Origin of the sequence: Streptomyces sp. NPDC102259 (assembly GCF_044766465.1) — a bacterium.
Classification (GTDB): Bacteria; Actinomycetota; Actinomycetes; order Streptomycetales; family Streptomycetaceae; genus Streptomyces.
In genome coordinates, this window is sequence record NZ_JBIWMA010000007.1 from 290,586 (window position 1) to 345,127 (window position 54,542).

The 54,542-nt window shown below is 72.3% G+C and carries 55 protein-coding genes, 2 tRNA genes, 1 pseudogene and 1 riboswitch (2 of these 59 cut by a window edge); of the genes and pseudogenes, 19 read left to right on the plus strand and 39 right to left on the minus strand.

Annotated elements, in window-relative coordinates; all coding sequences use genetic code 11:
* Positions 1-19 carry the end of a Gfo/Idh/MocA family oxidoreductase gene (locus ACIRPU_RS19485; protein ID WP_403868596.1) on the plus strand. Its footprint begins 986 nt before the window's first position, so 19 of the gene's 1,005 nt are visible here — the last part of the coding sequence; its start codon lies beyond the left edge, outside the window; its stop codon occupies positions 17-19.
* A gap of 154 nt (positions 20-173) precedes the next feature.
* Here the strand turns inward: ACIRPU_RS19485 and ACIRPU_RS19490 are convergent, their stop codons facing one another.
* The 6 genes and pseudogenes from ACIRPU_RS19490 to ACIRPU_RS19515 all read right to left on the minus strand — a co-directional run bounded on the left by ACIRPU_RS19490 (position 174) and on the right by ACIRPU_RS19515 (position 4,977).
* On the minus strand, positions 174-347 hold the full coding sequence (locus tag ACIRPU_RS19490; RefSeq protein ID WP_199875966.1) for a hypothetical protein: 174 nt from the start codon (positions 345-347) through the stop codon (positions 174-176).
* 51 nt (positions 348-398) lie between these two features.
* Positions 399-1,661, minus strand: coding sequence for a serine hydrolase domain-containing protein (locus tag ACIRPU_RS19495; protein ID WP_403868599.1), 1,263 nt, complete (start codon positions 1,659-1,661; stop codon positions 399-401).
* Between the two features lie 153 nt (positions 1,662-1,814).
* Positions 1,815-1,931 (minus strand): annotated as a pseudogene (locus ACIRPU_RS19500) (2-keto-myo-inositol dehydratase); the annotation flags it as partial.
* 30 nt (positions 1,932-1,961) lie between these two features.
* Positions 1,962-2,876 (minus strand): ATP-binding cassette domain-containing protein, encoded by a 915-nt coding sequence (locus ACIRPU_RS19505; protein ID WP_403868602.1) that lies wholly within the window; start codon positions 2,874-2,876, stop codon positions 1,962-1,964.
* Between the two features lie 5 nt (positions 2,877-2,881).
* A complete protein-coding gene (locus tag ACIRPU_RS19510) occupies positions 2,882-3,958 on the minus strand; it encodes an ABC transporter permease (RefSeq protein WP_403868605.1) in 1,077 nt (358 codons plus the stop codon).
* Entirely contained in the window at positions 3,958-4,977 is a 1,020-nt protein-coding gene (locus ACIRPU_RS19515; protein WP_384117665.1) for a sugar ABC transporter substrate-binding protein, read from the minus strand. Before ACIRPU_RS19515 ends, ACIRPU_RS19510 begins: the two co-directional genes overlap by 1 nt.
* Before the next feature lie 506 nt (positions 4,978-5,483).
* Here ACIRPU_RS19515 and ACIRPU_RS19520 point away from each other — a divergent pair.
* Positions 5,484-6,269: a GntR family transcriptional regulator gene (locus ACIRPU_RS19520; protein WP_403868608.1), complete on the plus strand. Its 786-nt coding sequence runs from the start codon at positions 5,484-5,486 to the stop codon at positions 6,267-6,269.
* A 14-nt stretch (positions 6,270-6,283) separates the two neighbouring features.
* Here the strand turns inward: ACIRPU_RS19520 and ACIRPU_RS19525 are convergent, their stop codons facing one another.
* The 5 genes from ACIRPU_RS19525 to ACIRPU_RS19545 form a co-directional block, all read right to left on the minus strand.
* Positions 6,284-7,042, minus strand: a complete 759-nt coding sequence (locus tag ACIRPU_RS19525) for an SDR family NAD(P)-dependent oxidoreductase (RefSeq protein WP_355702425.1) — start codon at positions 7,040-7,042, stop codon at positions 6,284-6,286.
* 2 nt (positions 7,043-7,044) lie between these two features.
* Complete coding sequence (locus ACIRPU_RS19530) at positions 7,045-8,259, minus strand: acyl-CoA dehydrogenase family protein (RefSeq protein ID WP_403868611.1); 1,215 nt, start codon at positions 8,257-8,259, stop codon at positions 7,045-7,047.
* 131 nt (positions 8,260-8,390) lie between these two features.
* Complete coding sequence (locus ACIRPU_RS19535; RefSeq protein WP_355702365.1) at positions 8,391-8,963, minus strand: TetR/AcrR family transcriptional regulator; 573 nt, start codon at positions 8,961-8,963, stop codon at positions 8,391-8,393.
* A gap of 69 nt (positions 8,964-9,032) precedes the next feature.
* On the minus strand, positions 9,033-10,019 hold the full coding sequence (locus ACIRPU_RS19540) for an aldo/keto reductase (protein ID WP_403868614.1): 987 nt from the start codon (positions 10,017-10,019) through the stop codon (positions 9,033-9,035).
* Positions 10,020-10,200: 181 nt separating this feature from the next.
* Positions 10,201-10,277: transfer RNA gene (locus ACIRPU_RS19545), tRNA-Pro, on the minus strand.
* A gap of 100 nt (positions 10,278-10,377) precedes the next feature.
* On the opposite strand from ACIRPU_RS19545, the gene ACIRPU_RS19550 reads away from it, so the two are divergent.
* Genes ACIRPU_RS19550 through ACIRPU_RS19560 form a run of 3 tightly spaced genes read left to right on the plus strand, consistent with a single transcriptional unit; the run spans position 10,378 to position 13,877 of the window.
* A complete protein-coding gene (locus tag ACIRPU_RS19550; protein WP_403868617.1) occupies positions 10,378-10,908 on the plus strand; it encodes a DUF309 domain-containing protein in 531 nt (176 codons plus the stop codon).
* Between the two features lie 42 nt (positions 10,909-10,950).
* Complete coding sequence (cobF, locus tag ACIRPU_RS19555; protein WP_403868620.1) at positions 10,951-11,724, plus strand: precorrin-6A synthase (deacetylating); 774 nt, start codon at positions 10,951-10,953, stop codon at positions 11,722-11,724.
* Positions 11,725-11,783: 59 nt separating this feature from the next.
* On the plus strand, positions 11,784-13,877 hold the full coding sequence (locus tag ACIRPU_RS19560; RefSeq protein ID WP_403868623.1) for an MDR family MFS transporter: 2,094 nt from the start codon (positions 11,784-11,786) through the stop codon (positions 13,875-13,877).
* Positions 13,878-14,123: 246 nt separating this feature from the next.
* Here the strand turns inward: ACIRPU_RS19560 and ACIRPU_RS19565 are convergent, their stop codons facing one another.
* Both ACIRPU_RS19565 and ACIRPU_RS19570 read right to left on the minus strand, forming a co-directional pair.
* Positions 14,124-14,897, minus strand: coding sequence for a sulfite exporter TauE/SafE family protein (locus tag ACIRPU_RS19565; RefSeq protein ID WP_403868625.1), 774 nt, complete (start codon positions 14,895-14,897; stop codon positions 14,124-14,126).
* 179 nt (positions 14,898-15,076) lie between these two features.
* Positions 15,077-16,264, minus strand: coding sequence for a thiolase family protein (locus tag ACIRPU_RS19570; RefSeq protein ID WP_403868628.1), 1,188 nt, complete (start codon positions 16,262-16,264; stop codon positions 15,077-15,079).
* A gap of 112 nt (positions 16,265-16,376) precedes the next feature.
* Between ACIRPU_RS19570 and ACIRPU_RS19575 the strand changes: the two genes are divergently transcribed.
* From ACIRPU_RS19575 to ACIRPU_RS19590, 4 genes are read left to right on the plus strand one after another with little or no spacing between them, the layout of a single operon-like run.
* Positions 16,377-17,177, plus strand: coding sequence for a lysophospholipase (locus ACIRPU_RS19575; RefSeq protein WP_403868631.1), 801 nt, complete (start codon positions 16,377-16,379; stop codon positions 17,175-17,177).
* Positions 17,178-17,231: 54 nt separating this feature from the next.
* Positions 17,232-17,489, plus strand: coding sequence for a WhiB family transcriptional regulator (locus tag ACIRPU_RS19580; RefSeq protein WP_355702373.1), 258 nt, complete (start codon positions 17,232-17,234; stop codon positions 17,487-17,489).
* Positions 17,486-17,968, plus strand: a complete 483-nt coding sequence (locus ACIRPU_RS19585) for a Dps family protein (protein WP_403868634.1) — start codon at positions 17,486-17,488, stop codon at positions 17,966-17,968. The genes ACIRPU_RS19580 and ACIRPU_RS19585 overlap by 4 nt, the downstream gene beginning before the upstream one ends.
* A 44-nt stretch (positions 17,969-18,012) precedes the next feature.
* Entirely contained in the window at positions 18,013-18,345 is a 333-nt protein-coding gene (locus tag ACIRPU_RS19590) for a DUF3140 domain-containing protein (RefSeq protein WP_403868637.1), read from the plus strand.
* 32 nt (positions 18,346-18,377) lie between these two features.
* Here the strand turns inward: ACIRPU_RS19590 and ACIRPU_RS19595 are convergent, their stop codons facing one another.
* Both ACIRPU_RS19595 and ACIRPU_RS19600 read right to left on the minus strand, forming a co-directional pair.
* Positions 18,378-19,622 carry an amidohydrolase gene (locus ACIRPU_RS19595; protein WP_403868640.1) on the minus strand — a complete coding sequence of 415 codons (1,245 nt, stop codon included), beginning with the start codon at positions 19,620-19,622 and terminating at the stop codon, positions 18,378-18,380.
* Positions 19,623-19,739: 117 nt separating this feature from the next.
* Positions 19,740-20,594 carry a Cof-type HAD-IIB family hydrolase gene (locus ACIRPU_RS19600; protein ID WP_403868643.1) on the minus strand — a complete coding sequence of 285 codons (855 nt, stop codon included), beginning with the start codon at positions 20,592-20,594 and terminating at the stop codon, positions 19,740-19,742.
* A 123-nt stretch (positions 20,595-20,717) separates the two neighbouring features.
* On the opposite strand from ACIRPU_RS19600, the gene ACIRPU_RS19605 reads away from it, so the two are divergent.
* The 6 genes from ACIRPU_RS19605 (at position 20,718) to murJ (ending at position 26,810) form a co-directional block, all read left to right on the plus strand.
* Entirely contained in the window at positions 20,718-21,509 is a 792-nt protein-coding gene (locus tag ACIRPU_RS19605; RefSeq protein WP_403868646.1) for an SAM-dependent methyltransferase, read from the plus strand.
* 43 nt (positions 21,510-21,552) lie between these two features.
* Entirely contained in the window at positions 21,553-22,956 is a 1,404-nt protein-coding gene (locus ACIRPU_RS19610) for a glutamine synthetase (protein ID WP_403868649.1), read from the plus strand.
* A 1-nt stretch (position 22,957) separates the two neighbouring features.
* Positions 22,958-24,112, plus strand: a complete 1,155-nt coding sequence (locus ACIRPU_RS19615) for an amidohydrolase family protein (protein WP_403868652.1) — start codon at positions 22,958-22,960, stop codon at positions 24,110-24,112.
* Between the two features lie 15 nt (positions 24,113-24,127).
* Positions 24,128-24,667 carry an NUDIX hydrolase family protein gene (locus ACIRPU_RS19620; protein ID WP_355702381.1) on the plus strand — a complete coding sequence of 180 codons (540 nt, stop codon included), beginning with the start codon at positions 24,128-24,130 and terminating at the stop codon, positions 24,665-24,667.
* A 5-nt stretch (positions 24,668-24,672) separates the two neighbouring features.
* Entirely contained in the window at positions 24,673-25,095 is a 423-nt protein-coding gene (locus ACIRPU_RS19625) for a (2Fe-2S) ferredoxin domain-containing protein (RefSeq protein ID WP_403868768.1), read from the plus strand.
* Between the two features lie 71 nt (positions 25,096-25,166).
* Entirely contained in the window at positions 25,167-26,810 is a 1,644-nt protein-coding gene (gene murJ / locus ACIRPU_RS19630; RefSeq protein WP_403868655.1) for a murein biosynthesis integral membrane protein MurJ, read from the plus strand.
* On the opposite strand, the gene ACIRPU_RS19635 is transcribed toward murJ, so the two are convergent.
* From ACIRPU_RS19635 to tdh, 8 genes are all read right to left on the minus strand, one after another.
* Positions 26,731-27,477 carry a sigma-70 family RNA polymerase sigma factor gene (locus ACIRPU_RS19635; RefSeq protein ID WP_403868658.1) on the minus strand — a complete coding sequence of 249 codons (747 nt, stop codon included), beginning with the start codon at positions 27,475-27,477 and terminating at the stop codon, positions 26,731-26,733. The genes murJ and ACIRPU_RS19635 overlap by 80 nt on opposite strands.
* A 235-nt stretch (positions 27,478-27,712) precedes the next feature.
* A tRNA-Pro gene (locus ACIRPU_RS19640) sits at positions 27,713-27,789 on the minus strand.
* 108 nt (positions 27,790-27,897) lie between these two features.
* Entirely contained in the window at positions 27,898-28,257 is a 360-nt protein-coding gene (locus ACIRPU_RS19645; protein WP_355702384.1) for an MmcQ/YjbR family DNA-binding protein, read from the minus strand.
* A gap of 30 nt (positions 28,258-28,287) precedes the next feature.
* Positions 28,288-28,809 carry a GNAT family N-acetyltransferase gene (locus tag ACIRPU_RS19650; RefSeq protein WP_403868661.1) on the minus strand — a complete coding sequence of 174 codons (522 nt, stop codon included), beginning with the start codon at positions 28,807-28,809 and terminating at the stop codon, positions 28,288-28,290.
* Entirely contained in the window at positions 28,806-29,402 is a 597-nt protein-coding gene (locus tag ACIRPU_RS19655; RefSeq protein WP_403868664.1) for a helix-turn-helix domain-containing protein, read from the minus strand. The genes ACIRPU_RS19650 and ACIRPU_RS19655 overlap by 4 nt, the downstream gene beginning before the upstream one ends.
* Positions 29,403-29,448: 46 nt before the next feature.
* Positions 29,449-30,351, minus strand: coding sequence for a LysR family transcriptional regulator (locus ACIRPU_RS19660; RefSeq protein ID WP_403868667.1), 903 nt, complete (start codon positions 30,349-30,351; stop codon positions 29,449-29,451).
* Between the two features lie 96 nt (positions 30,352-30,447).
* Positions 30,448-31,656, minus strand: a complete 1,209-nt coding sequence (locus ACIRPU_RS19665; RefSeq protein ID WP_403868670.1) for a glycine C-acetyltransferase — start codon at positions 31,654-31,656, stop codon at positions 30,448-30,450.
* A 37-nt stretch (positions 31,657-31,693) separates the two neighbouring features.
* Positions 31,694-32,722, minus strand: coding sequence for an L-threonine 3-dehydrogenase (gene tdh, locus ACIRPU_RS19670; protein ID WP_403868673.1), 1,029 nt, complete (start codon positions 32,720-32,722; stop codon positions 31,694-31,696).
* A 253-nt stretch (positions 32,723-32,975) separates the two neighbouring features.
* Here tdh and ACIRPU_RS19675 point away from each other — a divergent pair, with 253 nt between their 5' ends.
* A complete protein-coding gene (locus ACIRPU_RS19675) occupies positions 32,976-33,581 on the plus strand; it encodes a GPP34 family phosphoprotein (RefSeq protein ID WP_403868676.1) in 606 nt (201 codons plus the stop codon).
* Positions 33,582-33,591: 10 nt separating this feature from the next.
* On the opposite strand, the gene ACIRPU_RS19680 is transcribed toward ACIRPU_RS19675, so the two are convergent.
* From ACIRPU_RS19680 to ACIRPU_RS19705, 6 genes are all read right to left on the minus strand, one after another.
* Entirely contained in the window at positions 33,592-34,164 is a 573-nt protein-coding gene (locus ACIRPU_RS19680) for a GAF domain-containing protein (RefSeq protein ID WP_384117733.1), read from the minus strand.
* A gap of 61 nt (positions 34,165-34,225) precedes the next feature.
* Positions 34,226-34,885, minus strand: a complete 660-nt coding sequence (locus tag ACIRPU_RS19685) for an ATP/GTP-binding protein (RefSeq protein ID WP_355702392.1) — start codon at positions 34,883-34,885, stop codon at positions 34,226-34,228.
* Positions 34,863-35,234 carry a DUF742 domain-containing protein gene (locus ACIRPU_RS19690; protein WP_403868681.1) on the minus strand — a complete coding sequence of 124 codons (372 nt, stop codon included), beginning with the start codon at positions 35,232-35,234 and terminating at the stop codon, positions 34,863-34,865. Before ACIRPU_RS19690 ends, ACIRPU_RS19685 begins: the two co-directional genes overlap by 23 nt.
* Before the next feature lie 2 nt (positions 35,235-35,236).
* On the minus strand, positions 35,237-35,671 hold the full coding sequence (locus ACIRPU_RS19695; protein WP_020129489.1) for a roadblock/LC7 domain-containing protein: 435 nt from the start codon (positions 35,669-35,671) through the stop codon (positions 35,237-35,239).
* A 62-nt stretch (positions 35,672-35,733) separates the two neighbouring features.
* Positions 35,734-38,142 (minus strand): ATP-binding protein, encoded by a 2,409-nt coding sequence (locus tag ACIRPU_RS19700; protein ID WP_403868684.1) that lies wholly within the window; start codon positions 38,140-38,142, stop codon positions 35,734-35,736.
* A gap of 312 nt (positions 38,143-38,454) precedes the next feature.
* On the minus strand, positions 38,455-39,684 hold the full coding sequence (locus tag ACIRPU_RS19705) for an MBL fold metallo-hydrolase (RefSeq protein ID WP_403868687.1): 1,230 nt from the start codon (positions 39,682-39,684) through the stop codon (positions 38,455-38,457).
* A 225-nt stretch (positions 39,685-39,909) separates the two neighbouring features.
* Between ACIRPU_RS19705 and ACIRPU_RS19710 the strand changes: the two genes are divergently transcribed.
* Both ACIRPU_RS19710 and ACIRPU_RS19715 read left to right on the plus strand, forming a co-directional pair.
* Positions 39,910-41,097 carry a Glu/Leu/Phe/Val dehydrogenase dimerization domain-containing protein gene (locus ACIRPU_RS19710; protein WP_403868690.1) on the plus strand — a complete coding sequence of 396 codons (1,188 nt, stop codon included), beginning with the start codon at positions 39,910-39,912 and terminating at the stop codon, positions 41,095-41,097.
* A 58-nt stretch (positions 41,098-41,155) separates the two neighbouring features.
* The gene (locus tag ACIRPU_RS19715) at positions 41,156-41,776 is read left to right on the plus strand and encodes a TetR/AcrR family transcriptional regulator (RefSeq protein ID WP_403868693.1); all 621 of its coding nucleotides are present in this window, start codon (positions 41,156-41,158) and stop codon (positions 41,774-41,776) included.
* A 140-nt stretch (positions 41,777-41,916) separates the two neighbouring features.
* Here the strand turns inward: ACIRPU_RS19715 and ACIRPU_RS19720 are convergent, their stop codons facing one another.
* The 6 genes from ACIRPU_RS19720 to ACIRPU_RS19745 form a co-directional block, all read right to left on the minus strand.
* A complete protein-coding gene (locus ACIRPU_RS19720) occupies positions 41,917-42,666 on the minus strand; it encodes an SIMPL domain-containing protein (protein ID WP_403868696.1) in 750 nt (249 codons plus the stop codon).
* Positions 42,667-42,906: 240 nt separating this feature from the next.
* A complete protein-coding gene (locus tag ACIRPU_RS19725; RefSeq protein ID WP_403868699.1) occupies positions 42,907-43,692 on the minus strand; it encodes an SGNH/GDSL hydrolase family protein in 786 nt (261 codons plus the stop codon).
* 126 nt (positions 43,693-43,818) lie between these two features.
* Positions 43,819-44,535, minus strand: a complete 717-nt coding sequence (locus ACIRPU_RS19730; protein ID WP_403868701.1) for a DUF6250 domain-containing protein — start codon at positions 44,533-44,535, stop codon at positions 43,819-43,821.
* A 14-nt stretch (positions 44,536-44,549) separates the two neighbouring features.
* A complete protein-coding gene (locus ACIRPU_RS19735; RefSeq protein ID WP_403868703.1) occupies positions 44,550-46,445 on the minus strand; it encodes a hypothetical protein in 1,896 nt (631 codons plus the stop codon).
* Between the two features lie 250 nt (positions 46,446-46,695).
* Complete coding sequence (locus tag ACIRPU_RS19740) at positions 46,696-47,667, minus strand: peptidoglycan DD-metalloendopeptidase family protein (RefSeq protein ID WP_403868706.1); 972 nt, start codon at positions 47,665-47,667, stop codon at positions 46,696-46,698.
* A 4-nt stretch (positions 47,668-47,671) separates the two neighbouring features.
* Positions 47,672-47,866: riboswitch (cyclic di-AMP (ydaO/yuaA leader) on the minus strand.
* A gap of 269 nt (positions 47,867-48,135) precedes the next feature.
* A complete protein-coding gene (locus ACIRPU_RS19745; RefSeq protein ID WP_403868709.1) occupies positions 48,136-50,211 on the minus strand; it encodes an alpha-galactosidase in 2,076 nt (691 codons plus the stop codon).
* Positions 50,212-50,433: 222 nt separating this feature from the next.
* On the opposite strand from ACIRPU_RS19745, the gene ACIRPU_RS19750 reads away from it, so the two are divergent.
* Positions 50,434-51,231, plus strand: a complete 798-nt coding sequence (locus ACIRPU_RS19750; protein ID WP_403868712.1) for a tyrosine-protein phosphatase — start codon at positions 50,434-50,436, stop codon at positions 51,229-51,231.
* A gap of 20 nt (positions 51,232-51,251) precedes the next feature.
* Here ACIRPU_RS19750 and ACIRPU_RS19755 read toward each other — a convergent pair whose 3' ends face one another.
* The 4 genes from ACIRPU_RS19755 to dxs form a co-directional block, all read right to left on the minus strand.
* Positions 51,252-51,374 carry a DUF6126 family protein gene (locus tag ACIRPU_RS19755; protein ID WP_355702403.1) on the minus strand — a complete coding sequence of 41 codons (123 nt, stop codon included), beginning with the start codon at positions 51,372-51,374 and terminating at the stop codon, positions 51,252-51,254.
* The gene (locus ACIRPU_RS19760) at positions 51,371-52,003 is read right to left on the minus strand and encodes a helix-turn-helix domain-containing protein (RefSeq protein WP_403868715.1); all 633 of its coding nucleotides are present in this window, start codon (positions 52,001-52,003) and stop codon (positions 51,371-51,373) included. The genes ACIRPU_RS19755 and ACIRPU_RS19760 overlap by 4 nt, the downstream gene beginning before the upstream one ends.
* Before the next feature lie 107 nt (positions 52,004-52,110).
* Positions 52,111-53,496, minus strand: coding sequence for an aspartate aminotransferase family protein (locus ACIRPU_RS19765; protein ID WP_403868717.1), 1,386 nt, complete (start codon positions 53,494-53,496; stop codon positions 52,111-52,113).
* Positions 53,493-54,542 carry the 3' portion of a 1-deoxy-D-xylulose-5-phosphate synthase gene (gene dxs / locus ACIRPU_RS19770; protein ID WP_403868720.1) on the minus strand. The gene runs 873 nt beyond the window's last position, so 1,050 of the gene's 1,923 nt are visible here — the last part of the coding sequence; the start codon falls outside the window, past its right edge; its stop codon occupies positions 53,493-53,495. The genes ACIRPU_RS19765 and dxs overlap by 4 nt, the downstream gene beginning before the upstream one ends.

Genomic DNA, 54,542 nt, shown 5'->3' on the forward strand with positions numbered 1-54,542 from the left:
GGAGGTCCGCGCCGTGTGAGTCCGCGCCGTGTGAGTCCACGCCGTACGGGCCTGCGCCGTGTGAGCCCGCGGGCGCGGCGCGTCCGAGCCTGAGGGCGGCCGGGGAGAGGTTCTCCCCGGCCGCCCTCACCGGCTCACAGCGCCCTCACCCGGCAGCTAGCGTCCTCACCGGCTCAGAGGCCGTAGCGCACCGCGAATTCGTCCGGGTCGTAGGCGTCCCGGTCCGGGTCCCTGGGCGTGGCCGGCCGCTCCTCGACCATGTCCTGCGGGCGCACACGCTCGGGCAGCGCGCCGAACCGGGCCCGGCGCCGGACCTCCGCGGTGCCGGCCTGCTCTTCCTCCTGCATCTCACCCTCCCCGTCCCCGACTTCACACATCTGGTACCTGTCTGAACGTCCTCACCTCGCCGCTGGTTCCGCCGGCAGGTTGAAGATGTGGTCCGGGGAGATGATCGTGGTGATCGCGTCGCCGAACAGGGTGCTGGGTTCCTCGTTCTTGTAGTTGATGTCGGTGTTGAGCACGACGACGAGGGTCGCCCGTGCCGACGGCAGGTAGATGGTCAGGGACTCGTAGCCGGGCAGCGAGCCGTTGTGGCCGATCCAGCCCTGCACGTCGAAGATGCCGAGACCGTAGCCGGCGCCCGGAATGGGGGTCGGCGGGGTGATCAGCCGCTGCTTCTGGGTGGCGGGGCTGACCATCCGCTCACCGTCGGGCAGCACGCCCGTGGCCACGGTACGCGCCCAGATCCGCAGGTCATCGAGCTGGGAGATCATCGCGCCGGCCGCCCAGCCCCAGGACGGGTCCCAGTCGGCGGTGTCCTCGACCTTCCCGGTCGCGGTCTGGTTCGTGTAGCCCTGGGAGTGCGGTGTCGGGAACTCGTTGCCGGTCGGGAACAGGGTGTGGTCCAGGCCGGCCGGGTCCAGGATGTGGTCCTGGATGTAGTCGTTGAGATGCTGACCGCTCATCTGCTCGACGACCAGGCCGAGCAGGATCAGGTTGGTGTTGCAGTAGTAGAACTTCTCGCCCGGCGGGAACAGCACGGGGTGCTTGAACGAGTAGTCGAGCAACTGCTGCGGGGTGAACGGCCGTTGCGGGTCGGAGGTCAGCGCCTTGAAGAAGTCCTCGTCCGCCGAGTAGTTGAACAGTCCGCTGCGCATGCCGGCCAGCTGACGCAGGGTGATCTTGTCGCCGTTCGGGACGCCGTCGACGTACTTGCCGATGGTGTCGTCGAGGCCGATCTTGCCCTCGTCGACCAGCTGGAGGACCGCGGTGACGGTGAACGTCTTGGTCTCGCTGCCGATGCGCATGTAGAGGCCGGGGTCCATCGCCCGGCCGGTGCTCTTGTCGGCGACGCCGAAGGACTTCACGTACTGGCCCTCGTCGGGCGTCCAGATGCCGACGGACACGCCGGGGATGCTCGCCTGCTTCATCACCCGCTGCACGGCGTCGTCGACCTGCTTCTGCACGGCCGGGGTGAGTTCGACGACGCCGTCCCCGGACGAGGACGGCGAGGGTGGTTCGGTGCCGGTGGCCGCCGAGGCGGCAGAGGCGGCCGAGGACGGCAACGCCATCGCCGTCCCGCCCGCGGCCGGCACCACCAGCGCCCCCACAGCGGCGGCGACGACGATCCCCCTGCGCAGTCGGATACACGGGTGTGTCATGGGCTCGCTCCCGTATGAGGAGGTTTCCGCCGCAGGCCACAGCCGCACCAGGGGGCACGGGCCGCATGCGGCCCATCACCCCCACCATACGAGCGCGGGCGCGCCGCCGCCTGTCGGCGACGGCGCGACGCGCCTGGCGACCCGGTCCCCGGGTCAGGCCCCGCGGGAGCGCGGGAACTTCCCGGTGCGCACCGCGACGGGCAGCGGCCGGACCGGCTCGCACGGATACATGTCCTGCTCCCCGCTCGCGAACGACTCGACGCCGAGCCGACCTTGATGCTGTCGAGGGCGTTCGCCGTGTCAGGGCGTCGTGTCCCCAGGGGTCGCCACGGGCGCGGTGAGGTCCTTCGCCTCGGGGAGCTCTTCGACGTCGACACCGCGCACCTGCGCCAACTCGTGCTTGAGAGCCGCGAGTTCGGTGCCGCCGGCCATGTGGTTGGTGAGTTCCTCGAGGCTGACCTGGGCGCGGGAGGCGGTGAGTTCCATGGTGCCCAGGCGCAGGACGCTGAAGTGGTCGCCGACCATGTAGGCGTGGTGCGGGTTGTGGGTGATGAAGATGACGCCGAGGCCGCGGTCGCGGGCGGCGGCGATGTACTTCAGCACGACGCCGGACTGCTTGACGCCGAGGGCGGCGGTGGGCTCGTCCAGGATCAGCACGCGGGCGCCGAAGTAGACCGCGCGGGCGATGGCGACGCACTGGCGCTGGCCGCCGGAGAGGGTGCCGATGGGCTGTTCGAGATCGTCGAGGACGATGCCCATGTTGCGCAGTTCCTCGTCGGCGGTCTTCTTCATCCTCTCGATGTCGAGGCGGCGCAGGGGCCCGGCGCCCTTGGTCATCTCGGAGCCGAGGAAGAAGTTGCGCCACACCGGCATCAGCGGGACCGTCGCCAGGTCCTGGTAGACGGTGGCGATGCCCTTGTCGAGGGCCTCGCGCGGGGTGGAGAAGCGCACCGGGTGGCCGTCGACAAGGAACTCGCCCTCGGTGTGCTGGTGCAGCCCGGAGACGATCTTGATGAGGGTGGACTTGCCGGCGCCGTTGTCGCCCAGGACACAGGTCACCCGGCCGGGATGGACGGCGAGATCGACCCCGTGCAGGGCACGGATGTTGCCGTAGGACTTGCCCGCGTTGCGCAGTTCGACGAGTGGACTGTCACCGCCCTCGGGGGCATTGTCCGCGAGGATGGCGCCGTGTGTGCCGGTTCCGTTGGTGGTCATGGGGGTCACCTCCGGGTGGCCGTGCGCTGGACCCACAGATTGATCAGGACGGCGCCGAGGAGCATGACGCCGAGGAAGGCCTTGAACCAGTCGGGGTTCCAGCCCGCGTAGACGATGCCCTGCTGCACCATCCCGAACATGAACGCCCCGAAGACCGGGCCGATCGCCGAGCCGGCGCCGCCGGTCAGCAGACAGCCGCCGATGACGGCCGCGGAGATGTAGATCAGCTCCTGGCCGACGCCCTCGCCGGACTGCACGGTGTTGAAGGTGAACAGCTGGTGCATGCCGACGAACCAGGCGCCGAAACCGACCAGCATGAACAGCGAGATCTTGGTGAACGTCACGGGCACGCCGACCGCCCGCGCCGACTCCTTGTTGCCGCCGACCGCGAAGATCCAGTTGCCGTAGCGGGTCCGCAGCAGGATCCAGGTGGCGATGGCCGCGAAGACCAGCCAGTACACGATGGTGATCTTCACCTGCACGCCGCCGACGTCGAACGACGAGGCGAAGACCTTCTTGGCCTGGCCGAAGCCGTCCATGTCGCTGATGTCGTCGGTGGCCACGTTGGTGGTGACCAGCTTGGTGACGGCGAGGTTCACGCCCTGGAGGATCAGGAACGTGCCCAGGGTGATCAGGAAGCTCGGCAGCCCGGTCTTCACGACCATCCAGCCGTTGAGGAAGCCGATCCCGAGGGACACCAGAAGGGCGACGACGACACCGACCCACACGTTCATGGTGAGTTGGTAGCTGAGCATGGAGGCGGTGAGCGCCGAGGTGATGACGGCGACACCGGCCGACAGGTCGAACTCGCCGCCGATCATCAGCAGCGCCACCGGCAGCGCCATGATCCCGATCGTCGACGACTGGTACAGGATGTTGGCCATCGAGCTGCCGTCGCGCACCGGGGGCGCCGCGACGAGGAAGAACACGTACACGGCGACCGCGCCGAGGAACACGCCGACCTCGGGGCGGGCCAACAGTCGCAGGGCCAGCGGGCGTTGCGTCGTCCGGCCGTCGCTTTCCTTGCGGCCGGGGGCCGGCGGTGGGGTCACCGCCGGCTCGGCGTGCTGGGTCATACTCATCACCGGGTGCCCTTCGCGGCGAACGAGGCGACCGCGTCGACGTTGGTCTTGTCCACGAAGGCCGGACCGGTCAGCACCGGCTGCTCGCCGCCGCCCATGTAGTTGCCGTTGTTCTTGTAGAGCCACAGCGAGTCGATCGCCAGGTAGCCCTGGAGGTAGGGCTGCTGGTCGACCGCGAACGCGATGGTGCCCTTGTCGATGGCGGTCGTCAGGTCCTTGTTGAGGTCGAAGGTGGCGATCTTGGCCTTGCTGCCCGCGTCGGACGCCGACTGCACCGCGGTCAGCGCGTACGGGGCGCCGAGGGCGACGACGTAGTCGATGGCCTTGTCCTGGCTCAGCTTGGCGGTGATGGTCGACTTCACCGACGGCATGTCCGTGCCGTTGACGTAGAGGGTCTCCGTCGTGCCCGAGAACGTCTTCTTCACACCGGCGCAGCGCTGGGTGAGGCCGATGTTGCCCTGCTCCTGGATGACGCAGACGGCCTTCTTGGCGCCCTCGGTGTTGAGCCTGTTGCCGAGCGCCTCGCCGGCCACCGTCTCGTCCTGGCCGAAGAACTCCATCAGGCCGAGGTTCTTCCACTCGCTGACACCGGAGTTGAGGCCGACCACGGGTATCTTCGCGGTCTTCGCCTTGGCTATGACGTCCTTCAGCGCGTCCGGCTTGGCGAGGGTGACCGCGATGCCGTCGACCTTCTGGTCGATCGCGTTCTGGATCAGGTTGGCCTGGTTTCCGGCGTTCGGGTCGGCCGAATAGACCAGCTTGACGTTGTCCTTCGCGGCGGCCGCCTCGGCGCCCTTGCGGACGATGTCCCAGAAGGTGTCGCCGGGCGACTGGTGGGTCACCAGGGCGACCGTCATCTGCGGAGTGCTCGCCTTGCCCGCGGAAGCGCCGTCCGCGCTCTCCTCGGACTTCTTACCGCCGGAGCTGCTGGAGCAGCCTGCGAGGGTCAGGGCCACCGCCGCGGCCATGGCCACGACCGGGGCGATTCTGCTCGAACGGGAGAAAGAAGAGCTGTCCATCTTTCCTGCACCTCACTGTGCGACGGAGAAAACGACGGGAAAAGGGGAGGCGATCGTGGGGATCCGGGGCCCGTTTCTACTCAGATTGGGGCCATGGGGCCGGGTCCGCGACTGTTCAGGTGTCTCGGACCCGGCGTGCGCTGCTTGATGCCGGATCCAATCCCTTGACGGGCCCACTGTCAATACTTTGTTAAGACATCATTTCACGTTCAGGTCCGAATGTAAGTACAAACTCTTGACAGTGCGGGTCCCCGGGACCTACACCTGGGAGACGCCAGGCCCCGATCACCGTGAGGAGCGTCGCACATGGCCGAGTCGGCCCAGCCACTGGGCGTGATCACGATGGTCGTACCGGGATCGATCTCTACCCCTTGCGACCGGACGTACCCCTCATGCGGACGGAGACGTTCGAAAAGGACCGTGTCGCCCTCGCCGGGCGGGAGTTGACCCTGTCGGACGCCGCCGCTCTCCCACCCGACCCCCCACCGACCCGAGGAGGCGCCCCGATGGCGAAGACCGGCGACCGATCCCGTGCCGTGCCCGGCTCCGCGCTCGACCTGCTGCACCTCGCCCTGGACCGCACCAGCCCCGTGCCGCTCTACTACCAGCTCGCCCAGCAGTTGGAGGGGGCCATCGAACGGGGCGCGCTCACCCCGGGCAACCTCCTCGGCAACGAGATCGACCTGTCGACCCGCCTGGGCCTGTCCCGCCCGACGGTCCGCCAGGCCATCCAGTCCCTGGTCGACAAGGGGCTCCTGGTGCGCCGACGGGGCGTCGGCACCCAGGTCGTGCACAGCCAGGTGAAACGGCCGCTGGAACTGAGCAGCCTCTACGACGACCTGGAGGCGGCCGGTCAGGGACCCACCACCCATGTCGTGCGCAACGAGCAGGTGCCGGCGACCGCCGACGTGGCCGCCGCGCTCGGAGTCCCGGAGGGCAGCGAGGTCACCCTCCTGGAGCGGCTGCGCGCCACGCACGGACAGCCGGTGGCGTTCCTGTGCAACTACCTGCCCCCGGCCCTCCTGGACCTCGACACGGAACGCCTGGAGTCGACCGGCCTGTACCGGCTGCTGCGCTCGGCGGGCATCACCCTGCACAGCGCCCGCCAGACCATCGGCGCCCGGTCCGCCACCGCCGAGGAGGCCGGCCTCCTCGCCGAGAAGGAGGGGGCGGCCCTGCTGACCATGCAGCGCACGGCGTACGACGACACCGGTCGGCCGGTCGAGTACGGGACGCACATCTACCGCGCGTCCCGGTACGCGTTCGACTTCCAGCTGCTCGTCAGACCCTGAAGGCCGCCGGGGACCTACCTCGGGGCCATCCGCAGCGCGCCGTCCATACGGATGGTCTCGCCGTTGAGGTAGTCGTGGTCGACGATCGCCAGGGCCAGCCGGGCGTACTCCTCGGGTCGCGCCAGACGGCGCGGGAAGGGGACGCCCTCGGCGAGGGAGGCGCGGAACTCCTCCGACACCGTCGCCAGCATCGGCGTCTCCACGATGCCCGGGGCGATGGTGCACACCCGGATCCCGTACTGCGCGAGGTCGCGGGCGGCGGGCAGGGTCAGGCCGACGACCCCGCCCTTGGAGGACGCGTAGGCGGCCTGGCCGATCTGCCCGTCGTACGCGGCGATGGAGGCGGTGTTGACGATGACGCCCCGCTGGCCGTTCTCGTCGGCCTCGGTCCCGGCGATGGCCTCCGAGGCGAGCGTGAGCACGTTGAAGGTGCCGATCAGGTTGATCTGGATCACCTTGGCGTACAGGCCGAGGTCGTGGACGCCCCGCTTGCCGAGGATCCGCGCGGACGGGCCGATACCGGCGCAGTTGACGACCGTGCGCAGCGGCACACCGGAGCCCGCCGCGGTGGCGACGGCGGCGCCGACCTGCTCGGGGTCGGTGACGTCGGCCGGCACATAGGTCACGCCCGGCACCTCGGGCGCCTTGTCGATGCCGTCCTTGAGGTCGAGGGCGAAGACCTTGGCACCGCCCTCGGCGAGGGCCTTCGCGGTGGCCGCGCCGAGGCCGGACGCACCGCCGGTGACAAGGGCGGCGGTGTTCTCGAGCTGCATCATCACTCCTTGCCGAGGACGGTGAGCACACCGCCCTCGTCACGGTCCAGCGCACGAGAGATGATCATGCGCTGGATCTGGTTGGTTCCTTCGAAGATCTGCATGACCTTGGCCTCGCGCATATAGCGCTCCACCGGGAAGTCACGGGTGTATCCGTACCCCCCGAGGACCTGCACGGCGTCCGTGGTCACCCTCATGGCGTTGTCCGTGGCCACGAGTTTGGCGATCGAGGCCTCCCGTGTGAAGGGCAGGCCGAGATCCTTCAACCGGGCGGCGGACAGCGCGGTGGCCCGCGCCGACTCGATCGCGGCGCCCATGTCGGCGAGCACGAACGCCAGCCCCTGGTGCTCGATGATCGGCTTGCCGAAGGTCTCCCGCTCGCGCGCATAGCGCACCGCGTGGTCGAGAGCCCCCTGGGCGAGGCCGGTGGCTACGGCCGAGATGCCCAGCCGGCCGCAGTCGAGGGACGCGAGCGCGATCTTCAGCCCCTGCCCCTCCTGCCCGATCCGGCGCTCGACGGGCACCCGGACGTCCTCCAGCCGCATGGTCGCGGTCGCCGAGCCCGTCAGGCCCATCTTCCGCTCCGGCGGATCGGCGCTGAGCCCCGGGGTGTCGGCCGGGATCAGGAAGCAGGAGATGCCGTGCGCGCGGTCGTCGGAGGTGCGGGCCATGACCGTGTAGAAGTCGGCGTAACCGCCGTGCGTGGTCCAGGCCTTGGTGCCGTTCAGGACGTAGTGTCCCCCACTCTCGGCTCCGCTCGAGCGGGAGGTGCCCCCATCCTCGCGGACCGCGCGGGTGAGCATGGCCGCCGGGTCGGAGCCGGCGTGCGGCTCGGACAGGCAGTACGCGCCGAGCAGCTCACCGGCCAGCATGTCCGGCAGCCACCTGCGCCGCTGCTCCTCGGTGCCGAAGCGGGCCAGCGGGAAGCAGGACAGGGCGTGCACGGAGATGCCCACGGCGACGCTCGACCAGACCGCGGCGACCTCCTCCAGCACCTGGAGGTAGACCTCGTACGGCTGGTCCGCCCCGCCGTCCTCCTCCGCGAAGGGCAGCCCGAGCAGACCGCTGCGCCCGAGGGTGCGGAAGACGTCCCGGGGGAACGCCCCGTCCGATTCGGCGTCGGCGACGCGGGGGGCGAGTTCCTTGGCGGCCAGGGTGCGCGTGAGCTGGATGAGCTCGACGGCTTCCTCGGTCGGCAGGGCACGAGTGGCAGGCATGGTGACCTCCACGTAGGAGTACCGGTCAGTACTGGAAGTGATACTGGAGTGCGTACGAACGTATCATTCACAGTACGGCACGCGTGCGGCGCACGGCATCCGACCGCAGGGGGAAAGTGTCCGCTTCAGGTTCAGGAGGAGACGGCGTGCACGATGAGCGACGCGAGCTGTTCGTACGCCTCCGCGTCGGTCAGCCCGGTGCGGGTCTTGAGCTCGCCCTGCTGGATCTGGCGCATGGTCGCGGCGGCGACCTCTCCGACGAACGCGGTGTGCACCTCGCGGAAGGCGCCGTCCGAGACGCCGTCGGCGATCAACCGGCGCACCCGCTCCGCGGCCATCCGCGTGTTCGCCTCGTACACCTCGCGGGCGGGCGGGAAGTCCGCCACGTCGTCGAGGAACCGGCGCGAGAGCGGGCGCAGCTGTTCGGCCACGGCGGTCAGGTACGCGCGGACGCGGTCCGAGGGGTCGACGGTCTGCGCCACCCGCTTCTCGACCGCCTCGGTGGCGCCGCGGAAGTAGTGCTTGACCGCCTCCACGACCAATCCCTGCTTGCTGCGGGCGAGCTGGTACAGGGTCGTCTTGGAGCAGCGCAGCCGCTCGGCGAGATCGTCCAGGGTGAGGTCCGAGAACCCCTCCGCCGTCAGTAGCGCGACGAGTCGTTCCAGCAGGTCGGCCTGTCTGGCGGTGCGGCGGGTGGACGGCATGATCCCAGCGTAGCCTCCCCGGTTACTCCCGGAATGCCCCCCGGTCGGCGTCCGGTGGGCGTCCGGTCGTCAGTGCGCGGCGTCCAGCCGGGCGCGCTGCTCCGCGGTCAGTTCCAGGTCGACGGCGGCCAGGTTCTCCTCCAGTTGCGCCACCGACGAGGCCCCGGCCAGCGGGACGATCGGCAGTTCCCCGCCCAACTGCCAGGCCAGCACCGTCTGGTTGACACTCGCGCCGGTCTCACGGGCGACCTCGCGCAGCACGGCGAGCCGGGCCGGGGTGCCCGGGTGGTCGTAGTCCGGCGGCAGGGGCTTGTCCCGGCGTACGTAGGCGCCGGCGAGCAGCGGCGAGTAGGCGACCAGGGTGAGAGCGGGCTCGGCCCGCAGATAGCCGAGGAGTTCGGCGCCGGCGTGACCGAGGGTGCCGTCCGGGAAGAGCTCGCTGGGGACGTCGAAGCGCGGGCGCAGATGACTGTGCTGGTACTGGAGCACCTCGTAGCCGGGCAGTCCCGCCACGGCGGCGAGGGCGCGGGCCCGCTCCACCCGCCACATGGCCTGGTTGCTCACCCCGAGCAGGCCGACCGTGCCCTCCGCGACGAGTTCCGCGAAGCCCTCGACGGTCTCGCGCTGCGGGACGGCGTGGTCGTCGATGTGGGCGTAGAGCAGATCCAGCTTGTCGACGCCGAGCCGGTCCCTGCTGCGTTCGGCGGACTCGCGGATCACCTTCGCGGACAGCCCCTCCGCGTTGTCCGTGTAACTGGTGCCCGGCGCCAGCGGCCGGGCGCCGAGCTTGGTCGCGATGACGATCTCGTCGCCGACGCCCCGGCTGCGCCGCCACCGGCCGATCAGTTCCTCGCTCTGGCCGCCCTGGCCGCCGTCGACCCAGAAGGCGTAGTTGTCGGACGTGTCGACGAAGTTCCCGCCGGCCTCGACGTACCGGTCGAGGATCGCGAAGGACGTCTCCTCGTCCGTCACCGACCCGAACAGCATCGCGCCGAGCGCGAGCACACTGACCTCGCGCCGGGTGGCCGGGTCGGTGCCTATGGTGCGGTACTTCATGCTGGATCCTCCCGTTCGGCCGGTGCCCTCCGGCTCGAACGGGAGTCTTCCGCTTGAAGTGCGCTTCAGGGCAAGGGCTTTTACCGGCCCGCGAAGCGGGCCGTCGAGCCGACGGCGCGCCTGAACGCACCGAAGCCGCCTTCCCGTTGATGAGAAAGCGGCTTCCGACCTGCCGTGAAGCTGGTCGGGACGACAGGATTTGAACCTGCGACCCCTTGACCCCCAGTCAAGTGCGCTACCAAGCTGCGCCACGTCCCGGTGCGCTGCGTACGGTGTTCGCCGTGCGATCGCGCGAACAGCACTTTACCCCACACCGGGCGGTGCGCCGTAGCGGGCCCGGGCGCGGGACAATCGCCGTATGGACGGTGTGGACAGCGCAGGAGGTACGGACGGCGGCCGGTCCGGCGGTCCCCGGGACCGGGACGGCGAGGGGCGGGCGCGCAACGCCCGGCCGCGGGACGGACTCGGCCGGCCCCTGCCGTACGGCACGCCCGGTGTGGAACGGCAGCCCGAGGGGGTCGTCCGCACCCCGGAGGCGACCGTCGCCGAGGCCCAGACCCTGCTGGACGCCGGGAAGCCGTTCCACGCGCACGAGGTCTTCGAGGACGCCTGGAAGTCGGGTCCCGCGTCGGAGCGCGCCCTGTGGCGCGGGCTCGCGCAGCTCGCGGTGGGCCTGACGCACGCCGCCCGGGGGAACCTCACGGGCGGGGCGCGGCTGCTGCGACGCGGTGCCGGGGCGCTGCGGGAGTGGGCGGCCGACGCGGGGCAGGACCGGCCGTACGGGATGGACCTCGCCGGTCTGGCCCGCTGGGCGCGGGAGCTGGCGGACACCGTGGAGCGGACCGGCGCCGCCGTGGACGCGAGGACCCGGGCGCCCCGGCTGCGCTGACCCGGCACGGTCACTGTCAGTGGCGTACGGCAGACTCGTGGCGTGCGAAAGATTCATGTCATCGGTATCGGCGCGGGCGACCCCGACCAGCTGACCCTCCAGGCGGTCCGGGCGCTGCGGAGCACGGACGTGTTCTTCGTCCTGGACAAGGGCGAGGTGAAGAGCGACCTGACGCGGTTGCGCCACGACATGCTCGACACGCATCTGCCGGACGGTACGTACCGGGTGGTCGAGGCCCGGGACCCGGAGCGGGACCGCGGGGCCGGCGGCACGGCCTACTCCCCCGCCGTCGGGGACTGGCGCAGCGCCCGCGCCGAGATCTACGAGCGGCTGATCACCGAGGAACTCGGCGAGGACCAGAGCGGCGCGTTCCTGGTCTGGGGCGACCCGGCGCTCTACGACAGCACGCTGGCCATCCTCCAGGAGGTGCTGGCCCGGGGCGCGGTGACCTTCGAGTACGACGTCGTCCCCGGCATCAGCAGCGTCTCGGCGCTCGTCGCCCGGCACCGCACGGGCCTGAACCGGGTGGCGCGTCCGGTGCAGATCACGACGGGCCGGCGGCTCGCCGAGGGCTTCCCGGACGGGGTGGACGACGTGGTGGTGATGCTGGACGCCCACCAGACCTTCCGGCAGTACGCCGAGGAGGACGTCGACATCTACTGGGGCGCCTACATAGGGACCCCGGACGAGATCCTCGTCTCCGGTCCGATCGCCGAGGCCGGCCCCCGCATCGAGCGGCTGCGCGCCGAGGCACGCGAACGCAAGGGCTGGATCATGGACACCTATCTGCTGCGCCGCGACCCGGGGCGGGAGTAGCTCCCCCGGGCGGCTCGTCCCCGCGTGCGCGCGGCGGGTGCCGGTGTGATCGTGACCTCGTGACCGTCACCGAGGAAATCGCTCCGGCCGCCGCCCAGCCGCCCGTCCTGGACTCGCGCCGACGGAACATCGTCTTCGGGACGATCGTGCTGGGGATGCTCCTCGCGGCTTTGGACCAGACGATCGTGGGCACGGCGCTGCCGACCATCGTGTCGGACCTCGGCGGGGCGGCGCACATGTCCTGGGTGGTCACGGCGTACCTCCTCGCGGAGACCGTCGCGACCGTGCTGGTCGGCAAGTTCGGTGACCTGTTCGGCCGCAAGGTGGTCTTCCAGGTCTCGGCGATCGTGTTCATCACGGGATCGTTCCTGTGCGGCCTGGCGACCAACATGTCGCTGCTGATCGCCTGGCGGGCCATGCAGGGCGTCGGCGCGGGCGGTCTGATGGTGACGGCGATGGCGCTGATCGCCGACGTCATCCCGCTGCGGGAGCGGGGCAAGTACCAGGGCGCGATCGGCGCCGTGTTCGGCGTGGCCACCGTCATCGGACCGCTCCTGGGCGGGCTGTTCACCGACCATCTGTCCTGGCGGTGGGCGTTCTACGTCAACGTGCCCATCGCGATCGTCGTCGTCATCGCGGCCGCCAAGACCATCCCGGTGGTGAAGTCGGCGGTCCGGCCGGTCATCGACTACCTGGGCATCGCGCTGGTCGCGGTCGGCGCGAGCGCGCTGATCCTGGCGACGAGCTGGGGCGGCAACGAGTACGCGTGGGACTCGGGCGTCATCATCGGCCTGTTCGTGGGCGGCGTCGTCGCCCTCGCCCTGTTCTGCCTGGTCGAGACGCGGGCGCGGCAACCCATGCTTCCCATGCGGCTGTTCGGCAACCCGGTCTTCTCCGTCTGCTCGATCCTCAGCTTCATCGTCGGCTTCGCGATGCTCGGCGCGCTGACCTATCTGCCGACCTATCTCCAGTACGTCGACGGCGACTCGGCCACGGTCTCCGGCGTGCGCACGCTGCCGATGGTGCTCGGTCTGCTCATCGCGTCGGTCTTCAGCGGCAACGTGGTCAGCAAGACCGGGCAGTACCGTCTCTTCCCGATCGTCGGCTCGCTGGTGATGGGCGTCGGCCTGTACCTGATGTCCCTCATGGGCCCCGGCACGGGCGCGTGGCTGGAATCGCTGTACATGTTCGTGCTCGGCACCGGCATCGGCCTGTGCATGCAGGTGCTGACGATCGCCGTGCAGAACACCGTCGAGTACGCCGACCTGGGCACCGCCACCTCCGGCGTCACCTTCTTCCGCACGCTCGGCAGCTCGTTCGGCACGGCGGTCTTCGGCACCCTCTACACCAACTCCCTCACCCCGAACCTGAAGGACGGCGTCGAGGCCGCCGCCTCGGCGGCGGCGGGCAGCGTCGACACGGCGACCATCGCACGGGCGGCGACCAGCCCGGAGGGCCTGCACCGGCTGCCCTCCGCGGTCGCCGAACCGATCGTGCACGCCTACGCGGACACCATCCAGACGGTGTTCCTGTGGACGGTGCCGGTCGCGGCCGTCGGTTTCGTCGTCGCCCTCTTCCTGAAGCAGGTCGAGCTGCGCGACAGCGCGCGGATGAGCTCCACCGACATGGGCGAGGGGTTCGGCCAGCCGTCCGGCGCGGACTCCCGGCGGGTGCTGGAGACATCCGTCGCGAAGATCATCGGCGGAACCGACGCGGACACCGCGCGCCGGATCGTCGAGGACTCCGACACTCGCCTCGACGTGGCCGGGGCGTGGGCGGTGATGCAGGTCGAGCTGTTCACCCGGATGGTCGGCCACACGAGCCTCGGACTCGTCGCCGCCCGCCGGCGGCTGCCGCCGGAGGTGCTGCTGCCGGTGTTCGACCGCATGGTCGACGAGGGCTATCTGACCCGCCACGGTTCCCTGCTGTCCCACACGGAGGCGGGCACGCGCGAGGCCTGGGTGATCACCCACGCGTGGGGCGAGTGGCTGGAGGAGCGCGTGGCGCAGGACATCGGCCGCCCGGCGGGCGGCGACCTGCGGGCGGCGGTGGACACCATCGCCAAGCGGCTTCTGGTCGAGGACCTCAACGAGGGTCTGCCCCGACACCGGCCGGAACCGGAGCCGGAGCAGGCGGCCGTCGCGGCCCCCTGAGCACCGGCTGCCGGGCCGTACGGCTAGGGCCTCTCTTTCGGATCTTGCCGTCGCTCGCGGGGTCTGGCACGCACATCTGCGGCGTTGTCGTCGGTCGCCAACTCCCCCACGCTCGACTGCGCTCGCGCGGGGGGACCCCCATCGCGTCGACTCCCTCCTCCGCCTTGCAGCTGCACGCACCAGACCCCACTCGGGTCGCGAACAAGGCACCGCCGCTCCAAGCCGACCTGATCCGAAAGAAAGGCCCTAGCGCAGCAGCAGTTGGAGGCCGCCCACCACGGTCGCCGCGATCACCAGTCGCTCGAAGAGCCGCTGGTTGATGCGGGGCACGGCCCACTTGCCGAGCAGCGCGCCGGGGACGACGAACGCGACGAGCGCCGCGTCCAGGAGAAGCGATGCGCCGTCGATGAGCCCGAGGCTCGCGCTGAACGGCACCTTCGAGACGTTGACGATGAGGAAGAAGAACGCGGAGGTGCCGAGGAAGCCGAGTTTGCGGAAGCCCGCCGAGAGCAGGTACAGCGACATCACCGGACCGCCGGCGTTGGCGACCATGGTGGTGAAGCCGCCGAGGACGCCGTAGGAGCGGGCCTTGACGCGGCCGGCCCGGGTGACCACGGCGTCGGGTTCGTCGCCCGCGTCGGCCGTGCGGCGCCGCCACATCGTGACGCCCGCCATCAGCAGCAGGATCGCGCCGATCGAGGTGCGCACCATCCCGTCGTCGGCCCAGACCAAAAACAGCGTCCCGAAGACCACTCCGGCCGCGACCGCCGGGAACAGCCGCCACAGCGTGGGCCAGTGGGCGTGCCGCCGGTAGGTGAGGACGGCGAGGACGTCGCCGGCGATCAGGATCGGCAGCAGGACGCCCGTGGAGGCGCGGGCGGGCAGGATCGCCGCGAAGATCGCGAGACTGACCGTGTTGGCCCCGCTGACGGCCGTCTTGGAGAAGCCGACGAGCAGGGCCGCGAGGGCCAGCGCCGCGAACTCCCAGCCGGTGATGTGCCACAAGTTCATCGTGTTCATGCGGAGACCGATGCTACGCACACCTACCGGACGGCCAGAAGGCCGTCTCGCCTGGTGGCCTCCCGGTTCTGTCCGCCCGAAGGCCTCTCGCTCGGCAGCCTCTCGCTCGGCAGCCTCTCGCCCGGCGGTCCCGGCCGGCGGTCCCGGCCGGCGGTCCCGGCCGGCGGTCCCGGTACCTCTCAGTGCCTCTCCACCAGTACCGCGCTGCCCTGTCCGACGCCCACGCACATCGTGGCCAGCCCGCGCTCCGCTCCCGTGCGGCGCATACGGTGCAGGAGGGTGGTGAGGATGCGGGCGCCCGAGCAGCCGAGCGGGTGGCCGAGGGCGATCGCACCGCCGCTGGGGTTGACCAGGCCGGGGTCGATGCCGAGCTGGTCGACGCAGGCGAGCACCTGGGCGGCGAACGCCTCGTTGAACTCGGCCTCCTGGACGTCGTCGACGCTCCAGTCGGCCCGGGCCAGCGCCTTGCGGGTGGCGGGGACCGGTCCGATGCCCATCACGTCGGGGTGGACCCCGGCGGAGGCCCCGGCGACATAGCGGCCCAGGGACTCCAGGCCCAGCTCGTTGAGTGCCTCCTCGCTGACGAGGAGGAGTCCGGCGGCGCCGTCGTTCATGGGTGAGGCGTTGCCCGCGGTGACCGTGCCGCCCGCGCGGAACACGGGCTTCAGCTGCACGAGCTTCTCCGGCGAGGTGTCCTCGCGGATGCCCTCGTCGGCGTCGACGACCACGCCGTCCGGGCGCCGCACGGGCAGCAGTTCGTCGTCGAAGTGGCCGTTCGCGCGGGCCAGCGCCGCCAGTCGGTGGCTGCGCAGGGCGAACTCGTCCTGGCGTTCGCGCGTGATGCCGTACCGGGTGGCGACCTCCTCGGCGGTCTCTCCCATGGCGAGCATGCCGTGCAGGTCTTTCATGGCGGGGTTGACCAGGCGCCAGCCGAGCCGGGTGTCGACGGTCTCGATCCGGTGCGGGAGGGCCTCGTCGGGGCGGGCCAGGACGAAGGGGGCGCGGCTCATCGACTCGGAGCCGCCGGCCAGCACGATGTCGGCCTCGCCCGCGGCGATCATGCGGGCCGCGGTCGTGACGGCCTCGAGCCCGGAGGCGCACAGCCGGTTCACCGTGGCGCCGGGCACGGTCTCGGGGAGGCCGGCGAGCAGGGCCGCCATCCGGGCGACGTTGCGGTTGTCCTCGCCCGCCTGGTTGGCGGCGCCCCAGTAGACGTCGTCGATACGGGCCGGGTCGAGTGCGGGCACCTCGGCGACGAGGCCGCGGATGACGGTCGCGGCGAGATCGTCGGGCCGGACGTGGGACAGGGCCCCGCGCAGTCTGCCGACGGGGGTGCGGCGGGCGGCCGCGAAGTGGACGGGACGCACGTCAGGACTCCTTGATTAGCACTGCTAGTTTTGGACTATAGACCCCGGCCCGACCCCCTGGGAAGATCCCCGCAAGCCTTCACCGGCCTTCACCGACGCAGCTGGAGGAGCGATGACCGAACACGTCCTCACCGGGACCCGCGGCACGATCGCCGTGCACGAGTGGTCCGCTCCGCGGCCCCGCTTCCTCGCCCTGCTGGTGCACGGCTACGGCGAGCACGCCGGCCGCTACGGGGAACTCGCCGGTGTGCTCACCGGGCACGGTGCGGCCGTCTTCGCCCCGGACCACATGGGTCACGGAAGGTCGGCGGGCGAGCGCGTGATGATCGAGGACTTCGAGGACGTGGTCACCGATGCGCACGCCGTGGCGCGGCTCGCCCGGGCCGCGCACCCGGACCTCCCCCTGATCGTGATCGGGCACTCCATGGGCGGCCTGATCGCGGCCCGGTACGCCCAGCGGTACGGCGACACGCTCGCCGCGCTCGTGCTGTCCGGACCGGTGATCGGCGGCTGGGAGCTGCCCGCGCGGCTGCTGGCGCACGCGGAGATCCCCGACGTCCCCGTCTCGCCCGCCGCCCTCTCCCGCGACCCCGCCGTGGGCGCGGCCTACGCGACGGACGAGCTGGTCTGGCACGGGCCGATGAAGCGGCCGACGCTGGAGGCGTTCGCACGCACCCTGCGGACCGTGGCCGAGGAGGGCGACATCGGCCCGCTGCCCCTGCTGTGGCTGCACGGGGACGAGGACCGGCTGGTCCCGCTGCCCGGCAGCCGGACCGGCGTCGAGCGGCTGAGCGGCGGCGCGCCGACCGAGCGGATCTACCCGGGAGCCCGTCACGAGGTCTTCAACGAGACGAACCGCGCCGAGGTGTTCGCGGACGTGACCCGCTTCCTGGACGGTGTGCTCGCTCGCTGAGACGGACGCGGATGCGCCTGTTTGCGGTGGTGTGACCGGGGCACCCGCGCCTGCATGGAGTGGTTGCGCAGTGCCGCCTGTGTGGGCGAGGACCCCGAGTTGTTCTTCCCCGTGGGCACGAGCGGACCCGCCCTGCGCGACGTCGCGGCGGCCAAACGCGTCTGCGCCCGCTGCACGGTCCGCGCCGAGTGTCTGTCCTACGCGTTCGCGATCGGACGGACCTCGGGCGTGTGGGGCGGGACCGGCGAGGAGGAACGCGCGGAACTGCTCCGTACCGCCAGAGACGACGCGACGACGAGGAGCACCGCATGACTGTCGTGAAGAGCCCCCTGCCCGAACCGGCCCGCCAGGTCACCTTCGACGCGTTGCAGACCACCCTCGTGGATCTCCTGGGCCTCTCCCTGATCGGGAAGCAGGCGCACTGGAACATCGTGGGACCCCGGTTCCGCTCGATCCATCTCCAGCTCGACGAGGTGGTCGCGACGGCCCGTTCGTACGCCGACACGGTCGCGGAGCGCGCGGCGGCCCTGGGCCTGCCGCCCGACGGCCGCCCGGAGACGATCGCCTCGGCGTTCACCCTGCCGTCCCCGAAGGACGGCTGGCTGCGCGACGAGGACGTCGTCCAGGTGATCGCGGAGACGCTGGGGGCGGCCATCACCCGGCTGCGCGAGCGGATCACGACGACCGAGGAAGCCGATCCGGTCACCCAGGACCTGCTGATCGGCATCACCGCCGAGCTGGAGAAGCAGCGGTGGATGTTCGAGGCGGAGAACTGGCCGCGCGAGAACTGATCGACGCGAGGGAACTGATCGACGCGAGGAACGAGGAATCCGTCATGCCCGACGCACTCGAACTCGACGCGCTGTGGGAGGACTTCCACCGCGTGGTGAACATGACCTCACAGGAGCTGGCCGCCTGGCTGCGGGTGCGCGACGCCGAGGAGAACGCCGAGCCCCTGCCCGACGAGGCGGGGACCACCACCGGGCAGCAGGTGCTGGCGATCCTGCAGAAACGGCGTACCGACCTGACCGACGACGACGTCCGCGTGATGTACACGGTCGTGGACACGGTCACCGCGCAGGCGGACCTGGAGAACGAACCCCGGGCCGAGGACACCCGCGGACGCCGTCGTCTGATGACGATCGGCCACGATCCGCTCAAGCCCTGAAGCCCCGCGCGGGCCGCCCGCGCCCCCGCGCCTCAGCCGGTGAGCCGGGAGAGCGCCGCCGACACCAGCGTGCGCACTCCCGGCACCAGCACGGACAGGTCCGGCGCGAACAACGGGCTGTGGTTTCCCGGCACGCCCGCGAACTTCTCCCGCACCTCCTCCCCCGGCGCCGCCTCCCACACGGGCGCCGGGGTCGAGGTCACGTACCAGTAGTCGTACGGCACGCCCGCCGGGGCGAGCAGGGAGAAGTCCTCGCTGCCCAGCGCCTGCCCGAAGTCGAACACCGTGTGCTCGCCGAAGAGTTCACCGTGCACGGCGGCGATCTCCCCGTCCAGCGCCGTGTCGTTGACGGTGTTCGGGCAGCCGGGGTGGACGGTGACCTCGGGCGGCACCGGGCAGCCCGCGGCGGCGCACTCCCCCTCGACGACCCGCCGGATCGCGGCGAGGACCCGCTCCCGCGCCCGGACGTCCTGGGTGCGCACGTTCAGCGCGAGCCGGGCCTCTGCGGGGATGATGTTGGCACTCGTACCGGCGTGGAAACTCCCCACCGTCAGCACCACCGACTCGCTCGCCGCGACCTCGCGCGCGACCACGGTCTGGAGCCTGGTCACGACGTACGCGGCCGTCACGACGGGGTCGACCGTCGACTCGGGCCGTGAACCGTGCCCGCCCACACCGTGCACGACGACGTCGACGTCGTCCGAGGCCGACAGGGTCAGGCCGGGCGTGTGCGGGTAGAACCCGGCGAGGCCCGGCGCCGCGTGCTGGCCGAACAGCACGTCCGGGCGCGGGAAACGGGCGTGGATCCCGTCGGCGACCATCGCCGCCGCGCCGCCCCCGGCCTCCTCCGCGGGCTGCCCGACCACGACGAGCGTCCCGGACCAGACGTCACGGGCGGCGGCGAGCGCCTCGGCGGCCGCCGCCAGCCAGGTGACGTGCAGATCGTGACCGCAGGCGTGCATCACCCCGTCGACGGTCGAGGCGTACGGCAGCCCCGTCGCCTCCCGCACGGGCAGCGCGTCCATGTCGCCGCGCAGCCACACCACCGGCCCGTCACCGTTCGCGAGCACCCCGACGACGCCGGTGCGGGCCACCCCTTCCGTCACCTCGAACCCGGCCGCGCGCAGCCGCAGGGCCAGCTTCGCGGCGGTGCGGTGTTCCTGGAACGACAGCTCGGGATGCCGGTGCAGGTCCTGGTAGAAGCCCGCCAGCCGGCCGGGTTCGAGTCCCGAGGTGATCTCGCGGGTCAGACGGGCGACGACGACCGGTTCGCTCATACAGCGCAGCCTAGGCCGTGTCCGCGAAGTCCCGCCCGGCTCGCGACGCCCGGCACGCACTCCCGCGGAGGGCTGCCCGGGCGCGGCCCCGCCCGTGGTCCGGGACCGTCCGGCGCGTCAGAGGTCCAGCAGACGCGCGACGGTGCGCAGGACCCCGTTGTCGTTGTTGGAGGGCGCGAGGTGGCGGGCCCGGCGGACGACCTCCGGGTGGGCGTTGGCCATCGCGAACGACCAGTCGGCGGCGTCCAGCATCTCCAGGTCGTTGAGATAGTCGCCGAACACCATGGTCTGCGCGGGCGTGATGCCCAGCTCCCGCTGGAGGGCGCGCAGCGCGGCGCCCTTGTTGGCGGTGCGGTTCATGACGTCGACCCAGTGCTCACCGGAGACGACGACCTGGTGGGTGCGCGCGAAGGGCGCGAGAGCCGGGGCGGTGGTCCGCTCGGCGGACCCGAAGTCGAAGAGGGCGACCTTGATGACGTCGTCGTCGACGGCGGTGACGTCCTCGACGACCCGGTGCCGCACGTAGTACCGGCCCACCTCGGCCAGGAACGCCTCGTCGGCCCGCTCGACGTAGGCGGACCGCTTCCCGCAGACGACGGCGCCCACGTCCACGCCGTCGGCCGTGAGCCCGCGCACGGCCTCCATCACCCGCGCGACCACTCCCGGCGCCAGCGGATCGGAGCTCAGCTCCTCCCCGTCGCGCACCACATAGGTGCCGTTCTCCGCTATGAACACCATGCCGTCGGCGACCTCGGCGAACTCCGCGGCCAGGGTGGCGTACTGGCGCCCGCTCGCCGGGGTGAACAGCACCCCGCGCTCCCGCAGCCGAACCAGCGTCTCCCACAGACCCTCGGGCACCTTCTTGTCGTCGTCGAGGAGCGTGCCGTCCATGTCGGTGACGACCAGCCGGATGTCGACGGGACCCGCCGGGGACGCGGACGCGGTCGGGCGGGGGGCGTGCGAGTAGGGCATGGCCTGCTTCCTGTACGGGATCACCGGATTTTCACCCTACCGGGGACAACGGTGATCATCCGGCGGCACAATGGCGGGCGGAGGCCCGTGACGCGGGCAGGACGTGAGCGAGAGGGCGGTCGGGTGAGCGGGTCGGCACGGCTGAACACCAGCGTGGCGCACAACGCGCGGGTCTGGAACTACTGGATCGGCGGCAAGGACAACTACGAGGTCGACCAGCGGGTCGGCGAGCACGTCGCCGGGATGTTCCCGCTCATCCGGGAGATCGCGCGCGCGGACCGCTGGTTCCTCGGGCAGGCCGTGCGGTTCCTCGCCGAGGAGCGCGGGGTGCGGCAGTTCCTCGACATCGGCACCGGGCTGCCGACGGCCGACAACACCCACGAGATCGCGCAGCGCGTCGCGCCCGAGTCGCGGATCGTGTACGTCGACAACGACCCCATCGTGCTGGCGCACGCCCGTACGCTGCTGACCGGCACCACCGCGGGCGTCACCGACTACATCGACGCCGATGTGCACGACCCGGCCCAGATCCTCGAACGCGCGGCGGGCACCCTGGACTTCACCCGCCCGGTCGCGGTGATGATGCTGGGCATCCTGAACTTCGTCCTGGACTTCGACGCGGCCCGGAACATCGTCCGCGAGGTCATGGCCGACGTCCCCTCCGGCAGCTTCCTGGTCCTGACCCACCCCACCCACGACAGCGAGGTGGGCGGCGAGGGCCAGATCCCGGCGATGAAGTTCTGGAACGAGAACGCCACCCCGCCGATCACCGCACGCGGCGGCGCGGAGATCGCCGCGTTCTTCGAGGGCCTTGAACTGCTGGAGCCGGGCCTGGTGTCCTGCTCGCGCTGGCGCGGCGAGGCCGACTCCCTCGCGGTGGTGCCGCAGTACGGCGCGGTGGCCGTGAAACCCTGACGGACGTACGGCACGCAACGGACGTACCGACCGTGGAGGACGTATGACGACCCTTGCCGATCCCGTCCCCGGCGGACGTCCCGGAGAGGTCGAGCGGGCCGACGCGCTCGGCGGCGAGCTGTCGGCGAGAGGCGTGCACGGGATCGTCCTGGCCTACGTCGACACGGCGGGCATCGGCCGGGTGAAGACGATCCCCACGGCCGGGCTGGCCTCGGCGGTGGCCTGGGGCGTCGGCATGTCACCGGTGTTCGACACGTTCCTGGCGAACGACCACATCGTCGCGACCGATGTGCTGGGCTCCCCGGACGGCGACCTGCGCCTGTACCCGGACCTCGACCGGCTCGTGGCCCTGGCCGGGCAGCCCGGCTGGGCCTGGGCGCCGGTCGACCGCCTCACCCAGGACGGCGAACGGCACCCCGGCTGCTCCCGCACCTTCCTGCGCCGCGTCGTCGCGGGCGCGGTCCACGACCACGCTCTCGTCTTCAAGGCCGGCATCGAGATCGAGTGGGCGGTAGGCCTGGACTCCGCGCCCGCGGGGGAGTTCGTCCCGGCGGCCACGGGACCGGCGTACGGCGCGACCCGGCAGGTCGAGCTGAGCGACTACACCGCCGATCTGCTGGCCGCGTGCGCGGCGCAGGGCGTGGACGTCGACCAGGTCCATCCCGAGTACGCGCCCGGCCAGTTCGAGATCTCCGTGGGCGCGCTCGACCCGGTGGCGGCGGCCGACCGCAGCGTCCTCGTCCGCCAGACGATCCGCGCGCTGGCCCGGCGCCACGGCCTGCGGGTGTCCTTCTCCCCCTCCGTCGCGGCGGAAGGGGTCGGCAACGGCGGGCACGTCCATCTCTCCGCCTGGCGCGACGGCACGAACCTGCACACGGGCGGCAGCCGACGGCACGGCATGACGGCCGACGCCGAGGCGTTCACGGCCGGTGTGCTGGCCCGGCTCCCGGCCCTCACGGCGGTGACCGCGCCCAGCCCGGCGAGCCATCTGCGCCTCAAGCCGTCCCAGTGGGCCGGGGTGTTCACCGCCTGGGGCCTGGAGACCCGCGAGTGCGCGCTGCGCCTCGTGCGCGGTACGGCGGGCCGGCGCGCGGAGCAGGCGAATCTGGAGGTCAAGCCGGTCGACCTGGCCGCCAACCCGTACCTCGCCCTCGGCTCCCTGATCGCCGCCGGACTGGCCGGGCTCGCGTCGGGCGCCGTCCTGCCCGAGGAGACGACCGGGGATCCGGCCCGGCTCGGCGCCGGGGAGGCCGCCGCCCGGGGCGTGCGCCAGCTGCCGACCTCGCTCGCCGGCGCGCTCGCCGAGTTCCGCGGGGACGAGGTGCTGCGGACCGCGCTCGGCCCGGTCCTCGCCGACGCGGTGAGCGCGGTACGGCAGGGCGAGATCGACGCCGTCGACGGGCTCGACGACGAGCGGGTGGCCGCCGCCTACCGCTGGAAGTACTGACATGACCGGCGGACCGGTCCACGAGGCGCTCGCCGAGCTGGAGCTGGTGGACCACCACTGTCACGGCGTCGTCGTCGACTCCCTGGACCGGCCGGCCTTCGAGGCGCTGCTCACCGAGGGCGACCGGTGGCCCGGCGTCTCGGCCTTCGACACGCCCGCCGGCGTGGCCGTACGCCGCCACTGCGCGCCGCTGCTCGACCTGGAGCGGCACGCCCCGGCCGACGTCTACCTGGCCCGGCGCGCGGAACTGGGCCCCCGGGAGGTGAACCGGCGCTTCCTCGGCGCCGCCCGGACCGGCGTGTTCTGCGTCGACACCGGGTTCGCCCCGCACCGCGTCACCACGCCCGCCGAGCTGGCCGGGCTGGCCTGGGCGGCGGGCGCCGGCGGACCGGCCCTCGCCCGCGAGGTCGTCCGGCTGGAGTCCGTCGCGGAGGCCGTGGCCGAGCGGGGTGTCGAGGCCGACGGGTACGCCGACGCGTTCCGGGCGGCCGCCCTGGACGCGGTACGGCTGCCGGGGGTGGTGGCCGTCAAGTCGGTGGCCGCCTACCGGACCGGCTTCGACCTCGATCCGGCCCGGCCCACGGACGCCGACGTCACCCGGGCCGCGCGGCGCTGGCTGGCGGGCGGCGGACGGCTGGCGGACCCGGTGCTGGTCCGGCACCTGCTGTGGACGGCCGTCGACCTGGGGCTCCCCCTCCAGTTGCACACCGGGTTCGGCGACAACGACATCCGGCTGCACCGGGTGGACCCGAGCCTTCTCACGGACTGGCTGCACCTGACGGCGGGCACCATTTCGGTATTGCTCCTGCACTGCTGGCCCTACCAGCGGCAAGCCGCCTATCTGGCCGCGGTGTTCGAGCAGGTCTACCTGGATGTGGGGCTCACCCTGCATCATGTGGGTCCGCCACGAGCGCGGGCGGTCCTGGAGGAGGCGCTGGAGATCACACCGTTCCGCAAACTGCTGTACAGCTCGGACGCCTATGGTGTGGCGGAGTTCTACGGGCTCGGCGCGCTGGCGTTCCGCAGGGGACTGGGCGATCTGCTCCAGGACCGGGTGGACGCCGACGAACTGGGCCTGCCCGACGCGCTGCGCCTGGCGCGCTGGGCCGGAGCCGACAACGCCCGCCGGGTCTACCGGCTTCCCGACGGACACTGAAAGTATGATCAAGCAATGTCTGACTTGACCGAAACCACGCCGGGTTGGCTGAGCTCCGACGAGCTCGAGATGGCACGCGCCCGTATGCCGATCCTGTACGTCGAGGCCGTGCCCGTGCGCGTCGACGACAGCGGCGAAGTCACCAGCGTCGGCCTGCTGCTGCGGATCGGACCGGACGGCAATGTCAGCCGGAACCTGGTCTCCGGCCGGGTCCTGCACCACGAGCGCGTCCGCGACGCCCTGCTGCGCCACCTGGAGAAGGACCTCGGCCCGGTGGCGCTGCCCCGGGTGCCGACCTCGCTCCAGCCGTTCACGGTGGCGGAGTACTTCCCCACGCAGGGCGTCACCCCGTACCACGACCCCCGTCAGCACGCGGTGTCGCTGGCCTACATCGTGCCGGTGACCGGCGACTGCCGTCCCCGGCAGGACGCGCTGGACCTGCTGTGGTTCAGCCCGCAGGAGGCGGCGTCGCTCGCGGTGCAGAGCGAGATGCCGGGCGGGCACGGGTTCCTGCTGCGGCAGGCCCTGGCCCACGTCGGCCTCTCGGCCTCCTGAGCGTGATACCCGCGCCGACCGGCCGTCGCGCCCTGGTCGGCGCCGCCCGCAGCCGTCCCTGCACACTCGTGGTGTGCAGGGGCTGCTGCTGCGGCGACGCCGGCAAACACCCCGGCTACGACCACGACTGGCAGCTGGAGCGGCTGCGGGCGGCCGCCGCCGACTCCGCCGGGGCCTTGGAGGTCCGGACGACGGACTGCCTCGGCCCCTGCGACCAGGCGAACGTGATCGTGGTCCAGCCCTCGGCCGACGGACGCCGGGCCGGCGGCCGGGCCACCTGGGTCGGCTTCGCCATGGACGACGACTGCACGGACGAGATCCTGGCCTGGGCGACGGCCGGCGGCCCGGGGATCGCCGCACCGCCGGTCACGCTGGAGCTCCAGTTCATCAGCCCGCCGCGCGCCGGTCGGGTACGCAGCCGCCGGTGACCCACTGGGCCCCAACCGCCTCTGCGAGCAGGGCGGTTGGGGCTCCGATCTTGATGCCGTAGGTTGGCCCGATGGGGGCGACGACACGACGGCAGGCCGAAAAGCGCGAGGTCCGCGAGGGCGGGGCGGCCCGCTCGTCGGTGCTGATGGCCCTGGGCACGATCGTGTCCCGGGCGACCGGGCTGATCCGCCAGGTCCTGCAGGCCGCCGCCCTGGGCACCGGCCTGCTGGCCAGCACGTACAACACCGCGAACACCGTGCCGACCAGCCTCTACACGCTGCTGATCGGCGGCGCGCTGAACGCCGTGCTGGTGCCGCAGTTGGTGCGGGCGAGGGCGACCCACCCGGACGGCGGGCGGGCCTACGAGCAGCGGCTCGTGACCCTCGTCGTGTCCGTGCTCGCCGTGGGGACGGCGCTGGCGGTGTGGGCGGCACCGCAGATCGTCTCCGTGTACCTGCGCGACACCCCGGACAACCACGAGGCGTACCGGCTCACCGTGGTCTTCGCCCGCTTCCTGCTCCCGCAGATCTTCTTCTACGGCCTGTTCAACATCTACGGCCAAGTCCTCAACGCCCGCGAGCGGTTCGGCGCGATGATGTGGACGCCGGTCCTCAACAACGGCGTACTGCTGGGCATGTTCGGCGCCTACCTCGGCCTCATGACCGTGCCGGAAGGGGTGGCGGACATCACCGCCGACCAGGTCCGGCTGCTGGGCGTCGGGACGACGGCGGGCATCGCGGTGCAGGCCCTCGCGCTGGTCCCGTTCGCGCGGGGCGCCGGGTTCCGGCTGCGGCCGCGCTTCGACTGGCGCGGTTCGGGCCTGGGTTCCGGCGTGCACGCCGCCAAGTGGACGCTGCTGCTCGTCCTGACGAACCTCGTCTCGCTGACGGTGGTGGCCAACTACGCCAACGCCGTCGACCAGCGGCTGCCTCACGCCGGCGCGGGCTACACGGCGTACATGTACGCGCAGACCATCTGGATGCTGCCGCAGTCGGTGGTCACCGTCTCCCTGGTGACCGCGCTGCTGCCCCGCATGAGCCGGGCCGTGGCGCAGGGCCGGATCGCGGACGTGCGCGCCGATCTGTCGCGCGGGCTGCGGGTGAGCGGAGTCGTCGTCGTTCCGGCCGCGTTCCTGTTCCTGGCCCTCGGTCCACGGATCGCCACCCTGCTGTTCGCGCACGGCGCGGCCGACGCCGCCTCCGCGCAGCCGCTCGGCCACATGCTCCAGGCGTTCGGCCTCGGGCTGATCCCGTTCTCCGCGCAGTACGTCCTCCTGCGTGGCTTCTACGCCTTCGAGGACACCCGCACGCCGTTCTTCATGGCGTTGTGGATCGCGGCGTTGAACATCGCCCTGGCCACCGCCTGCCGGCTGCTGCTGCCCGACCGTTGGGCGGTGACCGGCATGGCCGGGGCCTACGCGCTGTCGTACCTGGCGGGGCTGGCCCTCACCGCGCGCCGGCTGCGCGGCCGGACCGGCGGCCGCCTGGACGACGGCGCGCTGCGGCGCACGTACACCAAGCTGCTGGGCGCGGCGGGCCTCGCCGCCGCCGCGGGGTGGGCGGCCGACGCCGCGTGCGCGGTCGCGCTGGGCGGCGGCACCCTGCCGACCGCGACCGCTCTGGCGGCCGGCTCCGTCACCCTCGTCCTGGTCTATCTCGCACTGGCCCGGCTGGCGAAGGTCGACGAGCTGCGGCGGCTGCCGGGGCTGCGGTGACCGCGGGTTCGCCCGCCTCGGCGAGCAGGCCCGCCAGGGTGGCGCGGGCGCGGGCCACCCGCGAGCGGACGGTGCCGACCGGGCAGTCGCTCACCTCGGCCGCCTCCGCGTAGGGCAGCCCCAGCAGCTGGGTCAGCACGAACGCCTCGCGCCGGTCCGCCGGCAGCGCGGCCAGCAGATCCAGCAGGACGACACCGTCGTCGAAGCCGGGCAGTCCGCGCGGCTGGGCGAGTTCGACGGCCGTCTGCCAGTCGGACCGGTCCGCCAGGCGCGGCCGGGCGGCGGCGGACCGGAGGCTGTCCATCACCGCCCGCCGCGCGATGGACAGCAGCCACGCCCGCGCCGAGGAACGTCCCTCGAACCGGTGCAGTCCGCTGAGCGCCCGCAGGAACGTGTCCTGCGCCAGATCGTCCGCCGCCTGCGGGTCGGCGCTCAGATGGGCCACGTACCGCAGCACGTCGTGGTGCAGCGCGCGCACGAACCCCTCGACGGCCGCCGCGTCCCCGCCCCGCGCGGCCAGCGCCAGCGCGGTCGTCGACTCGTCGGCCGGCGCCGCCTTGCCGGCCCGCTTCGCGCGTCCCGTGCCGTGCGCTGTCCGGTGCCTCTCGGCCTTGGCGGCGTCGTGGAGGCTGCGGTGCTTGTCGGCCTTGCCGTGCCCTGCGGTCATGGCGCCTCATCCTGGCAGCGGGGCCGCGGGGCGTCACTCGGGGTTGGGCGAATCCACAGGTAGTCCGGCCGACTCACAGCACGGACGGCACGGACGGCACAGTCGGCGTGGGCGGCACGGTCCGCGTGGGCGGCGCTGGCACGTCACCGCACGTCACTGCGGCTCTCGGGGAGAAAAAACGACGAAGGTCGCCTCCACGCTTTCGTGGAAACGACCTTCCGACCTGCGATGAAGCTGGTCGGGACGACAGGATTTGAACCTGCGACCCCTTGACCCCCAGTCAAGTGCGCTACCAAGCTGCGCCACGTCCCGTTGCCCGTCTGACCTGGGGTTTCCCCTGGCCGAACACGCATGGAAACCATACCGCACTCGGGTCGATGGTCGCGCACCCGTTTCCCGCGCCCCGACCGCCGGGCACCGTCAGTCCCCCGTGGTCGCCCCCAGTTCCGGGTACGCGTCCAGCAGCCGCGTGGGGGCGGCCTGCCGCCACGAGTCGGCGAGGATGTCCCGCAGCTCGTCCTCGTCCTCCAGGGCGGCGAGGCGGGCCCGCACCCAGGCGAACTGGGCCTCGTGGTCGGCGATCCAGAACTTCCCGGGCTCGGCGAGCACCAGTTCGTCGCGCTCCTCCTTGGGGCAGCGCACGGCGAGGGAGGTCTCCTCCTCGGGCAGCGTGGCGAACATCTTCCCCGCGACCCGGAAGGTGGGCATGTTCCAGGAGATCTTCTCCGTGGTGTCCGGCAGGGACAGGGCGATACGGCGTACGTCTTCGGCGTCCGGCATGCTCCGCACCGTAGCCGCTGCCACTGACAGTCACCCGACGGCGACCTGCTTGTAGTACAGGGTGGTCGGGCGGAGGACCCCGGCCGGGCTCGCCGCGTAGTCCGGGATCACCCCGGCCCTGGTCCACCCGGCGGTGCGGTAGAGGTGTTCGGCGGGACTGTCGGTCTCGGTGTCCAGGTGCAGCAGGGTGACACCGGCCGCGACGGCGCTCTCCTCGGCGGCGGTCAGGAGCGTGCGGCCGAGCCCCTTCCCGCGGGCGTCCCGGTGGACGATCAGCTTGACGAGCTCGGCGCGATGGCGGCTGTTGGGCTTGTCGGGGAAGGCCAGCCCGACGGTGCCGACGAGACGGCCCCCGTCGGCCGCCGTCCAGACCGCGAGCCGCCCGGCGGCCACGCCCTCCGCGCGCTCCTCCCACCAGGCTTCGGCGGCCGCCCGGTCGAGCGGGGCGAGGAAGCCGAGCGAGGCGCCGTCGTCCACCGCGTCGATCAGCAGGTCGGCCAACTCCGCGGCGCGGGCGCGCAGCCGGGGGGCGTCCAGTCGGGTCACGGTCATGGCAGCACCACCGCGAGCACGTACCGCACGTCCTCGTCGCCCGCGCACCGGAACCGGGTGGGGCCCCACACCCGCAGGCGCAGACAGTCCCCGGCGTCGAGGTGATGCCCGATGTCCTCCGCCGTCACCTCGAGGGCGCCCTCCAGCACCCAGATGTGCTGTTCCAGGCCCGCGACGGGCGGCCGGTCGTAGGCGATGTCGGCGCCCACGGCGAGCCGGCCCTCGACCAGTTCGCCGCGCAGCGCGGGATGCGGCGGCGACACGGAGCGGCGGACGAATCCGGAGGCCCGGTCCTCCCAGACGGACTGCTCGTCGGCGCGCACCAGCGGCGCGGGCTCCGCCTCCACCTCGCTGAGCAGCCGGGACATGGTCCGCCCGTAGACGCGGCAGAGCCGGTTGAGCAGCGCGGCGGTCGGACTGGTCTCCGCCCGCTCGGCCCGTGACAGGGTGGACCGGCTGACCCCGCTGCGTTCCGCCAACTCCCCCAGCGACCAACCGCGTTCGGCCCGCAACTCGGCCAGCCGTCCGGCGATCCGCACATCGACGGGGTCCGGCGACCCGACCGTCTCCGCTCCGCCTGCCTCGTGCCTCATATCCGGGAATCTATCCCGGATATGAGACGGTGCTGTTACGGAAGGCTCACACCCGGGCGGCCTCGCCCAGCGCCTCCAGCACCGGCCGGATCAGCGGATGCCCCTCCGCTCCCCGGCGGACGGCCGCGAAGACCCTCCGGGTCGGCGCCACCCCGTCGACCGGCCGTACGACCACCCCCGTGAGGTCCATGCCGCGCAGCGCCGAACGCGGGACGAGCGCCACTCCCGCGTCGGCCGAGGCCAGGGCGACGACCGCGCGGAAATCGTCCGAGGAGTGCTCCAGACGGGGCTGGAAGCCGGCGTTCTCGCAGGCCAGGACGACCACGTCATGGCAGGGGTTGCCCGGGTAGGGGCCGATCCACGGGTCCTTGGCCAGTTCGGCGAGCGGCACCTCGGGGGCGTCGGCGAGACGGTGGCCGACCGGGACGACCGCGTCGAAGGGCTCCGCGTAGAGCGGGACGTGCGCGAGCCTCGGATCGTCGGCGGCCGGGGCCCCGCGGTACTCGACGGCCACCGCGACATCGACCTGCCGGTCGAGCACCATCGGCAGGCTGGCGTCGCCCTCGGCGTCCTGGACGCGGATCCGGATCCCCGGGGCGGTGTCGGCCAGCCGGGCCAGCGCGGGCGCCACGACCAGCGCGATCCCCGTCGCGAACGCGGCGACGGTGACCGTGCCGGCCGCTCCGGAGCTGTAGGCGGCCAGCTCCGCCTCGGCCCGCTCCAACTGGGCGAGGACGGCGTTGGTGTGGGTGAGCAGGATCTCGCCGGCCGGGGTGAGCCGTACGCCCTTGGCGCTCCGCTCGACCAGCCGGTGGCCCGTCTCCTGCTCCAGGGCCGTCAGCTGCTGGGAGACGGCGGACGGGGTGAGATACAGCGCGGCGGCAGCCGCGGTCACCGTACGGTGGTCGGCCACCGCACGGAGGATGTGGAGCCGCCGCGCTTCGATCATGGATCGATTATCGCAATATGCCCGAGCCCCCCGAACCGCCACCGCCTGCACCACCGACTCCGCCCCGGACCGCCGGCGGCCCAACCGGCCGGCGGCTCAAGCCGCCGGGGACTCCGCTTCCAGCTCCGCCCGCGCCGCGACGAAGGCGTCGACCGCGCGGTCGACGTCGTCCGTGGAGTGCGCGGCGGAGAGCTGGACCCGGATGCGGGCCCGGTCCTGCGGGACGACCGGGTAGGAGAAGCCGATCACGTACACCCCGCGCTCCAGCAGCAGTTCGGCCAGCCGGCCCGCCTTCGCCGCGTCGCCGATCATCACGGGCGCGATGGCGTGGTCGCCGGGCAGGATGTCGAAGCCCTCGTCCGTCATCCGGCGGCGGAACAGGGCGGTGTTCTCGGCGAGCCGCACCCGCAGGTCGTCGGCCGACTCCAGCAGGTCGAGGACCTTCAGCGAGGCGGCGGCGATGACCGGGGCGAGGGTGTTGGAGAAGAGGTACGGGCGGGAGCGCTGGCGGAGCAGGGCGACGATCTCCGCCCGGGCGGCCACATAGCCGCCCGACGCGCCGCCGAGCGCCTTGCCCAGGGTGCCGGTGATGATGTCGACCCGGTCCATCACCCCGTGCAGCTCGGGCGTGCCGCGGCCGCCGGGGCCGACGAAGCCGACCGCGTGCGAGTCGTCGACCATGACCATCGCGTCGTAGCGCTCGGCGAGGTCGCAGATCTCGGCGAGGGGGGCCACGTAGCCGTCCATGGAGAAGACGCCGTCGGTGACGACGAGGCGGCGCCGCGCGTCGGACGCGTCCTTCAACTGCCGTTCCAGGTCCGCCAGATCACGGTTGGCGTAACGGAGCCGGCGGGCCTTGGACAGCCGGATGCCGTCGATGATCGAGGCGTGGTTGAGAGCGTCGGAGATCACCGCGTCCTCGGGGCCGAGAAGCGTCTCGAAGACCCCGCCGTTCGCGTCGAAGCAGGAGGAGTACAGGATCGTGTCCTCCTGGCCGAGGAAGGCCGACAGCCGGGCCTCCAGCTCCTTGTGCACCTCCTGCGTCCCGCAGATGAAGCGCACCGACGCCATGCCGTAGCCCCAGCGGTCGAGGGCCTCGTGGGCGGCGGCGACGACCTCGGGGTGGTCGGCGAGGCCGAGGTAGTTGTTGGCGCAGAAGTTGAGGACCTCGCCGGAGCGGCCGCCCGAGGTCACGGCGACCGTCGCCGACTGCGGGCTGCCGATGACCCGCTCGGGCTTGTGCAGACCGGCGGCGCGGATCTCGTCGAGGGTGACGCGCAGGTCGTCGCGCACGGAGTCGAACATCAGAAAGCTCCTAGAAAAGCACTCGAAAGCGGATGACTCACGCGGTCCAGTCGAGGATGACCTTGCCGCCGCGACCGCTCGCCGCGTCGGCGAAGGCGGCCTCGAAGTCGCGGTAGCCGTACCGGCCGGTGATCACGGGGGCGAGGTCGAGGCCGCCCTCCAGCAGCACCGACATCGCGTACCAGGTCTCGTACATCTCGCGGCCGTAGATGCCCTTGATCGTGATCATCGAGGTGACGATCCGGGCCCAGTCGACGGGGAACTCCTCGGCGGGCAGCCCCAGCATCGCGATCCGGCCGCCGTGCGTCATGTTGGCGATCATGTCGCGCAGCGCCTCGGCCCGGCCGGACATCTCCAGGCCGATGTCGAAGCCCTCGCGCAGCCCCAGCTCACGCTGCCCGTCGGCGATGGACGTCTGCGACACGTTCAGCGCGAGACTCGCACCGATCTTGCGGGCCAGCTCCAGCCGCTCCTCGCTGACGTCGGTGACGACGACGTTGCGGGCGCCCGCGTGCCGGGCGACGGCGGCGGCCATCAGCCCGATCGGTCCGGCGCCGGTGATCAGGACGTCCTCGCCGACGAGCGGGAAGGACAGCGCGGTGTGCACGGCGTTGCCGAACGGGTCGAAGATCGCCGCCACGTCGAGGTCCACCGGCACCCGGTGCACCCACACGTTGGACGCGGGCAGGGCGACGTACTCCGCGAAGGCGCCGTCGCGGCCGACGCCGAGCCCGACGGTGGCCCGGCACAGATGGCGGCGCCCGGCGAGACAGTTGCGGCACTTGCCGCAGACGAGGTGCCCCTCGCCGCTGACCCGGTCCCCCACCTGGATGTCGGCGACGTCACGGCCGGTGCCGACGACCTCGCCGACGAACTCGTGCCCGAGCACGAGCGGGGTGCGGATCGTCTGCCGCGCCCAGCCGTCCCAGGACCGGATGTGCAGATCGGTGCCGCAGATCCCGGTGCGCAGCACCCTGATCAGCACGTCGCCGGGCCCGACGGCCGGCTCGGGGACGTCCGCGAGCCACAGTCCGGGCTCCGCCTTCTCCTTGACCAGCGCCTTCACGCTACGGCTCCTGTGGTGAGGCCCGGGCGCGGGCAGCCCGAAGGGCCCCGCGTCCGGGAAGACATGTGGATTCGCCCAGCAATCTGCCGCACGTCACCCGGCCCGGTCCATCGAGCTTTTCTTAAGCGCCGTCACAGCTCCGCTTCACACGGGTGGCCCCGCTCGCCCGGACCGGCTTCCCGCACACCACGGTGGGGCGTGCCACCCTGGACCGCAACCCTCGCAAGGCCGGCCGACTGACGTGGAGTCTTCGATGACCACAGCATGGGACCTGATGCTCGTCGCGATGGACGTGGCGCCGGTGCGCCCCGTCGGGCAGGGCGAACTGTCGCTCGCCCTCGCGGGCGCCGAGGTGATCGATCTCGTCGGGACCGAAGCGGTCGCCCTCGACGGCGATCTCCTCGTGCCAGGCCTGGCGCCGGCGCCGGACGACCGCCTGCTCGCCGAGGCCGCGGCGTCACTCGTACGGTCGACGCCGTACGAGTCGGTCGAGGACTGGCTGTGGCGGCGCGGCAATGGTCTGGCCGCGGCCTATTCCGCCCGTCTCGAGGCGGACGGGCTGGTCGGCAGGCCGCGCCACGGCCGGTTCCCCTTCCGGTCCGCGGGGACGGAGCCGCTCGACTCACCGGCCCGTCGCCACGCCACCGGGCGCTGGGAGGCGGACGAGCCGGTCCTCGCCACGCTGGCCGCCGCCGTGGGTCTGCGCGAGGAGCCCGCCGACGGCTTCCCGGACCTCCCGGGCGAGACGGTCGTGACGGTCCTGGCGGCGGTCGGCGACGCGACGGCGGAGCTCGAGGCCGTACGACAGCGGCGGTCCATCGAGGACGCGGCCTTCGACAACATCTGGCGGGCCCCCTGACCGGCGTGCCTCACGGCGCCGGGAACCCGTCGGCCTCCCGCCGCTGCAGCTGTCCGGCGAGTTCCGCGGCCGTCGACTTGATGGTCTCCAGGCCGGCCTTCCCCCAGGGCCGGGGCGTGAGGTCGGCGACGCACACCGTGCCCAGCACCATGCCGCTCGTGTCGATGAGCGGGGCGCCCAGGTAGGAGCGGATGCCGTACTCGTCGACGACCGGGTTGCCCGCGAAGCGCGGGTAGTCGCCCACGTCCTCCAGCACCAGCGCCTTGCGTCGCACGACGACATGGGGGCAGTAGCCGTAGTCGCGGGGCAGTCGGCGGCCCACCTCGGGCTTGCCGCCGCGCGCGGCCCGGCCGCCCTGCGGGGTGTGCAGCCCGGCGAAGAACTGCCGCTCCTCGTCGAGGAAGTTGACCATGGCGTACGGCGCTCCGGCCACCTCGGCCAGGCGGTCCGCGAAGGCGTCCAGGGCGGGCTCCGGCTGTTTCCCGAGGCCGAGTCGGCGCAGCCTGCGGGCGCGGGCGGGAGCTTCCCTGTCCTCCGGCGTGAGCAGCAGACGACCGGCCGGGCGCGGCGGGTCGTAGCTCATGGCCGGGTTCCGTCGCTGTGGACGTACGTCATATACGGCTCCGGGGCGTTGTGTGCGGGGATCACATGTGGGCGCCGCGGCTCGGCTGGGGTGCGGCCGGTGCGTGGGCGATGAGGTGTTTGACGAGGGTGAGGAGGGTCTGGACACCGGACGCGGAGATCCGGGCGTCGCAGCGCACGACGGGGACGTCCGGGGAGAGGTCGATGGCGGCGCGCACCTCCTCGGGGTTGTAGCGGTGGGAGCCGTCGAACTCGTTGATGGCGATGATGAAGGCGAGTCCGCGTTCCTCGAAGAAGTCGACGGCCGCGAAGCACTCCTCCAGGCGGCGGGTGTCGGCGAGGATGACCGCGCCGAGGGCGCCCTCGGAGAGTTCGTCCCACATGAACCAGAACCGCTCCTGGCCGGGCGTGCCGAACAGGTAGAGGACGTGGCTCGGATCGAGGGTGATGCGGCCGAAGTCCATGGCCACGGTCGTCTCGACCTTGTTCTCGATGCCGTCGAGGTTGTCGGTCGCGGCGCTGACCGTGGTGAGCAGCTCCTCGGTGCTGAGCGGCGCGATCTCGCTCACGGCACCGACGAAGGTCGTCTTGCCGACCCCGAAACCGCCCGCGACCAGGATCTTCAACGCCGTGGGAAAGGGGTCCGAGCCGCCGCCGGCAGGGGCGCCGTGCTCGCGGTGCTCGTCGTGCTCGTCGTAGTCAGAGCTGTCGTCGTAGTCCATCGAGCACTGCCTCCAGAAGGGCCCGGTCGGTGGGGATGTGGTGGTACTCGGGGGGCTTGGTGGTCAGCGCCCCGCAGTCGAGGAGGTCCGAGAGCAGCACCTTGGTGACCGCCGCCGGCAGCTTCAGATGGGCCGCGATCTCGGCCACCGACACGGGTGCGCGGGTCAGCTCGAGCGCGGTCGCGTGTTCGGGACCGAGGTAGCCGAGCGGGGTGGCGCCGGTGGCCATCACCTGCGACATGAGGTCGAGGGCGACGCTGGGCTTGGTCCGGCCGCCGCTGACCGTGAACGGGCGCACCAGCCGCCCGGCCGCGTCGTCGAGCCAGGGCCCGTCGCCGGCCGCCGCCACGTTCAAGGCCCCATCACCGACGGTTCGACGGCGTGCTGCCGGGGCGCGGTCATGAGATACGGCCGGACGCTCTTGACGAGCATGGACATCTCGTAACCGAGCACGGCCGCGTCGGCCTCCCGGCCGGCGAGCACCGCGAGACACGCGCCCGAGCCGGCGGTGGTGACGAACAGCAGCGTCGAGTCGAGTTCGACGACGACCTGTCGCACGTCCCCGCCGTCGCCGAACCGGACGCCGGCGCTCCGGCCGAGGGAGTACAGGCCGGAGGCCAGGGCGGCCATGTGGTCGGCGCTGTCGGGGTCGAGGCCGTGGACCGACTTCACCAGCCCGTCGCAGGAGAGCAGCACCGCGCTCGTGGTGTGCGGCACGCGCTGCACGAGGCCGCTCATCAGCCAGTCGAGATCGGATACCTGGCCGGTCGGCGCATCGCTCGCCATGGTGGATCGACTCCTTGGGGTACGAAGATCTGCGGGAGCGCTGGGGGTGGGGGTGACCGTGCTCATCCGGCTGGTGCGCTCCCGTCGTGCCGGGCGGTGGATCGGTCGGGACCGGGCAGGTCCAGCCCGTCACGCGGGCCGTACGCCTCGGGCGGCGCTGCGGCGGGCGTGGGGCGCGCCTGCGGTATGCGGGACGGGTGCGGCGGTCGTACGTCGGCGTCGACGGGCAGCGGCACCAGCCGGCCCTGTCGCGCGCCCTCGCGCGGGGCGTCGGCATCGACGGCGTCGTGGCCGCCGGGTCGCCGCTCGTGGTCCGACGCCGGGTGGGCGGCCGGGTCGAGCGGCAGGTCGAGAGCGGCGGGGACGGGGGCGGGCGTCCGCGACGGTGCCGGGTCCGGGACGTCCGCCTCCAGGCTCTGCTGGGCCTCGGCCAGGCCGATGCCGCGCTGGAAGGCCGCCATCAGGCCGGGGTCGTGGCCGGCGGGCTGCTCGGAGTCCTGGCGCGGCGCGGGGCCGCCGCGCAGCTGGGGCACGATGTGCTCCTGGGCGCGGCGGCGGGGCAGTTGGGGCTTGCCCATGGTGCCGCGCACCGTGCCGACGCGCGGGGTGGGGGCGAGGCCCGCGTGCTCCTCGACGACGGGCCGGTCGCCGCGCCGGATGCCGGGCACGGCCTCGGCCGGGTTGGGCCGTGCCGCGCGGGCCCCGCGGACGGGCAGGGGCGCGGGTGCGTCCGGCCGCTGCGGGACCGGCTCGGCGGGGGCGGGACCGAGGTACGGGGCCGGCGTGGCCGCATGGGCGGGGCCGGAGCCGCTCGGGCGACCCTGCGGGTGCTCGGCGGCCCGGTGCGCCCCCGGGCCGGGCGGGTCCTGCGTCGGGGACGGGGCCGGGGTGCGACCACCGCCCGGGATGCCCCACGCCTGGGGCGACCCGGCCGACGGACCGGGAGGCATGGCGCCGTCCGGCACCCGCACCGGCACGAACGACCGTCCGGCACCGTCGGTGTCCCGCCCCGGGGACGGCACCGGGGACCCGCCCGTGCCCGGCGCGTCCTGCGGGTGCGCGAAGCCCGTCGGCCGGCCCACGCCCGCGGGGTTGCGGGGGTGGGGCGGCGGTGCGGGATCGGGTGTCCGGGCGGCGCGGGACTGCGGGGCGGGGGGCAGGGGCGGCCGTACCGGGGCGGCCGGGGCGGGGGGTGCGGCGGGCGCGAGGGGCAGGCCGGCGCCGTCGGTGTCCGGACCTCGCGATACCGCCCCGGGGACGCCCGGCGCGGAGCCCAGCAGCGCCTGCGGCACCACGAGGACGGCCTGGACGCCGCCGTAGATGTTGCTCTGGAGACGGACCCGGATGCCGTGCCGTCGGGCGAGCTGGGAGACGACGAACAGGCCGATGCGGCCGTCGGCGAGCAGCCGTCCGACGTTGACCTGGTCGGGGTCGGCGAGCAGGGCGTTCATCCTGCTCTGCTCCTCGACGGGCATACCGAGGCCGCGGTCCTCGACATCGACGGCGAGCCCGGAGGTGACGAGGTTGGCGCGCAGCAGCACCTGGGTGTGCGGGGCGGAGAACACCGTGGCGTTCTCGACGAGTTCGGCGAGCAGGTGGATGACGTCGGCGACGGCGTGGCCGCGCAGTTCGCCGTCGATGGGCGGGACCAGCTTGACCCGTGCGTACTGCTCGACCTCGGCGATGGCGGAGCGCAGCACCTCGGTCATGGAGACGGGGTTGCTCCACTGCCGCCGGGAGACGGCCCCGCCGAGGACGGCGAGGTTCTCGGCGTGCCGGCGGATGCGGGTGGCGAGGTGGTCGACGTGGAAGAGGCCCTTGAGGAGGTCGGGGTCCTCGATCGCGTTCTCCAGCTCGTCGAGGATCGAGATCTCGCGGTGCACCAGGGACTGAAGGCGGCGCGCGAGATTGACGAAGACCTCCAGCTTCTGTTCGCTGCCGGCCTGACTGGACAGCTGCGCGGCCTGGACGACGGCGGTGACGGCCCCGTCGTGGGCCCGGGCCAGGTCGGCGGCGAGCAGCTCGAAGTCGTCGGCGTCGCCGGGCGGGCCGCCGCGTGACGTGCGCGGGGGCGGGGCCTCGCCCCGGCGCAGCGCCTCGACGACGGCCCGCAGGTCGGCCTCGCCGCGCGCGCTGCCGCGGCGCAGGGCCGCGACGCGGTCGCTGACGGAGCGGGCGGCGCGGTCCGCGGCCACGGCGGCGATCACGATGCCGACGCCGGTCACCGCGACGCCGCCGGCGAGGACCGCCCACAGGGTCGCGCCGGGCCGGACGCCGGAGGAGCGCACGGTGAACAGGACGACCGCGCAGGCGCTGAGGGCGACCGCGGTCGGCGGGAGCACGGCGAGCCGCAGCAACTGGGGCCGTATGTGTGTCTCGGCCGGCGCCGGTGCGGGGCGGGCGACCGGTCGCCCGTGCCGGCCGCCCTCACGGCGGTCGGCACGTGCGGCGGGTGCGCGGAGGTGCGACATCGGGTGTCCTCGTACTGGTCCGTCGAGCCTGGCCGTCGGTCGGGGAGCCCAGGAATTCGGCCCACTGTCGCCCGACGGCCACTCACAGTAGTCGGCAGCGTGTCAGGTGCGGTGGGCAGTTGACAAAGTCACCCGGCGAGCGTCCCGCTCTGGTATGAGGCTTCGCACGACAGACCGATAAGACCGCACCACCGGGCAGGCAACACGGAAAGAAGACGATCAGACCTGTTCAGAGGTGGTCCGGAAACGACCGTGCGGGCCGGGGAGCTTTTCGCTCCCCGGCCCGCACGGTCGAACACCTCCGGCCCTCGGTCAGCCCGCCGGAACCGCCTCCGGCGCGTCGCCGCCCTCGACGGCGCGCCGACTTTCGTCACTCTCGGTATCGGCTTTGGCCTTGGTTGCCGTCGCGATCAGGGGCTGCCATCCGGCGGCCGGAGCGCGTGCCACGTCCCGCCACCACGGCTCGCCCGGGACGGTCTCGGCGCCGGGCTCGAAGGGCTCGCCCGGGCGGGGCAGGGCGGCCCGCGCGCCGACGGCCCGCGCGGCGGCCAGGGTGCCCTCCCCCGGGTCGGTCCACGCGTGGGTGGCGAGGTTGAACGTGCCCCAGTGGATCGGCAGCATCACTCCGCCGGGACCGCCCTGGAGGTCCAGGTGGGCGCGCATGCCCTCCTCGGGGGTCATGTGGATGTCGGGCCAGAAGTCCGAGTAGGCCCCGATCTGGATCATGGTCGCGTCGAACGGCCCGTGCTCGGCGCCGATGTCCTTGAAGCCCTCGAAGTAGCCGGTGTCGCCGCTGTGGTAGATCCGGTGCTCATCGCCCGCGACCACCCAGGAGGCCCACAGGGTGTGCTGGGTGTTGCGCAGTCCGCGGCCGCAGAAGTGACGGGCCGGGGTGGCGGTCAGGGTGAGTCCGCCGACCTTCGTCGCCTCGTGCCAGTCCAGCTCGCGCACCCGGTCGGCGGACACGCCCCAGTGTTCGAGGTGGGAGCCGACGCCGAGCGGCACGGCGAACAGGGTGTCCGTGTCCGCGAGAGCCTTGATCGTGGGCAGGTCCAGATGGTCGTAGTGGTCGTGGGAGATGACGACGACGTCGACCGGGCCCAGCGCGGCCAGCGGCAGCGGTACCGGGTGCAGCCGCTTGGGTCCCGCGAAGGAGAACGGGGAACAGCGCTCGCCCCAGACGGGGTCGAACAGCACGCGCTGCCCGTCGATCTCCGCGAGCACGCTGGAGTGCCCCATCCAGGTCAGCCGCAGGCCCGTCGCCGGCGGCTTGGCCAGGTCGGCGAGGGTGGTGGGGTGCACGGGCACGGTGCCCACGGGGGCACGGCGGGGTCGCTGGTCCCTGTCGAAGAAGACCTTGGCGAACTCGAGCATCGAACCCGAGGGGCGAGTGCTCGCCACGCCGCCGGGGTTCTGGAAGACGCCGTCCTTGAAGTGGGGAGATCTGCGGATGCGCGCCAGGCGTTCGCCGCTCGGATCCGCGCCGAAGGCCGCGGGCTGTAGAGCGCGGAGCCCGGAGCTCAGGGAACGGAAACCGGACACGGTACCTCCAGGGGAGTCGCTGAGGCATTCCATTATGGTTGCCCGCTCCGACAACGCCGGGGTCACCCCGCTCATTCCGCCGGACGACGACGGGACAACAACGCCGGGGTATCCCGCTCATTCCGCCGCGACCTGCTTTGACACGGCTTCCCTGCGTTCCGATACTGACCCATTGTTCAGTACCAGCCGTTTCAGCCGTAACGGCCCGCCGGTCGAGGAGTACGCATGACCGCCCCCTTCCTGTCGCTCACCTGGACCGACCACGTCACCGGGCGCCAGGGCCACCTGGTCGTCGACGGGCTGGTGCGCGGCGTGTGCAGCGGCGGGCTGCGGATGCGGCCGGGCTGCACCCTGGAGGAGGTGACCGGGCTCGCCCGCGGCATGAGCCTCAAGGAGGCGCTGCACTACGACCCCGAGGCCCGCTACGTCCCCCTGGGCGGAGCCAAGGGCGGCATCGACTGTGATCCCCGGGACCCGGAGGCGTACGGACTGCTGGTGCGCTACCTGCGGGCGGTGCGGCCGTACGTGGAGAGCTGCTGGACCACCGGCGAGGACCTGGGGCTGACCCAGGACCTGGTGGACCGGGCGGCCGCCGAAGCGGGGCTGGTGTCGTCCGTGCAGGCGGTCTACCCGCTGCTGGACGACGAGTCCGCCGCGCGCGAGCGGCTCGCCGCCGCCTTCGCCGTCGAGGTGGACGGCATCGGCCTGGACGAGCTGGTCGGCGGCTGCGGGGTCGCCGAGTCCGTGCTGACCGCCCTGGACCGGGCCGGGGTGGCGTACGCCGGGACGCGGGTCGCCCTCCAGGGGTTCGGCACCATGGGCGGGGCCACCGCGCGCTTCCTCACGCGCGCGGGGCTGACGATCGTGGCCGTCGCCGACGTCAAGGGCACGATCGCCCACCCGGACGGTCTCGACGTGGAGGCGCTGCTCGCCGCGCGGGACGCCCACGGCACCGTGGACCGTTCCGTGCTGCGCCCCGACGACCTCGAGCTGCCGGGCGACGCCTGGCTGTCGGTGGAGGCGGAGGTGCTGGTGCCGGCCGCCGTGTCGTACGCCGTCGGGGTCGAGGAACAGGAGCGGATCGGCGCCCGGTGGATCGCGGAGGCGGCCAACATGCCCGTCCTGCCGGAGGCGGAGAAGCTGCTGCACGCGCGCGGGGTGAGCGTGCTGCCGGACGTCGTCGTCAACTCCGGGACGAACGCCTGGTGGTGGTGGACGCTGTTCGGCGACATCGGCGCGGACGCGGCGGAGGCCTTCGCGTACACGCGGCGCTCGATGCGCGCCCTGGTGGAACTGGTGCTGGCCCGCGCCGAGGCGGACGGCACGACGCCCCGGGCCGCCGCGCACACGATCGCCGAACAGCGGCTGCCGGTGATCGCGGAACGCTTCGGGCGGTACCGGCCCGAGGGGTGAGCGGCCGCCGCCACGGACCGGTCCGGCGTCGATCACACCGACGGATTAGGGTGACGGCGTGGTGAGGGTCCGGTTGAGTGTGGCCGAGCGGCGCGAGGAACTGCTGCGGGCGGCCATCGAGCAGATCGAGGCGCGGGGCGTGGCGGCGGTCAGGATCGCCGACGTGGCCGCGGCCCTCGGCGTGAGCAACGCCCTGGTGCTCTACCACTTCTCGACGAAGGAGAAGCTCGTCGCCGACGCGTTCGCCTACGCGGCCGAGGGCGACCTGACGCGGCTGCGCAAGCTGGTCGGCCGCCGTACCACGGCCCTGCGCCGGCTGCGGTCGGCGGTGCGCTGGTACGCGCCCACGGGGCAGGCCAAGGGCTGGCGGCTGTGGATCGAGGGCTGGGCGGTGTCGCTGCGCGAGCCCGCGCTGCGGGACGTCGCGCGCGATCTCGACAAGGAGTGGAAGGCGGCGCTCGCCGAGGTGATCGCGGAGGGCGTGGCCGCGGGCGAGTTCCGTTGCCCGGACCCGGCCGGCACGGCCCTGCGTCTGACGGCCCTGCTGGACGGCCTCGCCGTGCAGCTGACGTCCTACGCGGGCACGGTGTCCCGGGCCCGGGCCCAGGAGTGGGTCGACGAGGCGCTGGCCCGGGAACTCGGTCTGGGCCCCGAGACGTTGAGCGCCCAGGAGCGCTGAGAGACCGGCTGCCGCCGCGAACCCGCGGCCCGGCACGGCTGTCGTCCGAGCCGGGGCCCGGTACGGCTGTCGTCCGGCCGGTCTGGCGAGGTGGTCCGGCGTCCGACCGGGCTCGTGGCCGGTTCCGGCGGGAGGAGGGGTCAGTCCAGCTCGTACACCGCCGTCACCGTCGCCGTCGCGCGGATCTCGCCGGGCGCGACGGGCGCACCGCCGAGGCCGGCCCCGGGGGTGTCCGCGGCCGACGGCGCCGGACGCGGGGAGCTGGACGCGTCCTCGCTGAGCGAGACGAGACGGCCCAGGCGACGGCCGCTGAGGCGGGCGTACTGCTCGGCCTTGGCGTGGGCGTCGGCGTGCGCGGCCTCGCGCGCCCCGGCCCGCAGCGGGGCGGGGTCGGCGACGTCGAAGGCCACGAAGCCGATCCGCGCGGCGTCACCGGCGGCGTCGGTGACCGCCTGCACGACCGCGCCGACCTTCGCCACCTCACGCACCTTCACGGAGAAGGACTGCGCGGCCTGGTACCCCGTCAGGCGGGCGGTGCCGCCCGTGTGGTCGTAGACGGCGTCGAGGGAGACGCTCTCCGTTCGGATGTCCCGGTCGGCGACGCCCTGCGCGCGGACGGCGGCCAGCAGCGCGGCGGCCGCCTTGTTCTGCGCGTCCAGCGCGGACTGCGAGGTCTTGGCGGAGGCCTCGACGCCTGCGCCGACGACCGCGAGGTCGGGCGGTGCGCTCGCGCTGCCCTCGCCGGTCACCGTCACGGTGGCGGGGCTGTCCGGGGCGAGCGGACGGGCCGTCGCGGCGGGGTGGGCGGGCAGCGCGGCCGCCGCCGCCGGCGCGGCGGGCGCCGTGACGCCCAGGGCGAGCAGGGTGACGAGGGCCGCGGCGACGGACATCCGGGGGAGAGACGTACGGGGAACGGACGTAAGGGGAAGGGGCGTACGGGAGAAGGGCGTACCGGGAAAGGGCATGCGGGACCGGTCCTTGGAGGTGTCGGGCGGTGCCAGGTGCGGGTGCGGTCATCCCAGCACCGGCGCCCGGCCCCGCCCGGGCGCCACTCCCGTGCGCTCACCTCACTGGTGGAGCGGCCGGCCGTGCGTCGTCCGCGGCCGGCCGCGTCCCCTCCTGTCGGCGGTTCAGGCCACGGCCGCTATCCGCATCCTGATGTCGTCCGCCGACAGCGTGCCCTTGGCGGTCACGTGGTCGCCGGAGGACTCCCCGCGCAGCCGGCGTCCGATCCACGGGACCAGGTACTCGCGCGCCCAGTGGACGTCGTCGCGCCGCACGTCCAGGGTGCCGCGCGGCGGGAGCAGCGGCCACGGCTGCTCCGGATCGGCCGGTACCTCGAGGCCGAGGGCCAGCCCGCCGCGCAGCGCCACGCGCGTGTGCCCCTCCGGGGAGAGGTGGAGCCGGTCGCCGTCCCAGGCCCTGCGGTCCTGAATGGACTTCAGGGACCACAGGTCGAGCACCGGACAGCCGTAGCGGTCGGCCACGGCACGCACGTGCCCGTTGTAGGTGGCGATCTTGCCGCGCAGGTGCTTGAGCACGGGGACGCCACGGGTGTCGAAGCCGGTCGTCACCATGACGGTGCCGGCTGCGGCGGTCAGGGCCGAGATCGCGCGTTCGAAACGCTCGGCGACCTCGTCCGGGTCGGTACCGGGACGGAGGATGTCGTTGCCGCCCGCACAGAAGGAGACCAGGTCCGGGGCGAGTTCCACCGCCCTGGGGAGTTGGTCCTCCATGATCTGGTCGAGCAGCTTTCCGCGGACCGCGAGGTTGGTGTAGTTGAAGTCGCCCTCGGGCCGCCGGTCGGCCAGGAGCACCGCGAGGCGGTCCGCCCAGCCGACGAACGCCCCGTCGGGGCCTGGGTCGCCGACGCCCTCGGTGAAACTGTCCCCCACCGCCACGTACGACCTGATCACTGATCTGTCGTCACTCTTCGAATCGTCTGCCACAGCAGTTCATCATTCACCTTCGAATGTGACCTACGCGATCGTAGGAAGGGGTTGACGGGCGGTGAGATAAGACACCCTTAAAGAATTTGCCAATCAGGGAATAAGGGACCACGCCCGGAAGTCGTTGATCCGGAAATGGCTCCAGGTGGTGCGGAAGGCGAAGTGCCCGCCCGTGTACGGCTCCGGGTCGCTGTGGTCGAAGACGAGCCGGCCGTTGTTCCACCAGCGGACGACCGAACCGTCGGAGACGATGCGGACGTGGTTCGGCTCGTTCGCGACGAGCAGCGGCTCGGTGTAGTCGTAGATCAGCGGACGCACCCCCGCCTCGCCGACGTAGCGGCGCAGCCGGGTCGTCGTGTTGGTGTTGGCGCCGTAGCCGACGTAATACGTCTTGAGGTAGTCGTACTCGGCGAGGGCGCCGCCGCGCGGGGTGGCGAACAGATCCTCCGGGGAGCGGACGTCGACGGCGTTCCAGAAGTTGTTGAGGTCGGAGACGCGGTCGTTGACCCCGCCCGCGGAGACGGGCGTGGCGACGTACTCGAGGACGTACGGCCCTTGGAGCGGCCGCTTGAACCAGATCGTCGCCCCGGCGGGCACGTCGACCTCCAGGGTCCCGCGGGAGGCCGTGACCGTTCCGCCCTTCTCCAGTTCGACGGCCCACTGGCGCAGGCCGTGGCGGAAGTCGTCGTGGGCGATCAGGCGGCGGTGGCGGGGCCGGGGGCTCGCGGCGGTCGCGGCCGTCGCCGGGGCGAGGGCGGCCAGCGCCGCGCCTGCCGTGAGGGCTCCGAAGGCCCTGCGGGTGGTCGTCATGTCGGTCGGCTCCTTCAGTGGGCGGGGGTGGTGAGGTGCGGCGCGGGGACACGGCGGGTCTCGGTGCCGAGGTAGTAGTCGGTGTACGTGGACTGGAGGTAGCCGCGTACGGTCCAGCCGAGGCGGTACGCGGGGTTCTGCGCGAGCGTGTAGACGCGGGTGCCGGTCGGCGCGGTGGTGGTGTAGAGGCGCAGGGCGGTGTGGTCGGCGGTCTCGGCGAGGATCTCCTCGCGCCAGTCGCCGACGAGGTCGCCGTAGAACGGGGTGGCGTTGCGGGCGCCGGAGACGACGCCGGCCGGGTCGAAGACCGTCGCGCTGCTCTCGGTCGCCGGGTCCCACTTCTCGACCCGGGTGAAGTCGAGCAGCTCTGACGCCTTGTCACCGTCCCACCAGATACGAAAGTTGACGCTGGGAGTGGTGGCGGAGACCTTGCCGTCCTGGACGTTGAAGACGCCCGCGCCGGGCCGGGTCACGTCGGCGGTGGACGTCCAGTACTCGTAGCCGCGGTGGCCCGGGTCGATGTCCGCGGCGTTCCCGCGGCCGGTGTCGAGGTCGGCGTCGCTCACGGGGCTCGTCGGGTGCGAGCCGGTCACCAGCCGCTCGCCGGTGTCGGCGTCGTAGTAGTACCAGGGGAACGCGGAGACGATGCCCAGCTCGGACTGCTGGATGGCGAAGCCCTCCAGGCCGGGCCGGTCGGGGTCGAGGTCGGCGATGTCGAAGCGGTCGCCGTGGATGGCCCGGTCGACGACGTAGCGCAGCGTGCCGTCGCTGTTCACGACGTAGTTGCCGTCGGCGATCTCGTCCTTTCCGTCCCCGTCGACGTCGACGGTGCGGATCTGGTGGAAGCTGGTCGCGCCGGTCGTCGGGTCCACGACGTACTTCCAACGGCGGCTGAGATCGGTGCCGTCGAAGTCCCAGGTCTGGAACAGGACCCTGAACGCACCGCGCTTGGCTCCGACGCGGGTGACCAACTTGGTCACCAGGCTGGGGTGCCGACCGTCCAGGTAGGCGATGCCGAAGTGGCCGCCGGAGGGGCCGTCGGCCACGAAGTCGTCGGGGACGGGCTGCCGGGTCCGCTCGGTGCCGGTCGCTCCGTCGATCACCGACACGAACTGGTTCGCGGGCGAGGCGGCGGTGACCTGCGAGCCGTCGGCGAAGGTGGTCCCGGCTGCGGTGTGCGCCAGCACCTCGGCACGGCCGTCGCCGTCGAGGTCGTAGACGGTGACGTTGTCGTCGTTGCGGTAGCCGCCGATCGCCGTGGAACCGCTGATCGCGGCGGGCGCCGGGTCGTTGGCGCCGTTCCCGCCGACCTGGGTGTAGGAGCCGGGCCCGAGGTCGACCCGCCACAGGCGCTCGCCGGTGAGCGTGTACGCCTCCAGCAGGTCCGGCCGGTCGCGGGTCCCGGACAGCCGGCTGACGACGAGCTCGTAGCGTCCGTCGCCGTCGAGGTCGCCCGGCCAGGCGTGCTGGACGGTGTAGCCGTCGGCGCCGGCCAGCGGGATCTCGGCGTAGCCGTCGGTGAAGAGCAGGGCCGCCGGACTCGGCTTCTGCACATGTCCGTCGACGACGGCGCGGACGGTGTACGTCCCCCTCCCCGGGCTGTCGTCCTGGTAGGTCGTCGATTTCCGTATCGGCTCGCGGTTGAGGCGGCGGCCGTTCTTGTAGACGTTGAAGGCGATGGCGTCGCCGTAGCGCGCGTATTCGGTGCCGAGCAGCCGCCAGCTGAGGAAGGTCCCGTCGCCCGACGGGGTGGCGACCAGGCCGCGGTCGAGGTTCTCGACGATCCGGCGCGGGATCTCGGTGGCGTGCCCGGCGGGCGCGGAGACGAGTCCGCCCAGCAGGGCCGCGACGGTGACGGCGGCCGCGGCGGCGGCGCCCTTGATGACGATGCGTCGGTCGACGCCGGACACAGGACCTCCGAGGAGCGATAGAAAGCGCTTGCTCACTGACGGGGATCACTGTGTCCCCACTCTGTCCCACCTGTCGATGGGGCGAGAAGGGATGCCACAAGAACGCAATAGAACGATCATGAACGCGCACACTCCGACACCGGCGCCGCCCGGACATACCGAAGGCCGGACACGCCGAAGGCCGGACCCGGGGATCGGGGTCCGGCCTTCGGCCGCGTGTCAGGCGGGAGGTCGTCGGAGTCGGAGGGGGTCAGCCGACGGAGACGCCGTGCGAGCGGAGGTAGGCGATCGGGTCCACGTCCGAGCCGTAGTCCGGCGTGGTGCGGATCTCGAAGTGCAGGTGCGGGCCGGTCACGTTGCCGGTCGCACCGGAGAGGCCGACCTGCTGGCCCGCGGTCACGGTCTGGCCGGCCGAGACGGAGAGCTGGGACAGGTGGGCGTACTGGGCGTAGTAGCCGTCGGCGAGCTTGATGACGACCTGGTTGCCGTACGCGCCGCCCCACCCCGCGGAGACGACGGTGCCCGCGCCCACGGCCTTGAGGGAGGTGCCGGTCGGGACGACGAAGTCGGTGCCCGTGTGGTAGCCGCTGGACCACATGCTGCCGGCCGTGTGGTACGCCGTGCCGACGGTGGCGCCCGCCACCGGCAGCGTGTAACCGCTGGAGGTGCCGGTGCCGCTCTCGACGGCCTGGGTGACCGTCTTCGAGGAGGACGAACCGGACGACGAGGAGGAAGAGGACGAAGAGGACGACGACTTGGTCCCGGACGCCTTCGACTTCGACGAGGACGAGGAGGAACCGGACGACGAGCCGGTCCCGCCGGTCGTGGAGGTCGCGGCCTTCTTGCCGAGGGAGAGCTTCAGTCCGGGGTGGATCAGCGACGGGTCGCTGCCGACGGCCTGCCGGTTGTCCTGGTACAGCTTCTGCCAGCCGCCGCTGACGTTCTGGTCGTCCGCGATCTTCGAGAGATAGTCGCCGGACCGCACGGTGTAGGTCTTCGCCGTCGTGGCGGTGGCCGCCTTCTGCGCCACCGGCACGGACTGCACGGCCTTTTCCGGAACGGCCTGGGAAGCCGACTGGGCGACGGACTGCGCCGGGGCCGCGTGAGCGCCGGCGGCTCCTATCAGCGGAAGGGCGAGCGCGGCGCCGCCGGTTCCGGCGACGGCGATGGAGCGAGTGAAGCGCTGGGCTTTCGGACGGCGGTGCTTACCCTTCGCGGGCATGGCGAATTCCTCTCCGGCGCCTGCGAGGTGAGCTGTCGGGTGCGGACTGGAGATGCCCGGCCGCGCCGAGGCGCGGCTTTACCCCGAAGCCTGTTCCGGAGACCGGAACAGGCGGTTGTGCCTGTGGGTCCCCCGCTCCTGCCACGTACGGGTGAGTGTGCGGTCCCCGGGCGGTGGCAGGATTCGGCGTCCGTCCGGATTGGTGTGGAACGTAGGCGACCAGGACGCACAGGGACAAGCAGAGGTTGCGCCGGTAACGCCTTTCTCTTGATCCGCTGTGAGAATCCCCGGTCACCCTGCGTGAGCCGAAGGGGTCGCGCAACAGCAAGCACCCTTGAAATGCATACGAATTACGTGAACATGACGGGCGACGTACGGTCACGGATATGACGCTGCTCACGTGACAGCTCTCCAGGTTCCTTTATTCCAGAGCGAGTTGGAACGAAGGATCCAATTCGGACAGAAACCTCAGATGCGACGCAGCCGGATAACCGTCGCATCAAGGTCGCCGCGCAGTCCGGTGCGCAGCCCGTGGTGCAGGAGCACCGCCCCCCGGTGGACTTCGCCCGTTTCACGGCATTCGTACGCCGCTGTCGGGTCGAGTCCGCGCAGCCGCAGCGCCGGAACGGGCTCGCCGAACCGCTGCGCCTGGAGCCAGGCGAGGACGACGCTCTCGTCTCCGCGCACATACTGGACGGCGCTCAGGCCGCCCGCCGGGGGCCGCAGCCGGTAGAGGTCGCCCTGCTGCACGAGGGGCCGGATCTCCTTGTAGAGGTCCACCCACCGACGCGCCTCGGAGAGCTCCTCCTCGCTCCACTCGGAGAGGTCCCCGCCGACGCCGAGCACACCGGCCATGGCACTGACGAACCGGAAGCGCAGCGAGCTGACCCGGCCGTTGAGCTGGGTGTTGGGACTGTCGGTGACCCACGCCGCCATGACCCGGGCGGGGTGGATCTGGCTGAAGCCGTGCTGGATGTCGAGCCGGTCGAGCGGATCGGTGTTGTCGGAGGTCCACACCTGGTCGGTGCGGCTCATGATCCCGAGGTCGATACGACCGCCGCCGCCGGAGCAGGACTCGAAGGCGACCCCGGGATGAGCCGCCCGCAACCGGTCCAGGAGCGCGTACAGGGCCCGGACGTGGTCGACCCAGAGGCGCTGCGGATAGGGGTCGTCCGGCCAGCCGGCGTCGGTGAAGCAGCGGTTGAAGTCCCACTTCACATAGTCGACGGGCGCGCTGGAGAGGAGCCCGTGGAGCTGCTCCCAGAGGTACTCCTGGACGTCCTCGCGCGCGAGGTTCAGTACGAGTTGATTGCGGAACTCCGTCCGCTTTCGTCCCGATTGGAACTGCACCCAGTCGGGGTGCGCCCGGTACAGCTCGCTGTCCGGGTTGACCATCTCGGGCTCGACCCAGATGCCGAACTGCATGCCGAGGCCGTGCACGTAGTCGGCGAGGGGCTTCAGCCCGCCCGGGAACCGGTCGGGGTTGGGCCGCCAGTCGCCGAGGCCCGCGTGGTCGCCGGTGCGCGCCCCGAACCAGCCGTCGTCGACGACGAAGAGCTCCACGCCCATCGCGGCGGCCCGCCGGGCGAGCGCGCCCTGCTGCTCCTCGGAGATGTCGAAGTAGGTGGCCTCCCAGGAGTTGAACAGCACCGGCCGGTCCTGTTCGGCGTCCGGGACGACGTACGCGCGCTGGTAGGCGTGCCAGGTGCGGCTCGCCCCGCCGAAGCCGGCGTCGCTCCACAGCCCGGCGAAGACGGGCGTGGTGAAGGACTCCCCCGCGGCCAGCCGCAGCAGACCCGAGTCGTCGTACCCGGCGCCCCCGGTGATCTGCACGCGCGCGTCCGGGAGTTGGGCGACGGCGATCCGCCAGGACCCCGACCAGCCGAGGGCGCAGCCGTAGACCTCGCCGCGCTCCTCGGTGGCGTCGGTGTCCAGGGCGACCCAGGGCAGGTGCTGGTGCCCGGTGTGACCGCGGCGGCTGCCGATGACCTGCTCGCCGTAGGTGAGCGGGGACCGGGTGAGCCGGGACTCGGCGGCCCAGCGGCCGTGCAGCTGCGACAGCCGCCAGTCGTCGCGCTCGGGCAGGGTCCAGGTGGCGGAGTCGGCGCGCAGCAGTTCCAGCGGCCGCTCGCCGTCGTTGCACAGGGTCGTCCAGCGCTCGACGACATCGCCCCGCATCCGGTAGTGCAGGGTGACGGCCAGCCCGGCGTCCCGGAACCGCAGCCGCAGCTCGTCGCCGTCGGCCTCGAAGTCCTCGTAGGACCACTCGGTGCCGCGGCGCTCGTCGGTGCGCACGGACAGGGCGGGCCGGACGAAGCGCGGGCCGCCCTCGACCGGGTACTCCTCCCGGCCGTCGAGCGGGGACTCGAAGGACGCCCCGCGCTCCGAGGCCGGGAGGGCGGCGAGCGCCTCGGCGTCCGCGAGCGCGATGCCGGGGCCCCAGTGCAGGTGGACCAGCTCGTCGGCCTCGGTGAGGTGGAGGGCGTAGCTGCTCGTCGGCCCGGTAAGGAGCCAGGTGCGGCCGTTGTCGGCGATCTCGGGCATCAAACCCCCACTAATTCGAACAGGTGCGATCAAGCATCAACATCATCGAATGCGGTCGGCCCGCAGGGCAACTTCCCGTGGACAACTCTCACCTGGTCAGACGTCCGCGGTACCGCCCTGTGGACAACCCGTTGCCCGGGGAATCCATGTCGTATCGTCGGGGACGTGTCCCGTCGGCCACCACGAGCCGCGCCGACGGAGACCGACAGGGAGGGAGCCCCCGTGACGCAGCAGATCCCGTCGACCGAGCCCGAGCTGGCCGCTGTGCGCAACTTCCGGGACGTGGGCGGTCTGCCGACCGTCGACGGCCGTCGGGTGCGGCACGGCGTGCTGTTCCGCAGCGGCCATCTCGCGCACGCGACCGACGAGGACGCCGCGTTCCTCTCCGGCCTGGGCCTGCACACCGTCTTCGACTTCCGCAACGCCGCGGACCAGAAGCTGGAGGGCCCGGACGTCGAGCTGCCGGGCGTGCGCAATGTGAACCTGCCCCTGTCGGACCCGGCGGACGGCTCCGAGTTCTGGAAGATGGTGCGCGACGGCGAGATCGACCAGCTGCGCGGGATCCTGGGCGACGGCAAGGCCGCCGGCCGGATGATCGCCTCCTACCGCTCGATCATCAAGGAGCGGACGGCCGAGCACGCGCAGGTGCTGCACTCGCTCGCCGAGGACAGCGTCCCGGCCCTGATGCACTGCGCGGCGGGCAAGGACCGCGCGGGCCTGTCCATCGCGGTGACGCTGCTCGCCCTGGGCGTGGAGCGCGAGGCGATCCTCGCCGACTACCTGGAGTCCAACGCCAAGCACCGCCGCTACCGGGTGCGCCGCAGCGCCACCTCCGCCGCGGCCTACTCCCCCGAGGTCATGGAGCTGCTCGGTCCGCTCTTCGACGCGCGCGCGGAGTACCTCGAGGCGGCCATGGAGACCATCGAGGAGACCTGGGGCGGCGTCGACGCCTACCTGGAGGAGGGCCTCGGGCTCTCCCCCGAGACCCGTGAGCGGCTGCGGGACCGACTGCTCGACTGAGCCGGCGTCGCGGAGGGGCCCTACTGGTTGGCGCCCACCTCGAACAGCAGGAAGAGGAACCCCGCGAAGAGGTGTCCCACCGCGATGTAGATGATGAGCCGGATCCAGAGGGTGCGAGGGAACTTCTCCTCGATGTCCTTCATGGCGTCTCTCCGATGTCCGAAGGGGTCGGGCCCAGGCACAACGTGGCCGTGGGGCTCTGCAGCAGGGTGTGGACGAAGAGCAGCTCGACCCCGTCGGCGTCCTGCGCCGCGATGCGGTGCGGGGTCAGCGAGTCGAAGTGCGCGCTGTCACCGGGCCCGAGCAGCTCGGTGGTGTCCCCGAGGCGCAGCCGCAGCCGCCCGCGCAGGACGTGCAGCCACTCCTCCCCGGGGTGCACGCGCACGACGTCCCCCTGGGAGCCGTACGGCACCTCGACGCGCAGGGCCTGCATCCCGCGCCCGGAGCCGCCCGCCTGCCAGTACGTCCAGCCGCCCGCGCGGGTCGGCTCCATGTCGGCGGCGCGGACGACGGCGTCCCGGTCGGCGGACGTCTCGCCGAGCAGTTCCGAGACCGTCGTACCGTAGATACGGGCGAGCGCGAGCAGCATCGGCAGCGAGGGCTGGCGCTGCCCCGTCTCCAGGCGGGAGAGATGGGCCGGGGACAGCCCGGCGGCGCGGGCCGCGGCCTCCAGGGTGAGGGCGGCCCGGCGGCGCTGGGCGCGCAGCTGGGGGGCGACGGCGGGAAGAGCCCCGGCCGGCTCCGCCGGGGGCTCGGACTCGGGCGGGCTCATGACTCCATTGGACGGCGATTTTGCCTCTGCGGCAAATTTGTTGCCTCAGAGGCAAAAACGCTCGGGAGCGCGGACAGTTCTCGCGGCCGCCCGCTCTCCCGCGCCGCTCAGCGGTTGGCCACCGCCTGCTTCACCAGCGTCTTGCCGAAGTCCCACATCAGCCCGCCGCCGCTGTGCGCGTCGTCCATCACGGCGCTGAAGGCGTCGACGAACCGGTCCACCTCCGGCTCGCCGACGATCAACGGCGGGATCAGCTTGATCACCTCCAGGTGGTCACCGGAGACCTGGGTGAGGATCCGGTGCCGTTGGAGCAGCGGTACCACCACCATCTGCGCGAACAGCCCCTTGCGGGCCGCCTGGAGCATGGCCCACCGGCTGCGCAGCTTCAGCGATCTGGGCTTCCCGAACTCGATCCCGATCATCAGACCCCGGCCGCGGACGTCGGCCAGCAGCTCGTACTTGTCGACCAGTGCCGCCAGCCGGGACCTGAGCAGCTCGCCCGTGACCCGCGCGCCGGCCACGATCTGCTCGTTCTCCAGGACGGACAGCACCGCGAGCCCGGCCGCCATGGCCTGTGCGTTGGACCCGAAGCTCGCCGAGTGCACGAGCACCCGGTCCATCGACGAGTAGACCTTCTTGAAGATCCAGTCCTTGCCGAGCGTGGCGCCGACCGGCACATAGCCCCCGGACAGCGCCTTGGCCACGCACACCAGGTCCGGCTCGACGCCCTCCTCGTGCTGGTAGGCGTAGAAGTCGCCGGTCCGGCCGAGACCCGTCTGCACCTCGTCGGCGATCAGCAGTGCCTTGTGCCGGTGCAGCAGCTCCTGCGCCGCGCGCAGATAGCCGGGCGGCGCCTCGTGCACCCCCTTGCCCTGGATCGGCTCGACGATCAGGGCGGCGACGTCCCCCTTCTTCAGCTCGCCGGCCAGGGCGTCGAGATCGCCGAGCGGGACCGCCGTGTCGGCCAGCAGGGGCGCGAACCCGTCCCGAAACCCCGACTCGCCGTTCACCGACAGCGAGCCCGTGGTGAGCCCGTGGAAGGCGTGGTCGCAGTACAGGACCCTCGGCCTGCCGGTGGCGTACCGGGCGAACTTCAGCGCCGTCTCCACCGCCTCCGTGCCGCTGTTGCCGAAGAACACCCGGTCCAGGTGCGGGCTGTGGGCGAGCAGCTTCTCGGCCAGCAGCCCGGGCAGCGGCTGGCAGTCGAAGCGGGTCAGGTCGGCGAGCTGGGCGTCGAGGACGTCGTGCAGCGCCTTGCGGACGACTGGGTGGTGGCGGCCCAGCCCCATCACGCCGAACCCGGCGAGCATGTCCAGGTAGTCGTTCCCGTCCGCGTCCCAGAAGTACGCGCCCTCAGCGCGCTCGTAGACCTTGTCGAAGCCGAGGGTGTGCAGCATCCGCGGCAGTTGGTGGTTGAGGTATCTGCCGTGCAGCTCGTAGCGCTCGGCTCCGCGCTCGGCCAGGAGGGCGCCGAGGTCGAACTCCGTGGTCATTCAGCTTTCTCCTTGAGTGGGCCGGTCACCGCGGCGTCGGCGGACCCGACATCCTTGGCGGCCAGGCTCGCGCTGATCCGGCCGGCCACCTCGACGGGGGTGAGGCCGATGTCGGCGAGCACCTCGCCGCGCTTGGCGTGCGCGAGGAACTGCTCCGGGATCCCGAACCGCCGTACGGGCACGTCGACCTCGGCGTCGCCCAGGGCCAGCGCCACCGCCGATCCGACGCCGGCGGCCCGGCTGTTGTCCTCGACGACGGCCACCAGCCGGTGCTCGGCGGCGAGGCCGGGCAGCGCCGGGTCGACGGGCTTCACCCACCGGGGGTCGACGACCGTGCAGGCGACGCCCCGGGCCTCCAGCAGCTCGGCCGCCCGCAGACACACCGGCGCCATGACGCCGACGGCCACCAGGAGCACCTGCGCGCGGTCGCCGCGGCGCAGCACGTCCATGCCGCCCACCCGGCCGATGGCCGGCACCTCGGGCCCGACCGACTCCTTCGGGAAGCGGACCAGTGTCGGCGCGTCGTCCACCGCGACCGCCTCCCGCAGCTGCGCGCGCAGCTGCTCGGCGTCGCGGGGGGCCGCGATGCGCAGTCCCGGGACGACCTGGAGCACGGACATGTCCCACATGCCGTTGTGCGAGGCCCCGTCCACACCGGTGACGCCGGCCCGGTCCAGCACGAACGTGACCCCGCAGCGGTGCAGGGCCACGTCCATCAGCAGCTGGTCGAAGGCCCGGTTGAGGAAGGTGGCGTAGACGGCGACGACGGGATGCAGACCACCGGTCGCCAGGCCGGCCGCGCTCACGGCCGCGTGCTGTTCGGCTATGCCGACGTCCCACACCCGGTCCGGGAAGCGCTCGGCGAACCTGCCGAGTCCCACCGGATGCAGCATCGCCGCAGTGATCGCCACCACGTCGTCGCGTTCCTCGCCGATCCGCACGATCTCCTCGCCGAAGACGGACGTCCAGGACGGCCCTCCGGCGGGCGTGAGCGGCACGCAGGTGAGGGGGTCCATCGCACCCACGGTGTGGAAGTGGTCCTCCTC

Excerpts from the sequence above, each read along its gene's own strand:
- ACIRPU_RS19490 (WP_199875966.1), bottom strand. The coding sequence starts at position 347 with ATGCAGGAGGAAGAGCAGGCCGGCACCGCGGAGGTCCGGCGCCGGGCC.
- ACIRPU_RS19495 (WP_403868599.1), bottom strand. The coding sequence starts at position 1,661 with ATGACACACCCGTGTATCCGACTGCGCAGGGGGATCGTCGTCGCCGCC.
- ACIRPU_RS19505 (WP_403868602.1), bottom strand. The coding sequence starts at position 2,876 with ATGACCACCAACGGAACCGGCACACACGGCGCCATCCTCGCGGACAAT.
- ACIRPU_RS19510 (WP_403868605.1), bottom strand. The coding sequence starts at position 3,958 with ATGAGTATGACCCAGCACGCCGAGCCGGCGGTGACCCCACCGCCGGCC.
- ACIRPU_RS19515 (WP_384117665.1), bottom strand. The coding sequence starts at position 4,977 with ATGGACAGCTCTTCTTTCTCCCGTTCGAGCAGAATCGCCCCGGTCGTG.
- ACIRPU_RS19520 (WP_403868608.1), top strand. The coding sequence starts at position 5,484 with ATGGCGAAGACCGGCGACCGATCCCGTGCCGTGCCCGGCTCCGCGCTC.
- ACIRPU_RS19525 (WP_355702425.1), bottom strand. The coding sequence starts at position 7,042 with ATGCAGCTCGAGAACACCGCCGCCCTTGTCACCGGCGGTGCGTCCGGC.
- ACIRPU_RS19530 (WP_403868611.1), bottom strand. The coding sequence starts at position 8,259 with ATGCCTGCCACTCGTGCCCTGCCGACCGAGGAAGCCGTCGAGCTCATC.
- ACIRPU_RS19535 (WP_355702365.1), bottom strand. The coding sequence starts at position 8,963 with ATGCCGTCCACCCGCCGCACCGCCAGACAGGCCGACCTGCTGGAACGA.
- ACIRPU_RS19540 (WP_403868614.1), bottom strand. The coding sequence starts at position 10,019 with ATGAAGTACCGCACCATAGGCACCGACCCGGCCACCCGGCGCGAGGTC.
- ACIRPU_RS19550 (WP_403868617.1), top strand. The coding sequence starts at position 10,378 with ATGGACGGTGTGGACAGCGCAGGAGGTACGGACGGCGGCCGGTCCGGC.
- ACIRPU_RS19565 (WP_403868625.1), bottom strand. The coding sequence starts at position 14,897 with ATGAACACGATGAACTTGTGGCACATCACCGGCTGGGAGTTCGCGGCG.
- ACIRPU_RS19575 (WP_403868631.1), top strand. The coding sequence starts at position 16,377 with ATGACCGAACACGTCCTCACCGGGACCCGCGGCACGATCGCCGTGCAC.
- ACIRPU_RS19580 (WP_355702373.1), top strand. The coding sequence starts at position 17,232 with ATGGAGTGGTTGCGCAGTGCCGCCTGTGTGGGCGAGGACCCCGAGTTG.
- ACIRPU_RS19585 (WP_403868634.1), top strand. The coding sequence starts at position 17,486 with ATGACTGTCGTGAAGAGCCCCCTGCCCGAACCGGCCCGCCAGGTCACC.
- ACIRPU_RS19590 (WP_403868637.1), top strand. The coding sequence starts at position 18,013 with ATGCCCGACGCACTCGAACTCGACGCGCTGTGGGAGGACTTCCACCGC.
- ACIRPU_RS19595 (WP_403868640.1), bottom strand. The coding sequence starts at position 19,622 with ATGAGCGAACCGGTCGTCGTCGCCCGTCTGACCCGCGAGATCACCTCG.
- ACIRPU_RS19600 (WP_403868643.1), bottom strand. The coding sequence starts at position 20,594 with ATGCCCTACTCGCACGCCCCCCGCCCGACCGCGTCCGCGTCCCCGGCG.
- ACIRPU_RS19610 (WP_403868649.1), top strand. The coding sequence starts at position 21,553 with ATGACGACCCTTGCCGATCCCGTCCCCGGCGGACGTCCCGGAGAGGTC.
- ACIRPU_RS19615 (WP_403868652.1), top strand. The coding sequence starts at position 22,958 with ATGACCGGCGGACCGGTCCACGAGGCGCTCGCCGAGCTGGAGCTGGTG.
- ACIRPU_RS19620 (WP_355702381.1), top strand. The coding sequence starts at position 24,128 with ATGTCTGACTTGACCGAAACCACGCCGGGTTGGCTGAGCTCCGACGAG.
- murJ (WP_403868655.1), top strand. The coding sequence starts at position 25,167 with ATGGGGGCGACGACACGACGGCAGGCCGAAAAGCGCGAGGTCCGCGAG.
- ACIRPU_RS19635 (WP_403868658.1), bottom strand. The coding sequence starts at position 27,477 with ATGACCGCAGGGCACGGCAAGGCCGACAAGCACCGCAGCCTCCACGAC.
- ACIRPU_RS19645 (WP_355702384.1), bottom strand. The coding sequence starts at position 28,257 with ATGCCGGACGCCGAAGACGTACGCCGTATCGCCCTGTCCCTGCCGGAC.
- ACIRPU_RS19650 (WP_403868661.1), bottom strand. The coding sequence starts at position 28,809 with ATGACCGTGACCCGACTGGACGCCCCCCGGCTGCGCGCCCGCGCCGCG.
- ACIRPU_RS19655 (WP_403868664.1), bottom strand. The coding sequence starts at position 29,402 with ATGAGGCACGAGGCAGGCGGAGCGGAGACGGTCGGGTCGCCGGACCCC.
- ACIRPU_RS19660 (WP_403868667.1), bottom strand. The coding sequence starts at position 30,351 with ATGATCGAAGCGCGGCGGCTCCACATCCTCCGTGCGGTGGCCGACCAC.
- ACIRPU_RS19665 (WP_403868670.1), bottom strand. The coding sequence starts at position 31,656 with ATGTTCGACTCCGTGCGCGACGACCTGCGCGTCACCCTCGACGAGATC.
- ACIRPU_RS19675 (WP_403868676.1), top strand. The coding sequence starts at position 32,976 with ATGACCACAGCATGGGACCTGATGCTCGTCGCGATGGACGTGGCGCCG.
- ACIRPU_RS19680 (WP_384117733.1), bottom strand. The coding sequence starts at position 34,164 with ATGAGCTACGACCCGCCGCGCCCGGCCGGTCGTCTGCTGCTCACGCCG.
- ACIRPU_RS19685 (WP_355702392.1), bottom strand. The coding sequence starts at position 34,885 with ATGGACTACGACGACAGCTCTGACTACGACGAGCACGACGAGCACCGC.
- ACIRPU_RS19695 (WP_020129489.1), bottom strand. The coding sequence starts at position 35,671 with ATGGCGAGCGATGCGCCGACCGGCCAGGTATCCGATCTCGACTGGCTG.
- ACIRPU_RS19700 (WP_403868684.1), bottom strand. The coding sequence starts at position 38,142 with ATGTCGCACCTCCGCGCACCCGCCGCACGTGCCGACCGCCGTGAGGGC.
- ACIRPU_RS19710 (WP_403868690.1), top strand. The coding sequence starts at position 39,910 with ATGACCGCCCCCTTCCTGTCGCTCACCTGGACCGACCACGTCACCGGG.
- ACIRPU_RS19720 (WP_403868696.1), bottom strand. The coding sequence starts at position 42,666 with ATGTCCGTCGCCGCGGCCCTCGTCACCCTGCTCGCCCTGGGCGTCACG.
- ACIRPU_RS19730 (WP_403868701.1), bottom strand. The coding sequence starts at position 44,535 with ATGACGACCACCCGCAGGGCCTTCGGAGCCCTCACGGCAGGCGCGGCG.
- ACIRPU_RS19740 (WP_403868706.1), bottom strand. The coding sequence starts at position 47,667 with ATGCCCGCGAAGGGTAAGCACCGCCGTCCGAAAGCCCAGCGCTTCACT.
- ACIRPU_RS19745 (WP_403868709.1), bottom strand. The coding sequence starts at position 50,211 with ATGCCCGAGATCGCCGACAACGGCCGCACCTGGCTCCTTACCGGGCCG.
- ACIRPU_RS19755 (WP_355702403.1), bottom strand. The coding sequence starts at position 51,374 with ATGAAGGACATCGAGGAGAAGTTCCCTCGCACCCTCTGGATCCGGCTC.
- ACIRPU_RS19760 (WP_403868715.1), bottom strand. The coding sequence starts at position 52,003 with ATGAGCCCGCCCGAGTCCGAGCCCCCGGCGGAGCCGGCCGGGGCTCTT.
- ACIRPU_RS19765 (WP_403868717.1), bottom strand. The coding sequence starts at position 53,496 with ATGACCACGGAGTTCGACCTCGGCGCCCTCCTGGCCGAGCGCGGAGCC.